We start from the raw sequence: 57,671 nt of genomic DNA, 5'->3' as shown, positions 1-57,671 counted from the left end.
TTGTATACGTCAGCTTCAGAGACGCCAGTTACGCGCTCAACTTCAGCAGGAGTCCACTTAGCGACTTCCTGACGAATTTCATCCATACCAAACACGCGTTGACGGATAAACTCTTTGTCTTCCCACTGGTTAGCAAACACATGCCACAAAATACCCCAGATAAACGCAACATCTGAGCCCGGACGAAGCGAAACATAGTGATCAGATTTTGCCGCGGTACGTGTACGACGAGGATCAGCAACAACGATCTTACAGTTGTTTTTCTCTTTAGCGATTAAGATATGCTGCATTGCCACAGGGTGCGCTTCAGCAGGGTTCGAACCGATAAACAGCATCGACTTACAGTTGTGCATATCGTTGAACGAGTTCGTCATTGCACCGTAGCCCCAAGTATTTGCTACCCCAGCTACTGTGGTTGAGTGACAGATACGCGCCTGATGGTCTACGTTATTGGTTCCCCAAAGTGATGCCATTTTACGGAACATGTACGCTTGTTCGTTACTGTGCTTTGCGCTGCCTAACCAGTAAACGGAATCTGGACCAGATTCTTTACGAATATCGAGAACCTTGTTACCGATTTCTTCGATAGCTTGATCCCAGCTCAGTTTGACCCATTTGCCATTTTCGAGCTTCATTGGGTATTTGAGGCGGCGTTCACCATGGCCATGTTCACGCAGAGCTGCACCTTTTGCACAATGTCCACCAGCATTGAATGGGTGGTCAAATGCAGGCTCTTGGCCTGTCCAAACACCATTTTGTACTTCAGCGTAGATACCACAACCTACAGAACAGTGAGAACAAATCGTTCTCTTGATCTCGGTTTTCGCTGAAGGATCAACTGACTTAGCTTCTGCTTTTTTGATCATTCCTGGTGCGAACAGGCTTGCCCCTACTACGGCCCCGCCTGCTGCTAGGGTACTGTTTTTCATAAAGGCACGGCGCGAAACGCCGAGTTGGTGTTGCTCTTTGCTCACACTATCGGAGCGTTTAACTAGTTTCATCGGTTAGGCTCCTATAGCGTATCGTAGTAATCACGAATATGCTGAGTTTCGTGATAGCCAGTTTTCTTCACGTCTTGTTTTGGCAATACAGATTCTGAAGCACTAGCCACTTTAGTGGTTCCAGCGACTACCGCTCCAGCAACTGCTGCCGTCGTTAAGCCTTTGAGAAGATCCCTGCGGCTTTGATTTAACTTATTATCGTCTTTCATTATTGCTTCCTTACCCTTATTAGTAGGTATTGCATCGATGTGACGCTTATTGCTGAGCTTGCTCGTACTCAGTCACGTTCTTAACATCAATTTTTAATTTGTTTTTTCCACTTTGTAGATTTTCACTAAAACGCACTTGCTCAAGGGTCATAAATGCGTCAGTTAATTCGGCAACCGCCACGTAGAAATTGGCGTGTTGAGCAGACTTGATCTGTTTCGTTAACGCGTTAAACCACGTTGCTAAGTGCTTATTGAAAAACACCTGCTGCAGCTCTTCATCTTCAGCGGTAAGTACAGACATCACTTCACAAAGTGCTGAGAAGTGATCTTCTGGCTCTTTGACTTGCTCCTCGCGCTCTAGACCAAGAATTGCTAGATCGTGACGAATCGAAGCCAATGGTTTTTCCATCAGTGAACCGGTTAGATGCCAAGAGGCGAAAGGCATCACTTCACCACGACCAATACCAATGAATAATTCTTGATACTCATCGTTTAACGCTTCTTGGTTAGATTCTCGGGCGGCGTTTTGCAAACCAATCCAAGCTGACTGCATTGCACTTGCACTCTGTTCAATCTCCAACTCACTGAGAAAACTCACCATCTCTTCTGATGGCGCCTGACGGAATAGTGCTGATAGCACAAGGTAAATTTCAGCGCGTAGAGTTTGTTGTTGATTTTCCATTGCTTTCTACCCTAGTAATTCAGTTGTTTAGTTGGGTCTTCTGCCATCGATTCGAACATATCGACAACACGGCAGTCTTCACACATCGCAATTCTGTTTAGCGAAGCTTGATCTGAAAAATGAGAGTGACCGCGTAACTTATTCTGAAGCATGTCAATCATTGACTGTGGGGCAAATGGCTTTTGACAACGAATACATTCCGCGGCTTTTTCTTGATGGATTATCGTCGCTTGCTGACGACTCGCCTTGTCCCAGTTCATACGTGTTGTCATGGTAAGAGCCTGCTCTGGACACGCTTTAGTACATAAACCACACTGGATACAGTCTTGTTCGACGAACTTGAGCGACGGGGAGTCACCGTCAGTGTGCAACGCACGAGTTGGACACACAGCCACACAACTCATGCACAGAGTACAATCACTCGATTTGCATGAAATATTGCCGTAAGGAGCATTGGCCGGGAGTTCGACGATGTTGTCGACAGGAATTCTTGACTGAGCAAGCGCATCTAAAGCAGTAAACAGTCGTTGACGCTTATTACCCGATAAATCGCCCAATGCGAGGTCAAATGAATCCGTACACAAGATCGGCGCACCTTCGCGCAATGACTCTAGGTATAAGATGTCGATCGTTTCTTTCGCGATACCGATTTGAGCCAGCAGTTCTTGTGCGACGGCGACTTCGTTGTTTAGGACTCGTTGAATCGTTTCAGGCATGAAACGGCTCGCGGCGAACAACACTTGCGTTGCGCCATTCACTAATGCAGCAAACCAAGAATCGACGCCAACAGACGGTAACTCTTCCACAACGATAGGGATGACGTTATCAGGTAGCGCTTTAAGCGCCATCACGTTGTATTGTTCATGACGAGAACTACAAATCAGTACGATCGGATCAACACCACCTTCTGATTCATAATTTGCTAACGTACGTTCGATGAATTTTTGTGTATCTTGTGGATTTGGTAACGCATAGTGAATCGCTTCTGTCGGACAAGCTGTGGCACAAGTACCGACCCCTTGACATAAGTAAGGGTTGATCTCAATGCGATGTCCAGTTTTGTCACTGCCTTCGCTCGATAACGCACCAGCAGGACAGGCGTCAACACATCTCTCGCAACCTTTTACACCACGAGAGCTATGCGCACATTTGTCTGTGTCTAGACGGAAAAATTTGGGTTTATCAAATGTCCCCATCAGCGTCGGAATTTCTTCTAATGCTTCAGCCAGTTTTGGATAACCTCTGCCAACTGGGTAATAACCAGGGACAGGAACCTCTTCACTCATGCAACTGTTGAGACAAAGATCCAAAACGATATCAAAACAATCATGATTCAACGCGACCTTCGCCAGATTGCTCTCAAGGCCGTTGTTTTCGATTACCACCGAGAAGGTGCCCAGGAATCCTGATACTTGAACTGTGTTAGCGTAATACAGATTCGCGTGTTGACCTTGTTCGCCATCAGTAGAAAGCAAGGTAAGGCTATTCATTTGACCCAATTGAGCCGCAGCGCTTTCGATGATTGAAGTCGGACCGACGATAAGCGTATTACCACCACTCTCGTAACTTACCGTGGGCGGAATTAAGTTCGTTAGTTCAACCGTGTTCTCAAATGCATAAAGACGCGCTTTACCATTGGCTGTTGACGATGATTCTTGTAGTAGTTGTTTTAGCATTGCTCAGTTCCAGTTAGAACGGAATATTCACCTGTGCTCTTAATAGCAAATGCTGTACCAACTTTTATTTACATTAAAATCAATGAATTAGAATATTTCCTTATCTTTATTGGTGACAAAAAAACAGAGTGAGACAAATTGTCCCACTCTGTTAATTGATGGTTTAGTCAAAATGTACCTATTTATTGTGTGGTATATTTTGTCCCATCGATTCTTGCTCGAGTTCTGACTCTTGTTCAACCTCTTCGGTTTGAATCAGGGAATCTTGATCGTTTAACTCGATATTATTATCCAGGTCAGAAGACGGTTTGGACTCTTCTTCGCTTGCGTTGACCCATTCGCGAAGTTTGCTGGCGACTTCTGAAGAGAGACTCTTAACCGCTTTATAGTCATGATCGTAATCATTAAGCCCGTCAATCTCACTGAATTGCCCTGATAAAAAGAGTTTGCGTAACGCGGCCTTTTTGACCGCTGACTCCGCTTCTGAAGCCAACAAAGACGCTACGCTGAGCTCGGATTCACTCGCTTCTGCACTCTGTTGTTCGGGGGTGTTGGTCGCAAGTTCCAGTGAAGAATCAGCGTTATCTGGCAGATTTGCACTTTCGTCTGTTTCAACTAACTCAGGCTCATTACCTTGAGCATCAAGTTTACGTTGTGACCAGCGACTTAGGAAACTAGTTGCCACTTGCTCTACCCGCCCCTTTACGCTTTTTACGTCTTTCTTCTAGCAGTTCACCATGACGACCAATATACGCTTCCATCCAAGCTTGTACCGCAAGCGGCATGTCATTAGAAAGCACCAAGTAATCGCCATCCATGTATTGGCCAGCAACACTTTGCGACGCTGTGAGTATGACAATATTAGGGTCGTCTTCGGACTCCATTGTATCAAGAACTAAAAATAACTTAGGTTGTTGAGAACTTAAGTTAAAACGGTAATCCGTTCTTTCATCCCGATGCAGTTGCAGAGCAATGACTCTCTGGTGCGACTCATCTGGCTGAAGATCAAAGCTTGAAAGTTGCCACTGCGTCGTCGTCCATAGTCCGGTACTAATTTCATGCGCAATTAAATTGCAACCGATTGACCATAAATCTTCGGATTTTTCTGCTTTAACGGACATAGTTTGCTGTTCTGGCATAGTTCACCAACTTGTACACTGTTGTTTGTCAGGTTTGGATTGTGTAACTGATACAATCTGGGTTTTACTTAGCAATATTTGTACCTAGTCCTAAACAAAGCGATTCCCGACCCTTATTATTAAGGCGGAACATTATTTGCAAGCAGCACTCCGCGAATGCGGATAGATCGAATAGGATAACTCTGTGGTTAAACCAAACATTATTAGAACCAGTGAAAACCCAATGCAGACACTTGAAGTTGAAGTGTTTGATGAATACGGTGAAAAGCTCACCAAACAGATAGCTTGCGAACGTCCTTTAACCGTCATGCTTAACTGGAAAGAAGTGGTTACCTTGATGACATTAGGCTCTCGTCCTGAGTCACTCGTGCTTGGCTATTTAAAAAACCAGAGTTTTATTTCCGATCCACAGGCATTGGAATCTGTGATTATTGACTGGGAAACTCATACCGCAGCGGTCATCACCAGTGAAGACACTCAACAAGTCGAGGGTGCACTGAAGAAAAAAACCGTCACATCAGGTTGTGGCCAAGGCACCATGTACGGCAACGTGATGAAACAACTCGAAAACTATCAAGTTCCTCAAGTAAAAATTAAGCAATCAGAAATATACTCCGCGCTCGAAGCCCTGACTCACTACAACGACACCTACAAAAAAGCCGGCGCCGTTCACGGTTGTGCGGTATGTAAAGCCAATGAAGTTCTTTCTTTTGTTGAAGATGTAGGCCGTCATAACGCAGTGGATACGCTAGCCGGTGAAATGTGGCTCAATGAGCAAAGCGGTGATGACAAAATTTTCTACACCACAGGCCGCTTAACCTCAGAAATGGTGATTAAGGTCGCTCAAATGGGAATTCCCGTATTGTTATCCCGTTCAGGTGTGACGCAAATGGGGTTAGATTTGGCGCAAAAATTTGGAATTACCACCATAGCTCGAGCCAAAGGACTGAGGTTCCAGGTATTTACCGGCGCAGATAAAATGGAATTTGACGTAAAAGGCAATCCAACAAGTTAACCGATACTTGCAAAACACCTCCCATGCGCTATTAGTTTTATATTCCCTGTCATAAAAATGTAACAAAGATTACTACAACAAGGGATATATCTCGTCAAATGGCTAACAATGGGAGGTGTTCATGTCTGAATCACCTGAAAAGCAGCGCTCGCTGTCATTGTCGATCAGAATGAAACTGATCTTAATAAATCTTACTCTGCTGGTCGGGGTTGGCATATATGCCTACTACGAACAGACCAGTTTAAATAGAATTGACTCTCTCGAATATGCGGCAAGCGAAAACTTAAATAGCTCTGTCGACTTGTTAATGCTGCGGCGTCATGAAAAAGATTTCCTCGCAAGGAAAGACAGCAAGTATATTGCGAGTTTTGATGAAACGTTTAAGCAGCTTTCCAACCGAATAAATCAACTGGAACAGATACTGCTGGAGAATCAGCTAAGTTTGGGACAGACAAGCAGCCAAATTGTTGCAACGCTCACTCAATACCAAACTCAGTTCCATCAACTCGCTAAACTCGTCAACCAGTTAGATGGCAAAGATACTCCAACCAGCCTGACCTCACGACTCAATAACGAACGTGAACAATTAAAACGCAAGATAAACCAACAGGACGATATCCAGCTGTACATTTCTCTACTGCAGCTGTTAGAAATTGATCTCACCTACCTAGCATCCCCAACCGAAAAGAATATTGCGCGATACGAGCGGGCTTTAGAATCCTTCGCGTCTCTTCCTCTCAATGATCAACTGGCTAACGCTTACAACCTATATCGGGATATCGCGATCGCGCACGTGACGGCGAATAAAACCTTAGGACTCTCTTCAAGTTTAGGTCTTCGTGGGACGCTACGTTCAAACGTTCATCAAACCGAGCAAGCCATCGCAGATCTGCAAAGTGACATCAACACTGCTATTACCAACGCTTCGTCAGCGATAAAAAGGCAACTGCACATGATTGGCAGTGCGATCGTTGTTCTTATGTCAGGGTTACTTTTCCTGATTGGGCGCAGTATTCTCAGCCGTATCAAAGCCATTAATCGTCTTATGCAGCAAATATCAACAGGCAACGGCGATCTAACCGTTAGAATGAACGCAAAAGGTAGTGACGAACTGGCCACCTTAGCTAATTCGTTTGATCTATTTATCTCTTCACTGCATGGACATATTAAAGAACTAGCTGAAGTAATGGGTGTTCTCAGTCAAAGCTCCTGTAGTTCCGAGCAATCGGCACTAAAGAGCATGAGAAATGCGGAGCAGCAAAAACTGGAGTCGGAATCGGTGGCAACCGCTGTCAATGAATTGGTGATGACAACCAACGAAATCACAGCAAATATCGAGTCAGCAGCAAGTAACGCGCAGCATGTCAGTAGTGAAGCAGTGAACGCACTAGAGCTGACCCATGAGACTGGCAGACGTATCGACTCGTTAGCTGAAAGCATTGAGGAGTCACAATCGAAAATCATGGCTCTCGAAGAACAGAGCCGAGAGATCAATCAAGTGATTGCCACCATTCAAGGTATCGCCGAGCAAACCAATCTCCTCGCCCTTAATGCAGCGATTGAAGCAGCAAGAGCCGGTGAAAGTGGACGTGGATTTGCTGTGGTTGCGGATGAGGTACGCCAGTTATCCCATCTAACTAACAATTCCACTCAGCAAATCGAAGCGACGATTCAGGGATTAACACAAGGTATTTCAGTGACAGCACAAGCGATGGCTTCCAGTGCTGAACAAGCTCGTACAACCAATCATCATACCCATCAGGCAGTAAATGCGATAGAGAGGATCAGTGAGCAGATCAGTGAAATGTTCGATATGAACACCCAAATTGCGACGGCTTCTGAAGAGCAATCAATGGTATCGAGTGAAATCGACCGAAACATTACAGAGATTGCACATTTGGCCAATGACACCTATCAGGTGGTATCAGGCTCAGTGAAGTGTAGTGAGCAAGTTTCAGGTGTCAGCCAAAAACTCGAGAGAATTGTGGCGCAATTTAAGTATTGATATAAAAAAGCCTCCGAAAGGAGGCTTATACTTGTCTGGCTGGAGAGAATTATCCCTCGATACCACGAGCTTTAAGGAACTCTGAATACGTTCCTTTGAAATCAGTAATTTTGTTGTTCTTGATTTCAATAATTCGAGTAGCCAGTGAGTCTACAAATACTCGGTCATGCGACACGAAGAATAACGTACCTTTGTACTGCTCAAGCGCGTTGTTAAGCGATTCGATCGACTCCATATCCATGTGGTTTGTCGGTTCGTCCATTAACAGCATATTCGGTTTGTGCATCATGATCTTGCCAAGCAACATACGCCCCTGTTCACCACCAGAGAGTACTTTCACTGACTTCTTGATGTCATCTTGAGAGAACAGCATGCGACCAAGGAAACTACGGATAACTTGTTCATCATCTCCCGCTTGACGCCACTGGCCCATCCAATCCATCAGGTTCATATCTTCTTCAAAGTCATGAGCATGATCTTGAGCGTAGTAACTGATGTTAGCATTTTCTGACCACTTAAATTCACCTGTGCGAGGCTCTAGTACACCCGCTAGTGTATTCAGTAGTGTGGTTTTACCGACACCGTTTTCACCGATGATAGCAACACGCTCACCCACTTCGAATATAGCGTTGAAATCACTAAACAGATCTTCTTCAAAACCTTGGCTCAGATTTTCAACGATCAGTGCATTACGGAACAACTCTTTCGATTGTTCAAAACGAATAAATGGGTTTTGACGGCTCGATGCTTTTACTTCTGCCAGTTGGATCTTGTCGATCTGCTTAGCACGAGAAGTCGCTTGTTTAGCTTTAGATGCGTTAGCCGAGAAACGTGCGACGAAGGTCTGTAGTTCAGCGATCTGAGCTTTCTTCTTCGCATTGTCAGACAGTAGACGATCACGTGCTTGTGAAGCCGCGGTCATGTACTCATCGTAGTTGCCCGGATAGATTCGTAATTCACCGTAATCCAGATCCGCCATATGCGTACATACAGAGTTTAGGAAGTGACGGTCGTGCGAGATAATGATCATCGTACAGTTGCGTTGGTTTAGCGTATCTTCTAACCAACGGATAGTGTCCATATCCAAGTTGTTGGTTGGTTCGTCAAGCAGCATGATATGCGGGTCTGCAAACAGAACCTGAGCAAGAAGAACACGTAGCTTCCAACCAGGTGCTACTTCGCTCATCAATCCATAGTGCTGTTCTTCTGGAATACCCACAGCAAGAAGCAATTCACCCGCTTTAGAATCGGCCATGTAGCCATCCATTTCAGCGAACTGAACTTCTAAATCCGCAACTAACATGCCCTCTTCTTCGCTCATTTCTGGCAATGAATAGATGCGGTCACGTTCTTGCTTAACTTTCCAAAGTTCTTTATAGCCCATGATAACCGTATCGATTACCGTGAACTCTTCATAAGCGAACTGGTCCTGATTCAGCTTTGCCACACGTTCGTTAGGATCGTAACTTACGTTACCACCAGTCGGCTCAAGTTCTCCGCTAAGGATCTTCATAAAGGTTGACTTACCACATCCATTGGCACCAATCAGGCCGTAGCGGTTACCTTCACCGAATTTTACCGAAATGTTTTCAAACAGCGGCTTAGCGCCAAATTGCTGAGTGATATTAGCTGTACTTATGATAGGACTATCCCCCTAATGAATTAGCCTTAATAATCAAAACGATATGGCTAATTACTAAATGTATTGATGTAAATTTGGCGCTATTGTAACAGGTAAGAAGTGTGAACTACATAACATGTTGCAGATATATCAAAAAGGAGCCGTTAATCGCTTAACGGCTCCTTCAATTTATTGGCAATACTCAGTGGGTTTAGAAGGTAACTCGGCCACCGACTGAAACTCGCGCATTGGTCAATGTTGTGTCGATTCCAATTATCTTGCCAGTCAGAGCTGTGTACTCGACACCGACATACCCGTACTTGAAGATTGTTGCTCGCGCACCGATACCCGCAGTCAGGCCAGACATTGACGCGTCAAAACTGAGTTGCGAGTTATCTTTGATGTTTGCCTTCTCCCAACCAATAGAGCCGTAAGGCTTAATTGAAAACTCTTTTTCATCATCAAAGAAGAAGGTATATCCAAATTCACCAGCCGCTCGAACATCGTCGTAGTCAGAGCCGTTATCATCCCCTTTGCTGTATGAGAAGGTGGTACCGAATACTCGGTTAAAATCGAAGCCAACTTCTACCCCATCCATATCACCTTTGACCGTCGTGTCCTGAATGTTATTCCCTGATAGTTCAAGCTCTGAGTTCACCGTCTGGAAACCGAAACGCGGTCCTGCGACATCTAAGTTTATAAAGTCTGAAGCGAACGTTGAGCCACTTACTGCCATCAATACAGTCGCTAGAATTATCTTTTTCATGCTGAGTCATCCATTTTATAAATAAGTTATTTTGAGACTCAAAATTACAAAATTTCTCTATCTATGTATTTACATTAATCAGTAAAGTGACATTCCAAATTTGAGCATTTACTCTACTCATGCACTAGTGTACTAGCTGACATTGTAGGAATACTCTTAACTGAGCTGATTGTTGAATTTACTTCGGTAAGTGACTGCACTGTAAGGATTCTCTCAATTATCGGATCACTATGATTAATGACATCGGTATGACACTTGACGCAAAGTTAAGAATATAGTTTTGCAGCTCAAATAAGTGGGTGTTTCACTCGCTTTCATTTCTAAAACTACTAAACTAACTCTAACCTCATAAGTTATAAGAGATTTTTATGCGTTTAATCGTACGCTTTTTATGTATGGCTAGCTTGATTACTGCGCTTCCTGCTTTGGCAGCTTGGCAGTATGATCTCAAGGCAATTCCTCAGGTGGACAGTGTCAGTAGCGACATTGAACAAGAAATAGCGAACCTTCCTGAAGCTTTGTTTATGACGGCTCAAGATAGAAGAAAGGTCAACCAGCTACTTGATGCCGTTCTTACTGAGCAGCGAAAACAGGTTGATCATTTCCAGAAAAACCTCGCGACTTTCCGCAATCAAGGTGGTGACGATGCTTGGTTTGACACGGAATCCAGTTATCTGACGTTAACCAGTCTTGGAAAAAGTAAGGAGCAACTGCTTGTCCTGACCGATTCAGTTAACCGTGACAAGCTAACGGGATTCGGCCCTTACGGGGTAACTCAGTTTAAGCAGGAATGGCATCAAACCCAGCTTAACCTTGAATACTGGATCTATTTTCAGCTACGCAGTTTTAAATCACTGCTTGGCGAAGTCCTGATCTCACCGATTCCTGTCATTTGGGCCGGGTTGAAAGTACTGTTTATCTATTTTGGTCTGGTCTGGTGGCTAGCAAACAGCAAGCGCTTGATTCATCTATTCAAAGAAACTCAGCTTGAGTCGAAAGCTAAGCCTGCATTGTGGGTTCGCCTTATCTGGTATATCAGTCGTGCTAACAGAGCGATCGCTTTCCTGATCGCGATTACCTTATCACTACGTGTACTTTCCGGTATTCCAAGTCTTCAGCACCTGATTATCTTAGAGATATTTACTTGGTGGGTGCTCGGTGGCTCCATAGCGATCAGCTTTATTCTAGAGTTTGCGTATCGCAATAGTCGCTCATCGAATCCAGAAGTTGTTGCTTTGAGACTCTCGACCATTCGACGCTACGTCTGGAGCGCCATTGTCGCTGGTGTGATCTTACAAATCTCAATGCGCACCCTCGGTAAAGGAACCATTTACTATTGGATATATAGCGCCCTTTACGCTTGGTTTGTTTTGGTGACCTTATCCATTTTGCGTTTGTGGCGTAGCAAAGTATTCGCGACGGTTGAGCCATTAACCGACCGACCAGTATGGGTTAATTGGGCAGTAAGCCGTAAAGATGCCTTGCTACTGAGTATTCCTGCAACAGCGATGGCAATGGTGTGGTTAATCATTCACCACTTCAAACATAGGCTCGTCTCTGCGCTTTCAAACTACAGTTTTTTCAGTCAAGCACTCGCCTACCTGTTCCGTATTGAGGTCGCTAAGCAAACTGGAAACAGCAACGGCCAAAGCAACTTAGTACGTGTTAAAGGTAATGAGACGTTTGAGTACGTTTCACCTGGGAGTTTTGACAGCACCATCATCGACTATGCGGGTGATGAAATTAAGCAGTTGTCTAAGTATTTGATGAGCGACAGTCCGGCGATATGCGTAGTGTCGGGTGAACGTGGCGTTGGAACCACAACACTCCTGCGTGGGCTTCTTAATAAAGTGAAAAATGCCGAGCCTATGTATCTCAGTTGTCCTTACTCGGGGTACAGCGAATTGCTCGCGCATTTGGCCGTCAGCCTTGGCCTAGAAGAAGACGCAACAGAGATTCAAATCTTGTCTCAATTGCGAAAAAGTGACACCACTTACTTAATTGCCGTGGATAACGCTCAACGACTTGTGAAACCAATGGTCGGAGGACTGACTGATCTGATTCGTCTTACTAACCTCTTGCGTCGTTCTAAAAAGAACCATCGCGTTGTTATCGCAATTGAGAAAGCCAGCTGGCGTTTTGTCGATCGTGCTCGTGGTGAACGTCTGCTGTTTGATTTGGTCTCTTTCCTGCCTCGTTGGACAGAGAAACAGATCCACCAGTTACTCGATACCCGGATCAACCAACCTGAACAGAAGCAGATTTCGTTTGAGGGTTTAGTAGTTCCCAAACAGTGGGATCAGGAAGAGGTCACCGAAGAAGAGCGTGCTAAACAAGGATTCTACCGAATTCTATGGCATTACTCTGATGGCAACCCTACCGTCGCGCTGCGCTTTTTTAGGTTGTCATTAAACCGCGATAAAGAGACTGAGCAGGTTTATATTCGCCTATTCCGCGCTCCTGAATCACAAGAGTTGGAGAAAATGCCCAAACCTATGTTGGCTGTGCTGCGCTCTATCGTTCAATTGGAGATCGCTTCTCCAGAGATACTGTCCGAATGTACTCAGTTGAGCATTGCCGAGATCACCGGCACACTGCGTTACTTCCAGAGCCGCGGTTACATTGAGTGGCTAGAAGACAAAGCGCGTGTTTCCGATCACTGGTTCCGTCATATAACCAATGTTCTCGACCGTCAGCATTTATTGGTGAAGTAACATGAAAAAAATTCTAATTGTCTTGCTTGGATTGCTGGTCATCCACCCTGCTTTTGCCACTGAAGAAGTGGCCAGCGTCGAAAACATCGGTCAAATTGCCAGTCTGATTCGTTGGAGCGGTGTGTTCTTCTCGCTGCTGATCATCATCGCCACATGGCTATTGCTGAAGTTCATCAACTCCATGGTTGAAAGCATTGGTGGTCAGTTTGCTCAATACAGAATGCTGCTGCAAAAACTTCAGTCATTTATGCAGTTCTTTATCTACATGAGTGCGGGTATCTTGGTGTTTATGATGAGTTTCCGCATCAATGACCAAATACTCGCATTGATTGGCGGTACACTCGCTGTATCCGTGGGCTTTGCGCTGAAAGACCTTGCTGCGTCGTTTATCGCAGGCATGACTGTGATGGTCGATCGACCGTTTCAGGTTGGTGACCGCGTCACATTTGAGGGTAACTACGGCGACATTATTGCGATTGGGTTACGTTCAGTTCGTATGCGTACTCTTAACGACGACATCATCACCATTCCGAACAACAAGTTCCTCAACGAAGTGACGGTGAGCGGAAACTATGGTGCTCTTGATATGCAGGTTGTTATCCCATTCTATGTTGGGCTTGATGAAGACATTACGCTCGCTCGTGATCTGATTCAAGAAGCGGCGTCATCAAGTCGCTACATACACTTACCTAAGCCTGTAACGGTACTGGTCAAACAAACCATCACAGATAACTACTTAGCCATTCAGTTGACGTGTAAGGCGTACGTGGTTGATACCGCATACGAAAAGCTGTTTGAAACCGACATTACTCTACGAGTGATGAAAGAGTTCAAAAAGCACGGTATTCGTCCGCCAAAAATTGCAGTTAACGCCAATTAACAACGCCGATCGAAAAGGCCAGTACGATACTCGCACTGGCCTTTTTTATAGATTGGTAATCTTTAGTTTGGGCTCGGCACGCTCGGGTAAATAGACACTAAAACAACTCCCTTTGCCCCACTCAGACGTGACTTTTAGTTCCCCACCGGATTGGCTGAGGATACTCTGCGATACGGAAAGCCCCAACCCCGTACCATCGCGCTTGGTGGTGTAAAACGGCGAGAAGATTCGCTTTAGATTCTCCTCTTTGATACCACATCCTTCATCTCTAACATGAATAATAGCGCCGACGGATTTGTCGCCTTCCATCCAGTCTTCTGTTGATATGATAAGTCGCCCTGTCCCCTTCATTGCATGGATACCATTCATCTGCAAGTTGACCAGTATCTGCAACAGCTGGTGACGGTTAACCTCAACCGAGGTATGAGCAGAGAGGTGAGTCTCAAACTCTACACCGCGTTTTTTGGTTCCCGTCTTAACGAGAGTGATGCTCTCCTCAACAATTGGGTTAACATGTTGCCATGTAATCTCATCCTGAACTCCCCCTTGGCGGCTGTATTGCAGCAAGCTGCGAGTAATGTTTCGGATACGATCTATCTGAGCATGAATCGCTTCAATCTCTTCTTTGACTCGATTAGATTCATCACCCAGTTCAAACTGCATTAACTCCACATTTCCCAGAATCACCGCTGTTGGATTATTGATTTCATGTGCAATACCCGCGGTCAATTCGCCAAGCGCGGCTAATTTCTCATTGACCACCAACTTGTCTCGAGTTTGGTTGAGTAGCTTGATATGAAGTTCCAGCTCCTCCGTTTTCTCTTTCAAGCTGGCGGTGCGATCTTGAACTTTACACTCAAGTTCATTTGCCGCTCGCATCAATTCATTTTTGCGCTGTTTGAGCAGATCAAGCATGTTGTCGAATTGCTTAGCTAATTGTGCCAGTTCATGGTTCTCATCCAAACCGAGTGGACCAATACGGGTCTCCTTACCTAACTGGATCATCTTAACGACGCGGTGAATGTGCTCAATAGGAATAAACAGATCTCTTGAACCGCGATAGACCAATAAGCTAGAAATGAGCAGCAGGAACAAGGTCGTTATCGAGATCTCAGCGATGTTGGTCATATAGGTGGTGACAAACGGCCATAGCAGGTAGCCGGTATAAAGCATACCAATCACATTGTCATATTGATCATGCAGTGGCTGATAAGCCGTGATATACCAAGCGTCGTATACAAAGGCTAAGTCAACCCACTCCTCACCATTGATGAGTACCGTGCGTTTGACTTCATCGGAAACGCGCGTACCGATGGCGCGCCCCAAGCGGTCATCACTGTCTAAGGGAACGTTGGTACTGATTCGGAGGTCGTCCAAGAAGACCGTGAGTGTTCCCACGGGACGCAAGCTATCTTGTTTCGATGGATAGATTAAATCACGAATGGTATCAACCAAAGCGGTGCTGTTGTTAAGCAGCAATCCTCCATCCAGAAAACCAATAATATCATTGGTCTTGTTGTGAATAGGGATCACGGTTCGACTAACTAAACCACGTCCTTCTATCTCGCTACTATTTAGAATCGGCGTCTGAGCTCGTTTTACTAAATCCGCCCCTAATGTATTGAGTTCTTGCTGAGTGAGTACGTCGAAGAAGGATTCACGGCGAGTGAGATCCATAAAACGAAACTTATTGACTAGGCTATCTACACGATGAAACCGTAAAAAATCCAACTTATATTCGATACGCTGGTCAGACACCCATTGTTGCAAATCTGCTTCGGACATCTCGCTGTTGGCCACTCTGGTTACAAAGTCGTAAGAGTTCGCAAATGCTTTGACGTGATTCGCTTGACGTTCCTGAATCAGTTCAATGCTGTTCTCTGCCACGCCTAAACGTTCAGAAACATCTATCAACGCGCTTTGCCACGTGTAATGAATCGACCAGTAGATGGTAATTCCAATCAGAGCGACCAGAGTCAAAAATATCGGCGCAGAGGTGAGGATCATCAGCCTATATCGCACCATAGTTTTAAAGCGATAGCGCCATTTTGACCACAGAGACCAACGTGATGCTCTACTCGGCATACGTCGACTCCTCGCCATCCCACTCTTTGTATTTACGCTCTAGTGTCTTACGAGCAACGCCCAAATCACGTGCTGCGGCGGATTTGTTACCATCATGGTAGTCAACCAACTGCATGATATGTGCTTTTTCAACATCCTTTAGCGCCCAGCTGTTTGGATAGCCAACCCCCTTATTGGAGTCGCCAGCCAGTTCGATTAACTCGACACCACTTGATACATTCATCGAAACCGAAGGTTTGTAAGCATCGCCATGTATCTCACGCCAGTAATGAGCAGGTGGTTTTCCTAGCAGAATACAGCGTTCGATCAGGTTCTTGAGTTCACGGATGTTACCTGGCCAATCATACTCATTCATCGCCAGAACATCTTCATGGGCCCACTTAGGGTCGGGCATTGCCAACTCAGCGGCGAGCTTTTTAGTAAAGAAAGGTACCAACTCAATCAAGTCCGTCTTACGTTCTCTCAGCGGTGCGACATCAATTTTTAACACGTTAAGGCGATAGTAGAGATCCGATCGAAAATGCCCTTTGTTGACTTCTTCTTGAAGATTACGGTTCGTCGCAGCCACCACTCGCACGTCGACCGCCACTTCCTTCTCACTTCCCACTGGGCGAATTGTTCTCTGTTCCAACACCCTCAGTAACGCCGACTGCATTGGAAGCGGCATCTCGCCAATTTCATCTAAAAACAGCGTCCCCCCATTGGCGACACGGAATAAGCCTTCACGACTGCGTTTTGCCCCTGTAAAAGCGCCCGCGGTATGACCAAACAGTTCACTCTCTAATAATTCAGGGGCAATCGCGCCACAGTTGATGGGAACAAAAGGTCCAGTACGCTGACTCGCGTCATGCACGCCCCTAGCCACCAGTTCTTTCCCCGTTCCTGATTCGCCTTCAATGAGAACGGACGCACGTGAAGGCGCAAATTGAGTAATGAGTTGTTTCAGTTGTTTGGTTTTGTCGGAACCACCAACGATATCAGTCGCGATATGGCGCTTAAAGTCATGACGAAGCGCAAACTGATGGCGTTGTTCAAGACGTTTGTCCATACAACGTTGAACAGCGTTAAGCATTTGTTCCAAGTTAAACGGCTTAAGAATAAAGTCTGTCGCGCCGAGCTTGATCGCCGAAATAGCGGTATCTAAGTCGGCATACCCTGTCATAAATATCACGTCGGCTTTTTTATCATCGTCGTAAAACGCTTCTTCCCACTCAATACCTGAACGACCTGGTAAATTGATATCCAAAATGATCAAATCATAATGATTGGCGCATCTGAGCGTCTCTGCCTCTTCGATACTTCCAGCGCAATCCACTTTTGAAAACCATTTACTTAGTGCTTTGTTTAATATCGCTTGCATTCCCGCCTCGTCGTCAACGACAAGAACGGAAAATGCTTGATATTGTGAAGCTTTATTAGGGTCGAATGAAGGAGGCATTGTATTCCACTATTACTGTGTGACTATTGGGACAGAGTGTACCAAGTTTCCAAAGATTGGTTATAGTTAATGTGAGACATTTTGTCCCCCATCAAACTTTTTCCTTCTAACTTATTGATAATTCATTTGAAAAAGATCGCATTTTTTTGGCATCAAGATTGCTATATATGCATGCCAATTTATAACACGGCAGAGTTGGCAGCGATAAGGTATCAATATACCTATCAAATGATAAATAGAATGGATTAATAAACACTATGAAAGCAATCTCTTTTACATTAGCAACAGCGTCTTTAGCCCTAGTCAGTTACTCCGCTTCATCTGCCGATGAAGTGCCTCATGTTCGTCTCGCGACCACAACTAGCACGTATCACTCAGGCCTACTTGACTACCTACTACCTAAATTTGAACAAGATACTGGTTATAAAGTCGACGTCATCGCTGCCGGAACGGGTAAAGCCCTTAAAATGGGTGAGAACGGTGACGTAGATTTGGTTATGACTCACGCACCGAAAGCAGAAGCAAACTTCGTAGAAAAAGGCTATGGCGTACTACCGCGCAAGCTGATGTATAATGATTTCGTTATTGTCGGTCCTCATTCAGATCCTGCAAAAATTGCTCAGCAGAAAGACGTTGCTGAAGTGTTCAAAAGTATTGCAACCATGAACGCTACTTTTGTATCTCGCGGTGATGATTCTGGCACACATAAAAAAGAAAAAGGCATTTGGCAACAAACAAAAATGGAGCCCAACTTTGGCGGCTACCGTAGTGTGGGCCAAGGTATGGGGCCAACGCTAAATATGGCCAATGAGATGCAAGGTTACACGATGACCGACCGTGGTACTTGGTTAGCCTATAACAACAAACTTGATCTAGAAGTGTTGTTCCAAGGCGATAAAAAGTTGTTTAACCCATACCAAGTTATTCTTGTTAACCCTGAGCGCTACCCTAGCATCAACTACCAAGGTGCCAAGGAGTTCAGTGACTGGCTTGTCAATCCAAAAGGACAACAACTGATCAATGAATTCAAACTCAATGGTAAGCAACTGTTTGTCGCCAACGCTAACGAGAAATAATTTTCGATGAGCCTATGGCAAACCACCCTCGATGCGCTCGCCTTATTGGTGAGCCTCGATAGAGAGCTTTGGGAGATCGTCGCGGTCTCCTTTAGTGTTTCATTGTCTGCGATCTCGATCGTGCTGTTACCAGCAATCATTTTCTCTTTTGTTCTCGCGTACACAGAGTTCAGGGGAAAATGGCTTTTTCTTTCGCTGGTCAATACGCTTCAGGCTATTCCAACCGTTGTGATTGGATTGCTGCTCTACATGCTACTGTCACGTGCAGGCCCTCTTGGGGACTGGCAGATGCTATTCACTCAGAAAGCGATGATTGTTGGTCAGATGCTTATCGGTTTTCCGGTACTGGTTTCAATGATGCATGGCGCACTTCAGTCTAGTGACCGACGAGCGGTTGAAACATCAATCACGCTCGGGGCTTCGATACCTCGCATCGTTGGGACAATGATTTGGGAAACACGTTTCCCGCTTCTCGCAGCCACTATTGCTGCCTTCTCGCGCATCGTGACCGAGGTGGGTTGCTCGACTATGGTTGGTGGCAACATTATGGGCATCACTCGCAACATACCGACAGCGATTGCTATGGAAAGCCACAAGGGTGCCTTTGCGCAAGGTGTCGCATTAGGCATTGTGTTACTGACTCTAGCCTTAGTATTAAACTTTTTGCTTACCAGTATGCGTGGCAAAGGCTACCTCAGAACTTAAGGGCGCTGTATGACTATTAAAATAACGGCACAGCAACTTTCTATGCGCTTCAAAGAGCGCGTGCTATTTCACATCCCTACTTTGAATATTGGTCCAAACGACGCCATATATCTAAAAGGAGATAATGGTGTCGGTAAAACTACCCTACTAAAAATCCTTTCTGGGTTGATCAAACCCACCACGGGTAAAGTTGTCGCCCCCAGTGACTCGTGGCGCAATAAACTGTTTTCGCGATCGGGGCGAAAAAATGTTATCTACCTCCATCAGTCTCCCTATTTGTTTGATGGTACGGTATACCAGAATGTCGCATACGGTATTCGCTATCAAAAAGAAACAGCAAAAGATAAGCGAGCTCAAGTTATTACGGCACTGCGCATGGTAGGCTTAGAAACTCTTGCAGACGAACACATCTCAGTGCTGTCGGGGGGCGAAAAGCAGCGCGTTGCAATGGCACGAGCGTGGATTCTAAAGCCTTCGATTTTGCTGATGGACGAACCCAGTGCTTCTTTAGATCAAGAATCGATCGACCGTTTGGTGATTATGGCGCAAGATCTTCTCGAACGTGGGTCAAGTTTAGTGATAACCAGTCACCAGCAAAACGCCTTGACCGCTTTATGCCGCAAACAATGGTGGATAAAAGAAGCCACTTTGGTAGAGTCTCCTCTGCTTCAAGTAATAACCGACAAAGAGTTACAAACTAATTATGCTTCTTCCAATGCAAACTAGCTGGGTCATTTTAGCTGGTGGACAAGCAACCCGTATGGGCGGACAAGACAAAGGGCTTGTCCAACTGAATGACAAACCACTCATTCAACACGTTATCGAGCGTCTCACTCCTCAGACTGAGCGCATCATGATTAACGCTAACCGAAATCAGAGTATTTATACTCAGTTCGGCGAAGTATTTAGTGATCAATTTAAAGACTATCCTGGACCGATGGGCGGTATCCATGCGGGATTGCTCAACGCTCCAACAGACTGGGTAGGATTCGTCCCTTGTGACAGTCCACTCATCAATGATGACCTCGTCGAGCGTTTTTGCGCTTCTGTTACTGACGAGACGGACATTCTTGTTGCTCACGATGGTGATCACCAACAGCCGGTTTTCACCCTTTATCACAAAAGAGTTCTTCCAAAATTAACCGCTTTCTTAGAGCGTGGTGATCGCAAAATCATTCTACTTTATAAAGAGTGCCATACCCAGTATGTCGACTTTAGCGATTCACCAAACTGTTTTGTTAATTTGAACACACCAGAAGAGCTGGCTCAATTCGGTACCATTAACTGATGATTGAACAAACACCCATTCCTATTCTAGGTTTTGCTGCCTATTCCGGCACAGGTAAAACGACGCTCCTTGAAGCGCTATTGCCAAAGCTCACGACCACCGGCTTGCGTATTGGTATGCTGAAACACGCTCACCACAACTTTGACGTCGATAAAGAAGGCAAAGATAGTTATCGTCTTCGTAAAGCAGGCGCATCGCAAATGTTGATTTCTTCTCGTAATCGTTACGCACTGATGACGGAGACACCTGAGGAAGAATCAGAATTTCAATACCTACTGACACGTTTTGATACCGATAAACTCGATATCATTTTGGTTGAAGGCTGTAAAAACATCGCATTTCCTAAGATTGAATTGCATCGCGAAGTTGTGGGTAAACCTTGGTTGTATCCAAATGACACTAACATCATTGCCATTGCGTCGGATACGCCAGTCAATGATACCGAGCTGCCACAAATGGATATCAATGACCTTGATGCAATTGCTCAGTTTGTCATTCAGTACGCACAAAATGGTATCCAACCAAACCATGTGGCGGCATGTTGTGACACCCTCTCCCCTGCGTATCTTTCTGTCACACAAGGACAAGAAAAAATTCTGTCACTTGTCAATACCGTCACTGAGCATGAGCCGTGCGCGGTGGAATCTTGTTTTGGCCGAGTTTTATCGAACAATATCATTTCACCGGTCAATGTGCCTCAATACACCAATTCCGCAATGGACGGTTACGCGATTCGTGGTGATGACCTCGATCGTCAGCACTACCAAGTCGTGGCTGAAGTACTCGCAGGTCATGCTTACCAACAACCTATACAAAAAGGTCAAGCGGTAAAAATCATGACAGGTGCGCCGACACCAGAATTTGCCGACACAGTTGTCATGCGTGAACAAGCCACCGAAGACAGTGACGGCGTCACGTTCCCTAATGCTTCAATTAAACAAGGTCAGAATGTACGTCTTGCAGGTGAAGATCTAGCGGCGGGAAGTGATGTCTTTTCTCTTGGTCAGCGCCTCTCTTCTGCTGAGATGGGAATGATCGCCTCTCTTGGTTACGGTGAATGCCAAGTCTACCGTAAGCTTAAAGTCGCTGTTTTCTCAACAGGTGATGAAGTTCAAGCCCCAGGGAGTGAGCAAAAAGCTCACTCTATATTCGATTCAAATCGTTTCACCATCATGGGTTTACTTCAAAATCTTGGTTGCGAAATTTTGGATTTTGGCATTCTTGAGGACGACCAGCAGACGATGGTTGAAGCGCTTGAACGCGCAGCTCAGCAAGCAGACGTTGTAATCACTTCCGGTGGAGTCTCTGTCGGCGATGCCGATTACATTAAACTCGCCCTTGAACAACTAGGTAGTATTGATTTTTGGCGTATCAACATGCGTCCGGGTCGCCCACTCGCTTTCGGAAAGATTAGCGAGAAACCTTTCTTTGGTTTACCTGGTAATCCAGTGGCGGTTATGGTGTCATTCATTAATTTCGTCGAACCAGCGATACGCAAAATGCAAGGCGAACTTGACTGGCAGCCATTAAAGATTAAGGCGATCGCCACTGAACCCTTACGTTCTCGCCAAGGACGCACAGAGTTTAGTCGCGGCATCTATCAATTTGATTCTCGTGGCCATTTAACCGTCGCAACAACGGGCAAGCAAGGTTCAGGTATTCTTCGCTCAATGAGTGAAGCCAACTGCTTAATCGAAATATCCCCTGCTGTTGACACTGTTAAAGTCGGAGAAAGCGTGACAATCATCCCACTTCAAGGCAGAATCTAGCAATCCATTCAGGGGCCAGCATAGCTGGCCTCTTTATTTTATAGACGGTTGAATATTTATGGCTCGTACAATCCTATATACCTACAAAGACCAAGACAAAACACTGGCTTTTTCTTACGAGAAACACAGAAACATTCACGAGGCAGTGGCAGAAGCTGAAGGTATTGATATTTCGGCATACCTAAAAATGGAGCAGCAAATCGAAGCGATTTCAGACACCAAAGCCGTTCGCAATTATCGTGATAATCACTTTAAAAAACTTGGCTTTAGTAAAATCACTTTGGCTCAGAAAGAGAACCTTGGTGTAGGAAAGAAGAATTCGTAATCCCCTCGTTTAAAAGGCTGGCTTTCCAGCCTTTGTTCTTTCTCCTTTCTTCTTCCTTAGACAAGACTAACTAACCCAATATAAGGCCGTTGTTTAAAACAAAGTTGAGTAATTATACTAGAATTATTAGACCGTAATGTTTAGGCCGCGACGTTCCATCCAGTTGAATCAACTGATAATTTTATATTTTGACAACATTTCCCTCACAAAACCGTACATTGTACATATACAATTAATGGCACCTGTGTGAATATTTATGCCAACCCTATAAACCATAAAAATAGAACATAATACTTAACAAGGATTGGCCCCTTCCAATGGAATCGCTCATTACAAAAGTCATCGATTCAAGAAATGAACAAGAGCTTTACCACCGTTGTCTACAAGACGTCTATTTACGCTATAAACCACAACACTGTTTGATTGCTGAGTATGATCTTGAGCAGAACATTGCTCATTCTCACTGTTACTTGCACCACGGCGAGCTAGCGGAAAACATCACCTATTCTTTAGGTGGTACTCCGTGTGAACTGGTGCTGGATAACCGAGAAATCTGTGTCTACAAAGAGAAAATTCAACAACTTTTCCCTGATGATGCCATCTTACAGATAATCAATGCGCACAGTTATCTCGGCATTCCTATTCAGTCGCGCAGTGGCAAAGTGGTTGGCGTTATCGCACTCATGTATGACACCGATTTACCCGATATATCTTTTGATAAGACTTGGCTAGAAACCATCGGTTTTCTGATCGGTAAGTCAATCATTCAGCAACGCCTTGCTGGTCAAAAAGATAAGCTATTGGAACAATTTGAACGTTCAGAGCAATTAACGCAAAGTGGTTCATGGACATGGGATATTACTCATAACCATTTTAGCTACTCTAAAAATCTCGCCAATATGACGGGCATGACACCGGATCAACGACTACAATTTGCTGATTTTTTCCGCCTCTATATCTTTAAGAGTAAAATCAGCTTAGATCGCTTCATGCTTGATGTAAGCTCTGGGAGTGAAGCTAAGACTCTCACTGTTTATCGAGAAATGTGCCCGATCAATAAGCAGTTCGAAATTAGCTACATTAAAAAATTCAATGAGTTAGGTGAATTGACCAAGGTCGTAGGCAACATACGAAATACGACAGATATTTCTCAATTAGAAGCTGACTTTACCATCGCGCAAAAGATCGTCGACCTCTCTAGTAACGGCGTATTAATTACCGACAAGCACAACCGTATTATCAGTACCAACTCTAAAGTGGAAGATATTACCGGCTATACTTTTGCCGAGCTAGAGGGCGAATCGCCTTCTATCTTGAGTTCTAGCCTCCATCCTGCGAGCTTTTATCAAAAGATGTGGGCTGAGCTTCATGAACAGGGGCACTGGAGCGGCGAGGTCTGGAACCAAACGAAATTTGGCGCCGTTTATCCCGAAAAACTCAGTATCTATGTGTTACGAAACCGAGTTGGCGAAATACAGAACTACATCGCGACATTCGAAGATCTTAGCGAGCTAAAATCAATTGAAAGTGAGCTAAACAACTACAAAAACGAACATGATTTTACGGGGCTACAAACTCGAGAAAGCTTTATTAATGCCTTGTCAAAGACCGACAATCAAACGGTCATCATTCTCGATCTAAAACGTTTTTCGTCAATCAATAATATGTACGGAGAGTCCTTTGGTAATAAGGTTCTCGTCCATGTTGGTCATACGCTGGCGACCAACTTTGATACCAATCAGATTAACATCTGTCGATATGGCCCAGATCAGTTTGCACTGAGCTTTACTCAAGACACCCTCGAGGGGGTCAATAAATTCGTTAGCTTTGTTCGCTCTAAAATCGAAACAAGTGTCGTGATTGATAATTATGAAATTGAACTTGCGGTGAATATCGGTTGCTCAAATATCAGTGAGTTTGAAAGCAAAACACACCCGATAAAACAGGCCTACTATGCGCTAAGAGAAGCCAAGAGCGACCCTACTCCATCGACCTCTATCTATTCCACTCAGTTGGAAAAACGAGTGGCAAGACAGTATTCGCTTGGTGCACGACTCAAGAAAGCCATCGACGAAAAACGCATTGATGTTCACTATCAGCCAATTTACGATTTGAACAGTAAAAAGGTGGTCAAACTCGAAGCTCTTGCACGCTGGACCGAAGATGGTGAGATTATCTCTCCATTCGAGTTCATCCCTATCGCTGAAAATCTTGGCTATATTTTCCAGCTTGGCGAAATTGTATTGGAGAAGTCCTGTCAGGATCTGCAACGTTTAAAATCTCGCGGCTACGAAAATATTTTGATGTCGATTAACCGTTCTATCGATGAACTGAGCGAAGAAGACCCATCCAACTGTTCGATCTTGAACATCATTGGTCAGTCAGGTTTGTCTGAGAAGGACATCATTATCGAGGTCACCGAGTCTATCCCTCTTGAAGATAAACCACATGTTCAGGATCTTCTCAGTGTGTTGCGCATGAAAGGCGTTAAAGTCGCGTTGGATGACTTTGGTACTGGCTATGCATCATTCTCTAACTTAATGAAGAACTCGATTGATATCCTAAAAATCGATCGCTCTTTTGTCCGAGATATTTCAACCAATCTCAATAATGCGGTGTTAATTAAATCGGTGAACCTGTTAGCTCGACAACTTGGGCTAGAAGTGATCGCGGAAGGTGTTGAAGATGAACAACAACTGACTCTGCTTCAAGAACTGGGCTGTCGCTACATTCAGGGGTACTTAATCAGCAAACCTCAACCGTTTGAGGAGATTGAAGCCGAGATCAAACGGATCAACCAACGCTAATAAAAAAACGGGACCAAATGGCCCCGTTTTTTATTATTTGATGTTGAGGAACGCTGCACCGCGTACACCGCCCGAATCACCGTGTTTCGCTTTAATGATTTTCGGGCATTTTGCTACCGAAAGTAGGTATTTCGGTACACGCTTAGGCATCTCTTGATAAATCAATTCGAAGTTTGATAGACCACCACCTAAAGCAACAACATGTGGGTCGTTAGCCGTGAAGATATTTGCAAAACAGATCGCAAGCAATTCCATAAATCGCTCAACATGTTCACACGCTTTTTCTTCACCCTGCTCATACGCTTTGATGATGTCGATCGCTTTTTTCTCTTCACCAAAGTAATGCGCATAAATAAGTTCAAAACCACGACCTGATAGGTAGCTATCTAGACAGCCTTTCTTACCACACCCGCAGCCTAATAGCGGCGCATTGTCACCAAGGTGGAACCAAGCATCAATCGGTAGACGCATATGACCCAACTCACCAGCTACGTGGTTGCGTCCCGAAAAAACCGCGCCGTCGTAAATAAGCCCGCCACCGAAACCTGTGCCTAGAATCAGACCCATAACCGATGGAGAGTCTTTGAGTTCTTCATCCCACGCTTCTGAAAGTGCGAAACAGTTTGCGTCGTTTTCGATTTTTACACTACGGCCAATTTTACGCTCTAGGTCGAAACGGAGCGGTTTGCCTTTAGCCGCAGGCACGTTTACTGTCAGTACAGTCGCGTCATCAGCGTCTTCCATACCTGGTAAACCAAGACCAATTTTACCTTCACAGCCAAAATCTTGGTCGTACTTTGCGACCAAACCAGCAATGGTTTCAACCAATAATTCGTAGTCGTCCGTTGGCGTTGGTACTCGCTCGGTAGCCACTCGCTCCAGTTTTTCATTGAACGCACCAAATTCAATCTTAGTGCCACCAACGTCAAAGCCGTAGTACATCTTATCTCTCCCAGAAAAAATCAATCAGAAAACGTATAATCGCACCATTATCCATATAGCTAAGCCTACAAACTGTGATACAGAACCAATTTAGCTTTGCGTTGTGCTCAACTGAACAGTCTCTGCCCAACCAGAATTGATTATTTAGAGTGATTTCTCGTTTCTCGACATAATGTACTCGTTTAATGCCGGTTTAGTGTCGTCTCGTCTGTTGCGTGTTTTGCTGTTGAGATACGACTCTCGAAACACCTCAAACCACATGGTCAATGTTTTATGCAGTTGTTCATGGCCTAACTGTTTGAATACCAGTGCCGCCACTTCCGCCGTCGCGAGATGCTGATCATTGTCCGAACGACGCATCATATATTGCGAGACTCGCTGTGGGCTAATCGATAAAACGGGTAGTTGACTCAAATATGGCGACTTGTTGAACATGCGTCGAGCTTCACGCCAACTTCCATCAAGAAAAACCAACAAAGGTTTTCGAGCCAAATCGCTGCTAGTGGTCGTATTCGCAACCAACCTTGAGTGATCCTCAACATACTGCTCAGGAAAGACCAGAATCGGTTGGTAGTCTGGGCTATTGAGCAATTCTAACATTGCCGCTTCAGGCTCCGTTCTGCTCCATTGATATGCATGCCCGTCTGCCACCGTATCTAAAATTAAGCGTCCAGTGTTACTCGGCTTAAATACTTCGTTCTCTGAGAGTAATAACAGCACCGCCACCTCTGTACTCGCTGTCGGTTGGTGTTGACACAAACAATCTTGCTGAGCGACTTGGCAGTACTGACAACGCGCGACTTTACTGCCTCGTGCATTAAAGGGCTTGGTTGAACGTTCGAGGCGTTGCTGGTACAAGTGATGAAAGGCGTGGATTCTCATAGCGCAGTGTAGATAATGTCAAAGTTGAGCAAGTTTACTCACCCAAGTAACAGTTGCAAGGAATAGTAGCAATGCAAAATCCAGAATTGATTCGATTAAGCTTTTTTGTTGGCGTCCTTGTGCTTTGCGGTCTTTGGGAATGGGTGACGCCACGTAAACGCTTAACACAGAATAAATTCTATAGATGGCTTAACAATCTAGGCTTAGTGGCTTTCAACTCACTGTGCCTAACCCTATTGATGCCTATCGTCGCGATCGAGGCGGCCTACTATGCTCAATCTCATCAAATCGGGCTGTTTAATCAGTTTTTTGCGCTTTCTCAACCACTCGTGTTACTTATTGCGGTCATCGTTCTCGACTTAGCGATATATCTACAACATTTGGTTTTTCATCGGGTACCGCTTCTGTGGCGATTACACCGAATGCATCATTCTGATCAGGATATAGATGTCACGACTGGCACTCGTTTCCACCCGATTGAGATCCTTCTTTCAATGTGGATAAAGATTGCGCTCATATTAGTACTTGGCGTGCCACCTATCGCTGTACTGGTTTTCGAGATCATTCTCAATGCCAGTGCGATGTTTAATCACAGTAACGCTTATTTGCCACTAAAATGGGATAAATGGTTAAGAAAGTTGGTGGTTACGCCTGACATGCACCGAGTACACCACTCTACGATTACCCAAGAGACCCATTCTAACTTTGGCTTCTTTTTATCGGTGTGGGATCGGATATTCACCACTTATCGAGCCCAACCAAAGTTAGGGCATGATGATGTCGAAATCGGCATCACCACGTTCCGTTCAGCGCAAGAACAAAGAATTGACAAGATGCTCTCGCAACCATTCAGAAATCACTAAGATACGCCACGCCAGTAGGAGGCTAAATCGAATACTTGTGCAGCATCGCCTGCTGATTACCCGCAATCCCTGCTACCTGTTGTGAGCTTTCGACCATCGATTCAAGCTGCATTTTCGTCTGTTGCCCCTGCTCGGAAATAAGTGAGATCGAACTACTGACGTGTTCTGTAGCTCGTTCTTGCTCTTCGGTCGCTATAGTCACCTGCTCGACTCGAGTCTGAATGTGAGTCACTGCGGCTTCAATATCGTTGAAGGTAGATTTGACGACTTCACTCGACTCTAACGCATTGTTCATTTCCTGACGTGATTCCTCAACCGCCAAGCGCGAACGTTCGGCGGCAGCGACCAATTGATTCATGCGTTCACGAATATTCGTTGTCTGATTAGATGTATCACTGGCGAGTTTACGTACTTCGTCCGCCACCACTGCAAAGCCTCGCCCTTGCTCACCAGCACGAGCTGCTTCTATCGCGGCATTGAGCGCCAAAAGATTGGTGTTTTCTGCGATACCTGAGATCAGATCAACCATTTCTCGGATCTGTTTCACCCTTTTATCGAGCTCAACCATAGACTCTTCATTGGCGTTAAGTGTATCTGCCAGCGAGCGTAAGCGTGTTTGGTTCTCTTCGATTGCATTGACACCTTGAGTTGAGAAGCGTGTCGCGGCAGTTGACTCATTGTATGACTCGGCAGTCACCGTCGCGATTTCTCGAATTGAAGCTTCCAATTGATTGATGGTCGCAATCATACTTGCCAACGATTGATTTTGTTCTGTTAGACTTTGATTTGATTGTTCCGCTGCGCCGTGGCTAATTTCGGCAGTCTGATAGAGCGTTTCACAGTTTCTTGTAACTAGAGCGATTGATTCGTTCGTTGAACGAATCACCTGATTGAGTTTATTTGCGATCTCTTTCATTTCCAACGGCCCAACTAACAGTGCCTGACCCGTGAGGTCGTGTTCAGTCATACGGTTGAGATGCGTCAGAATGTTTTTGAGACCTCGGTTTGTCCATGCACGAAGAATAAACCAAGCCATGATAATGACCACAACCAGTACTGCACTGCTTGTCAGCACGACGGTAGCTGTGGTTTGCATCGTTGAGCTAACCACGCGCTGACTGTTGCCTATCAAGGTATTTGCTGTAGCCGAAATATCATTGAGCAAAGCGATCGTCTTATCTGCAACAATCACCACTTCTTCAACCTGCCTACGCTGTTGGCTAACAAGCTCAAGTTTGGCCAATATCTGCTCGACAATCGCATCGGGTTCAAAGCCAGACAACACCATCTCATAACCCGCTGTCAGGCTTGCAAACTCAACCACATCAGGATGCCACTGCTTAAAATCGTCATACGCTAAGTTGACCCCTGCAAGACGGTTTTTCATTTCTTTGAATGCTATTTGGGCCTGATCCAGTTCTGTTGTCATCATCAGTTGAACAAAAGAACTTTCCATCGAACTCACATTGGCAATAAACCGATTCGCAGCATCCGCTGACTCAGGATTGTCGCCAACTAAAAATGAGCTTATGCGATTCATTTCCGGCCCAATAGACCCTAATCCATATCGGAATCCGTCGAGTTCACTGGCAATGCTCTTTTCTAACGTCAAGATATTACGTTGCGTCGCTATCACTGCGTTGCTCTGTGACACAAGTGAGAATAACGATCCCGTTAACTGTTCAGTTTGATCTGGTGTCACCGCATTATCAAATTCAGCTGAAATCTTCACCACACTGTCAGATAGTGCGGTACTTTGTTGCTCATGAATCAAAATCTTTTGTTCGATCGTTTGTAGTGACTCGATGCTCTGAGTTCCAGCTGCATAACTTAACTGCTTAACCTGCTCTAAAATGTTTTGCGTAAGTTCAGCATTGGTCATTGCCAGCGGTAAAGCTTGTTGGGAAAGTTCTGAAAAACGTTGTCTAATATTTTCTAAGCCCTTAATACTAGTGACAGAAAGTAAAATGACGAGTAAGGTGATGGTAAAAAATACCGCACTGATTGTCTGAATAAGGGACAGTGAAAATGTGTTTTTTTTCATCGTTTCCATAATGAAGATAAGATCCTGATACCGATGTTTCTGGCGAGGATATTATGGCGAGATTGTTACGGTTAGATTGCAGACTAGAGTTATTATTATGAACCGCTATTCACTTCCCCTATCCCTGAACGCAATAATCCTGACCTCGTTACTCGCGGCTTGTAGCAGTGCTCCTCAACAAGAAAGTCAGCCCGCGTCGACAACTTATTCAGCGCCCAGTGCTTCTCAATTGGCGGTTAGAGAGTCTTTGATTAAAGTTTTTGACCAGTGGGAAGGTGTTCCCTACCGATTAGGTGGGTCGTCATTAAATGGAGTGGATTGTTCGGCATTTGTGCAAACTGCGTTTCAACAAGCGATGGGAATACAGTTACCCCGGACGACACTCGATCAAGTAAAGGTAGGATCGGAAATCGCTTACTCTCAAGCGACTATTGGTGATTTGGTATTTTTTAAAACCGCACCCAACACTCGACATGTTGGTGTCTATATTGGCGGTAAGCAATTTATGCATGCATCGACATCAAAAGGGGTCGTCATATCGAGACTCGACAACCCTTATTGGGCTAGCAAATACTGGCATTTCAGACGAGTTAGCCTCTCGCCTGAAATCAATTAGTCATACAACAAATTGGGGTTAATCGTATTTCGCAACAGCGGAATCGAACAAATTCTTAACCAAAGCAATGTATTCGTCCAAGAAGCTAATTTGTTCGTTTGTTGCAGGCTTGCCCCATACTCCAGCAAGAACTTCCCCGAGGTCTTCTACTACTGAATCGGCTTCTTTAAGTAGCTGGAAGCGGACGCTAGAGTGGAGTTCTGGGTTTTGTTCAAAGATAGCCATGATGTTACTCGCAACCATATCGGTAACGACATCTTCGACGCTCTCTGTTCCTGTGTCTCCTTCTTCAGAAGCAAACACATCAAGATTGAAAGCTAAGTGCTCGATTAGAGCTAGGTAACCATCGGTTTCAACAACCACAGTTCATCTCCATTATTGTCATGCCGTCGATATCCATCTTTAATACTAAGACATTTCAATGTGTTTTCACAACTTGTGTCCGTTCAGTTGCTGATTACTTGTTCAGTTCTGGCTATAGTAGCCTACCCCATTAGACATAACTTGCTGTAACTAAGAAAGTTGAAGCAGAGTCAAATAATACTCACGTATAATTAATAGCATATTTTATAGCGAAGAATGCGATGAGGGACACACTTCACACTTTGCGAATTTGACAGGTCAGATTGTCTAAATCGTTGAATTTTTTGCACTATGAATCAGTATTCAACGCCATCATCTTCTACACTGTAGTTAAATGCATCTGACTTAGGAAATGTTATGTGGCAAGCCATATCAAAACAGCTTTCTGAAACCTTGATGTTCGCTTACGAAATAAGCGAAAAATGCAAAGTTCACGGTGGTGAAATCAACGAATGCTATATGATTTCGGACGGAGAACAACGCTATTTCGTTAAAGTTAATCAGCGTAGTTCTTTGCCTAAGTTTGAAGCTGAAGCTGAATGTATCCACATGTTGCGTGAGAGTCGAACGGTTTCTGTACCCGAACTGGTTTTAGCGGGTACCACCAAAGATAACGCCTTCATTGTACTCAACTACCTCCCGACCAAACCATTAGATGACAGCAAAAATAGTTATCTCTTTGGACAGCAGATCGCCGAACTTCACCAGTGGGGCGAACAGCAGGAATACGGCTTTGATCAGGACAACTTTATTGGAGCGACGATCCAGCCTAACAAGTGGGACAGAAAATGGTCCCGTTTCTTTGCTGAACAACGAATTGGTTGGCAACTGCAATTAATGCAAGAGAAAGGAATTAACTTAGTCGATATCAACGACTTTACCCAGTTGATTCAGACCAGACTTGCCAATCATCAGCCTAAACCTTCGCTGCTTCACGGCGATCTTTGGCATGGCAATGTGGCAAGTTCGGTCTTCGGCCCAATTTGTTATGACCCCGCCAGTTACTGGGGTGATCGTGAATGTGATATCGCTATGACTGAGCTGTTTGGTGGATTCCAGCCAGAGTTTTATCAAGGCTATGAAAGTATTCTGCCGCTCGACATCAGTTACAGCGAACGGAAAGACATCTACAACCTTTATCATTTACTCAATCATTACAATCAATTTGGTGGACACTACTTGGAACAATCAGAAAAAATGATAAAGAAAATCCTTTCATATTAATGGTGAATGTGTTTATTTAACAATCACTTACGGAGATGAATGGTTATTGAGTTGTCAAACATTTAGTTGATCAATAGTGACGTGTGTTTCGACAACCTTTGCCTTTTCGTAGCTAAGTCAAATTTTGTACTTAATTTCTGCCTAACAGAAACTTCTAAGCATAAGATTATATCGTCTACAGGGAAATCTTACTTTCAGTGGGAGTCAGTTAGGCGCTGTTTTCGATATAGATGTAAGGAAAAGAGTTATGCATAGCTACACAGAAAAAAAGGGTTGCTTGTCCCCATTGCGGTCATACCATTAGTATTACGCTTGATGCATCGAATGGTAGCCAAGAGTTTTATGATGATTGTCCTGCTTGCTGCCATGCAATCCACCTCAACATGACAGTCAATGAGCAAATGGACACGATTGACTTATTCGTTGATGCCGACGATGAACAAGTATTTTAAAAAAGCGCCAAACGGCGCTTTTTTTATAACGATTTACTCGCTAATACTCTTTCAACGGTATCCACAATTGCTTGTGTTTGTGGATCAAACTCGACGTTAATTTTATCACCAATCTTACGGCTTCCGAACAGAGTTCTTTGCAACGTCTCTGGGATGAGATGAACGGAAAAACGCGCCCCTTCAACCTCACCTATGGTTAACGAACAACCATCGAGGCCAATATAGCCTTTAGCCAAGACATATTTAATCCTGTCTTGAGGAATTTCGAACCACAGGGTTCGATTATTTGGTGTGTCTATAACATCAACCACTTCACCCATTAGCGAGATGTGACCTGACATTGAGTGACCGCCAATTTCATCGCCAAACTTAGCGGCTCTCTCAATATTAACCCTATCTCCGATAGCCAACTCTCCAAGATTGGTCAACGCTAAGGTCGCCTGCATCAAATCAAAATCAACAAGCTCACCATCCACTTTCGTTACCGTAAGACAGCAACCATTGTGTGCAACAGATGCGCCTATCTCTAGGCCCTGATTCATTGGCCCGATCAATTCAACGGTATGTGTTTGAAACTTTTCTTTCTTTTCGATGGCAACAACTTTCGCCATTCCCTGAACGATTCCGGTAAACATGATTAATTCCGTCAGTTTTTCATGGTGCTTAGTGTGACATTTCTTTATCATCGCAGACAATCATTTTCTCTGTGCTTGAGTGCGCAGCATTCCTTTGCCTATTCACTCAGGTTTCTCAAGCAGTTTGTTGGAGTATTTTTCATTGCATCGCTATAAAACCGAAGCTAACACACTGGTAAAACTGGCTACACCTGTTCTGATTGCTTCTGTGGCTCAAACAGGAATGGGCTTTGTCGATACCGTAATGGCGGGTGGCGTTAGCGCAACAGATATGGCAGCGGTATCCATTGCTGCGAGTATTTGGCTACCGTCGATTCTATTTGGTGTTGGTCTTCTAATGGCTTTAGTTCCTGTTGTGGCACAGCTCAATGGTTCAGGCAGACAGCACAAAGTACCATTCGAAATCCATCAGGGACTTGCGATGGCGCTTTTGCTATCCATCCCGATCTCGTTAGTCTTGCTCCAAACCAAAGGTATCCTCGGCCTAATGGACGTCGAGCCTCTGATGGCGGGCAAAACGATTGGTTACATGCACGCTGTCATCTTCGCCGTCCCTGCATTCTTGCTGTTCCAAGTGCTTCGAAGCTTAACCGATGGTATGTCGTTGACTAAGCCTGCGATGGTGATTGGTTTTATTGGACTCCTGATCAATATCCCGCTCAACTGGATATTTGTTTATGGTAAGTTTGGAGCCCCTGCCCTTGGAGGGGTTGGTTGTGGTGTCGCTACAGCCATTGTTTATTGGATTATGTTTGCCTTATTGCTCTTCTATGTACTTACATCCAATCGATTGGCACATGTTCAGTTATTTGCACAGTTTCATCGTCCACAATTAAAGCCATTGTTGCGTCTATTTAAACTGGGCTTCCCCGTTGCCGCCGCCATGTTTTTTGAAGTGACCCTATTCGCTGTTGTCGCTCTGTTGGTGGCACCATTAGGGCCACTTGTTGTCGCAGCTCACCAAGTCGCGATTAACTTCTCATCATTAGTGTTTATGATCCCAATGAGTATTGGTGCTGCAACCAGTATCCGCGTCGGACACAGACTTGGGGAATCTAACGTTGAGGGGGCTGCCATCGCATCTCGTGTTGGTCTTATCGTTGCGGTAGCGAGTTCACTCTTTACGGCACTATTTACCGTATTATTCAGAGAACAAGTTGCCCTACTTTACACCGACAACCGAGCAGTGATCGAGCTTGCGTTGCAACTCTTATTGCTTGCAGCGGTTTACCAAGTGACTGATGCGGTACAAGTTGTCGCGGCTGGTGCTCTTCGTGGCTACAAGGATATGGCAGCAATATTCAACCGTACTTTTATTGCGTACTGGGTATTGGGCTTACCACTGGGCTACATACTCGCTATGACAGACTGGATTGTTGAACCAATGGGCGCTCACGGCTTCTGGATGGGCTTTATTATTGGTCTATCTTCTGCAGCGATCATGCTCGGATTACGCCTACGTTGGATGCATCGACTCGATGATGCTCATCAATTAGAACTCGCATCTAAATAACGCTACAGGCCAGTCATTTGACTGGCCTGTTTTTTATCGATCTATCGCGGCTCTAAGAAATCGTGCAAACTTGGGCACGCCATTGTGAGTGTAGCCGTTGAACTGATAGGTAATGAGACTACCCAATGGTGGAGGGAAATTACGCTGCTCATCACTGAATCCGTTTCCAATATAGAACTGTTGTCCATTGGGCAATTCGACTAACAGCGCTCCCATCATATTCGAAAACTTGCCTTTACCCGACTTATAACCAACAACGACTGCCTCTCCATCTTGCAGTTTCTTAAGCTTGATTAGATCTTGGCTTCGCCCAGCGTGATAGGCATGATGAATACTCCTCAACATTATTCCTTCACCTTTAAGCGCCGCTATGCGTTCAAGATTGTCAAACAATGTCGCCTGATTTTCTATCGGTGTATGCTCAATCAATTGGATATGTTCTTCATTCAGCGTGTTTACTAAACTCTTTAAGGCGTCATAGCGTTTGAGGTAGCTCTGATCGCTATAAGGAATGTCAAATAGCATATAGCGGATCAATGACCAAGCCACTTGTTTAGGTAACTGATCCAACACCGTTTGTTGAACAATGTGAAAGTTTCCTCTACCTGCCCACAACTCCCCTTCCAAAGGAAAATTGGGGAGAGACTGAGTAAACCACGTTGGCGCAGCGATTGGGTTGCCACGTCGAGTACGGAGAGTGGAACCATCCCAAACCGCACGAATTCCATCGAGTTTCTCACTTTGCCAATACTGTTCTAAATCGATTTCATCACTATAGTTGCTCGCCAAGACCACTGGCTCAGGTAGCTTGTCTTTCTCTTTTGCGTACACAGGTGAGTTTAATATCACGATCACGCTGATTGCGACCAACGAACATCTAAACTGCATAGCGACTGCTCCTAGCTCGATTGTTGTCTCAAATTATTGCGACAATCTGGAGCGTTTCTAGGCTCAATATTAAGGATTCAGAGTCATCGTTGTCTAAAAGATAGCTGTTAGTAATCACAGTTACATTTCGCTGGAGACCAACCAGTTAAATCTGATGTTTTTATCTCACTCTTATGACTTTCAAATTGAGAAAAGCGATTTCTCATATTGAGAAATTTACAGAACACAACACTAAGATATTGATTATTAATGGCTATTTTATTGGCACGTAACCTGCTCCACTCTATGCAACCAACATAGGAGCAAGCGTCATGGAACTACGTAAAATTCAAGCCAGTGAAACCATAGATACACTCATCATCAACGGAAACTTAGATGCCGATGGCAGCCGTTTCGCTCAACCACACATCGATCAGATTATTGCTGAAGACTCTGGCCGCGATGTGGAGATCGACTTCAGCCACGTCCAGTTTCTCGACTCTTCTGGTGTCGGCGCTATCGTATATCTCTACAAACGCCTTATTGAACGTCAACGCAACATGCGCATAGAAAACGCCTCAGGGCAGCCACTGGAAATCATCAACCTACTGCGCATCAGTCAGGCGATTCCGGTCAATTCTCAAACTCACTAAAAATAACAATAAATCACTAACAAAGGACGTTGGCATGAACTTTTCTCTCAAACACATAGCCCTAGCTGTCACTGTCAGTTCAGTGATTGGCTGTTCCAGTTACCCTGAAAGTGGTCGTGGTGGCATTGCAGAAGATTACATTCAATCAAGTTTCACTCCTGTCATGCCCGACGAGCCTCTTGGTCCAGAACACGGTTTACGCTTCGACTGGCAGCTAACTAAACTTCAGCTTGATTCACTCATTCGAGAAGGAGCACGTTGGTGTTTTCCAGCAGCAGTGGTTCAGGCACTCGAGAAACAGAATCGCATTGCGCGTGAATTGGAAGGCGGTCTTCTTCTCGACGCAGCCAATGACATCGTTATCCAACGCAAACGTCTTAATGAATTAGAACTGCAATTGGACTACGTGACCTCTCAAGCGAAATGTGTTCCACCAATGGATGAGAACGCCTTTCAGCAACGTTTGGCCATCATCGACAAGCTCTACAGTCTACTCAATGTGGATAATCAGTTTGCATTCAACTCAACAGAAGTGAACCCTAAATATATGGGGCATTTAGCCCGCGCAGCGAATTTACTGGAAGAGCATACAAGTTTAACTCTCTCCGTCACGGGTCATTCAGATTCGATGGGTGACGTGGCTTACAATCAAAAACTTGCGATGGGCAGAGCACAACAAGTTAAGAGATATTTGATCATTTTTGGCCTGAGTCCAGAACGTATTAAAACCCATTCCGTAGGCGATACCCTTCCTCTATATCAGGGAGAATCTGAGGGCGTTCGTCTTACTAATCGCCGAGTGAGCATTGAGGTGGTCGACAAGCAGGAACGCACTGAGTCACCGATGCAAGGAGGCTACTATGAAACAAATTAATCTTCTGTTCGTCACCTTGTTACTGTCACTTGCTACTTTGGTCAACGCGAGTGAAGAGCGTGTTGATATCGGCGACTTAATCCAAGTTAATCTGCCAGGCGAAACCTCTCTAAACAAAGGATTTCAAGTCGATAAGCGTGGAAGAATCACCTTGCCTGAAGTAGGTGCCCTTTATGTTGCTGGTTATACTGAGCCTCAACTTGAGTCAGCCGTCAAACAAGCGTTGGAGAAAGTCTATCGCGATCTGTCCTCTGCGACAGTTTACATCGCCGAACAACAAATCCTCGTTTCTGTACAAGGGTACGTAAAGTCACCCGGAGAATACACCTTACCTAAGAGCGCAGATATCCAGATGGCACTGCACGCAGCCGGTGGATTACGTGCAGGCGCTCAGTTGAACGATCTATTTATAAAACGCGGCAATGAAAAAATTGCCTTCAATTATAAAAACTTCCTTGATACGGGTAACTCATCACTGCTTCCAGAGCTGGATTCACTGGACACGATTTTCGTTCCAGCCTCGCCGCTAGTCGGCAATATCGAACAAGAGTTTGACGCAACCAAACTCGCAAACGCTGGCGATAGCGCTGATGGACGTACTGCGATCAAAGTGTTTGGCGAAGTCAACGCTCCAGGCTCATTCGGCTATAAAGCCAATACGGATTTGGTTGATATCATCATGCGTGCGGGTGGTGTCACTCGCTATGCTTCGGTAGAACAAATCCGAGTTATTTCGGACAACACCCCTAAACTATTCAACCTTAAATCCTATTTAGATAGCGGTGATGTTTCTCTACTGCCTACCCTAACTCCGGGAACGACTATCTTTGTTCCTAAGCAAGAAGAGGAAATTAAATCCGGTGCTAATGTTGTCTATATCATGGGGGAAGTCGCTAGTCCTGGTGCCTATGAAGGTAAAAAGAATGCCTCATTTATGGACATTCTCGCCAATGCTGGCGGGCCAACACGCTACGCAGAATCCCGTCAGATTCGTGTCATTAAAGCCAACGGTACTGTCGTCAAATTCGACCTAACCGCTTTTACTGAAGGACTATCAGGACGCAACCCTCCTAAAATCAGTGCTGGTGATGCAATCTTTGTCCCTGAGAAAACCGACATGAACGAAAAGTCTTGGCTCAAGATAGCGCCGAACCGCGCAGTACGCATCATCGGCGAAGTGGTTCGTCCCGGTCGTGTGGAATGGTCTGATGAAATGGATCTAATGGATCTACTGTCTCACGTAGGCGGCCCAACATTACGCGCTGATACCTCCAAAATCGAGGTTGTCACCAGTGACAATAAACTCCATGTATTCGATCTCGATGCCTATATATTGAGTGGAGCACCTAGCAGTGAATTGCCGAGCATTACCTCAGGGTCAATTATTCGTATTCATGACCTTCCTCAAGACCCATCGGATAATAAGTCACAATGGGTTCGTCAAAGTTCAGATGCATCGATTTACGTCTTTGGTCAGGTCAACGCGCCTGGACGTTATCGCTTCACCAAAGATATGCATTTTCTCGACATTCTTTCCGCCGCCGATGGCCCAACCAAAGATGCTGACATCCATAACATCCGCATCACCCATAGAGACAAAAGCTACTCAAAAGTGAGCAAGCTGAACCTTTCACTTTACTTCGAAACGGGCGACGAAAGCCTATTACCTAACGTGACTATGGGCGACACCATCTACATTCCCGAGAAAGACAAAATCTGGCTTGATCGTTCAAAAGAGTCCACGGTGCGTGTCCTTGGCGCAGTAAACAAACCAGGACGTTACGTTTTCGACGACAATATGACAGTGCTCGACTTGCTTGCAGAAGCAGGCGGCCCATCTGACCGAGCTTACCTTGAAAAGATTTCTATCGTGAATATGTCCTGCTGTCAGGGTCAGGCGCGAACATTTGATTTGGTGGACTTCAGTAAAACGGCCAACATATACCAACTGCCTGTCCTCCGTGCCGGCGACACCATCTATGTTCCTGACCGCAGCGAAAGCATCTTGGAAAAAGCCCGTGTTGGCTTGGAAGATATTCTGCGCTTAACCACCACCATAGTGTTAATAGGAGCGTTGTGATGATTATTCCTTCAACCCATACCGAGATTGAGCAAATCTATCTTGCTGCGGAGATGAATGGTTGCCGCTCTCTCTGTCTTACGGCCTGTCAATCAGGTGACGGTGTCACATCTATTGTATCTGCACTTGCGGAGCGTTACTTATTGGCTGGCCATAAAACATTAGTCGTTGACTTAAATACCTTTCACCCAGCATTTGAATCCATCGATTCGATGCCTCAATTTACTGAGCAAGTCGGACTTTTGGTCGAACACAACGATACGCATCAGCTGTTTACTGGGTTACCTGTCCCTAGCAGTCAATCAGCGCTTCTGGCTTACAAAGATCCGACCTACCTCACTAATGCGGTATCCGAGTGGCTGCAACAATTCGATCGTGTCATTTGCGACACTTCCCCTTTGTTACATATAAATCGCGGCAATATACCCGCCCAAGTCGTTGCGGGGGCTTGTGATCAGACTGTCCTTGTCGTTATGGGTGGAAAAACGTCGTCGGGTCAGTTGGCGAAAGCGACTGAGATGCTCAATTGCGCGTCAATTTCTCTACTGGGTTCTATTCTTAACATGAGAGACCAAGCCACTTTGGCCGAAGAAATAGTCCGCGAGTTAAACCGCTTTACCTTTATTCCACGTAGTTGGCGTGAGCGTATAGCAAGCAAAATTTTGACCAACGAATTTCTGGCACAGTCAGCATAGGAGTTAGCATGAAACGTCTAGTCGTGTTTATTTCCGCCCTATCCTTATCCGTGACATGCCTGGCTCAAACCCTTAGTTTTGGCATCGTTCCACAGCAATCAGCCAGCCGATTGGCCGAACAGTGGACGCCGATAATGAGCTACCTCAGTGAGCAAACGGGACTCGAAGTGGTATTCAGTACCGCTCCAGACATTCCCACTTTCGAACAACGTTTGGCTGAAGGTAAGTATGACATCGCTTATATGAACCCTTATCACTACACAGTTTTTAGTCAGGCTCCTGGATACCGTGCGATAGCCAAAGCAAAAGACAAATTCATTCAAGGTATTATTGTCGCGAAAAAAAATGACCCTATTGAAAGCCTCACTCAGCTTGACAACGCTAAGCTCGCTTTCCCTTCTCCTGCCGCTTTTGCCGCCACCATTTTAACTCAAAGCGATCTAAACAAAGCGGGAATCAGTTATCAGGTCGACTACGTATCCTCACACGATTCAGTCTACCTCGGGGTGGCTAAAGGCTTTTATCCCGCAGGTGGCGGTGTGATGCGAACCTTTAATTCACTGCCAGAAGTCGTCAAGTCTCAACTTCAAGTCATCTGGAAAACTGAGTCTTATACACCACATGCGATTGCCACCCATCCACGTTTAAGCCAGCAACAGGTCTCTGCCTTGCAAAACGCCTTGATGTCATTGGATTCAAGTAGCGTCGGACAAGCTCAATTAAAGACACTAAGCTTAAAAGGTTTCGTTGCTGCTCAAGATGAAGATTGGAATGACGTTCGTAAGCTAAACATCACGATTTTGGATTAGTGGGGAAGCGCATGACTTTACGTTCAAAAACGATCCTCGGAATCGCCATCATAGAAATCATTGTGCTGGTCGTCCTCGTCCTGAGTGCAATGAGCTTTCTTTCCAACTCAAATGAGAAGCAGCTCATACAGAGAGCCAACTCTAGCGCAACCATGTTTACTCAAGCGGCAAAAGATGCCGTTCTGTCCACAGACATCGCCACGCTGGAAAGCCTCGTCGATGAGTTCATGACATTGGAGGATGTGGCCTACGTTAGGGTGTTACGTGATGGCAAAGAGATGGCCTGCGCTGGTGACAAACAGATCTTACAGCGTGTGATACAAAACGATACCAGCCTTGAAAGTGTTGATGATGGAATCTTCGATTTGCGTAGCCCGATTGAGGTCAACGGCAAAGTCTACGGTTATGTCGATATCGGCTTTCAAGTCGAACCTATCATGATGATGTTGAATGACGCACAACGATCCATTGTCGGCATTGCAACCATGGAAGTGGTGTTAGTTGCCCTTTTCTCTTTCGCCTTAGGTACCTATTTAACACGAGGATTGACTCGCATTGCTTCGGCGGTCAACACCATTGAGCAATCGGGTCCTGGCTTTCAACTTAATTCACAATCGAAGGACGAAATCGGTGACGTATCTCGTGCATTTGATGACATGTCCGCCAAGCTGGAACAAGAATATAAGTTGCTTCACGCCGCCCGCGAAGGCGCAGAGCTTGCCAATGACTCGAAAAGTCGTTTCCTTGCCTCTATGTCGCATGAGATTAGAACCCCAATGAATGGTGTACTGGGTATTCTCAACATACTCGAAGAGACCAAACTGAGTAAGGAGCAGAGAAAACTTGTCTCGACAGCGATTGAATCAGGCCACTTTTTACTGTCCGTCATTAACGATATTCTCGATTTCACACGAATGGAGTCAAATACCCTGATACTTGAGGATCAGCCCTTTGATTTTCGCCAGTGTGTAGAGAGTGTTGTCGATTCATTCACTCCTACAGCGAAAGCACAAAATTTAGTCTTACACTGCTATATTGAAGGCCACGTACCCAGTAAGGTTCGTGGTGATATTAACCGAGTCAAACAGATTTTACTGAATCTAATTGGTAATGCGATTAAGTTTACCCATGAAGGAAGCGTCACCGTTAAAGTCGGCGCTGAGAAGGCCTCTGAAGACAAGGTAAAACTCATCTGTCAGATACAAGATACAGGGATTGGTATCAACCAAAATGCGATCGATTATCTGTTTGATGAGTTCACTATGGTTGACCAATCATACTCTCGTAGCAAAGAAGGTTCCGGACTTGGTCTGGCAATTTGCAGACGCCTTTGCAATCTAATGGATGGAGAAGTCCGTGTAGAGAGCCAGCCTCACATTGGCAGTACATTCACCTTTGATATCTGCTTACCTGTCGCTGATCAGCTAATCTCGTCACCGGATACCACCGAAAGTCGCCCTACCTTGCAATACACTAATGCTCGTATTTTGGTTGCGGAAGACAACAGAGCGAACCAATTGGTCATCAGAGAGATGTTTAAGCGTATCGGCCTCACTATCGATATTGCTGAAAACGGTGTTCAAGCGGTAGAGATGGTCAAGCAATATCAGTACGACATCATCTTTATGGACATCTCTATGCCAGAGATGGACGGTATGCAGGCATGCAAAGCAATCCGCGAACTCGATGATGACATTACCTCGCAACTTCCTATTATTGCCCTTACTGCACACTCCCTAGCGGGAGACAGAGAGAAGTTTCTTGCCTCGGGTATGGATGATTACTTATCAAAACCTCTAAGAGCATCACAACTAATTGAAAAAATTAATCTATTCTTAAATGAAGAACACAATACGGAAGCAGGATCTGCTCACACTTCAAACACAGAAAATAGGCAATTAGAGTCATATCGAGCTAACATTAAAACCGTTGATTCATCAATATTAGAAGAGGTTAATTTGGAACTTGTCGATGAACAAATCCTTCAACAGATGATTGAAGACACAAGTGCAGATGTCATCCCGTTATTGATTGACCACTATCTTGAAGAGTCACATCAACGGCTTGAAAAAATATACCAAGCCATTGATCGAGAAGACTCACACACGGTTGAGTTTGAAACACACACCTTAGGCAGTTCTTCACTGGCCTTGGGCAACCGTACATTGTCTAATTTTGCGCGTAAAATTGAACATCTATGTATAGATGGACAAGGAAACCAAGCCTTCAAACTTAAATCTGAGTTGCAACGCCTCGCGGAACAATCACTAGCTGCGCTAGAAATTCGCAAGCAGCAAGGCTTTTCACAACCGATGCAACCTTAACTGTTTATCGATAGGAAATCGCCTATGAAACCAAAAGTATTATTAATAGAAGATTCCACATCACTGGCTATTCTGTATAAGCAGTACGTTAAGGACGAAAATTACGACCTTTTCCATGTTGAAACGGGTAAAGAAGCGATCGCTTTCATTGAACGTAATGTCCCCCATCTAGTGATACTTGATTTAAAGCTACCCGACATGGATGGCGAAGATATCTTAGACTGGATCAACGAACAGCAGATTCCTACGTCTGTGGTTATTGCTACCGCACATGGCTCCGTTGATGTGGCAGTGAGTTTGCTGCAAAAAGGCGCAAAAGACTTTTTAGAAAAACCAATTAATGCCGACCGTTTAAAGACTTCAATTGCCCTGCATTTACAGCAAGTAAAACTGGAGACACTCGTCGAAGATATTGAAGCTAAATTCGACCGCAATCGCTTTCATGGTTTCATCGGTTCAAGCCTTCCAATGCAAGGGATCTATAAGATCATCGACTCTGTCGCACCTACTTCTGCGAGTGTTTTTATTATCGGCGAGAGTGGTACCGGTAAAGAGGTGTGTGCAGAAGCCATTCATCAAGAGAGCAAGCGCCGCGATAAACCCTTTGTCGCCATCAATTGTGGTGCTATCCCCAAAGATCTGATGGAAAGTGAGATATTCGGCCACGTAAAAGGCGCTTTTACAGGTGCGACAGCGGATCGTAAAGGGGCGGCATCTCAAGCCCATGGTGGAACCTTATTTCTCGATGAGCTATGTGAGATGGAACTGGAAATGCAGAAAAAGCTTCTCCGCTTCCTGCAAACCGGAACATTCACTCCGCTCGGTGCAACCAAAGAGATGAAGGTTGATGTTCGTATTATCTGCGCAACAAACCGAGATCCTTTGCAAGAAGTCGAGCAAGGTAGATTTAGGGAAGACCTCTATTATCGTGTTCATGTGGTTCCCGTTGAAATGCCACCTTTGAGAGATCGTGGTAACGACATCATTACCTTAGCGACCCACTTTCTCAAAGTGTACGCCAAAGAAGATGGTAAGAAGTTCTCCTCAATCCATCGAGAAGCGGAATCTACGCTTAAACGTTACAACTGGCCTGGCAATGTTCGCCAGTTGCAAAATATTATTCGCAATATTGTCGTGTTGAACGATGACAGTCATTTGAGATACGAACATCTTCCAGAGCAACTAATCAAAAACAAAAAACTCCAGCCAAACTCACTGACTGCTGCGGTCTCTGAGCCAGTCAGACCGCGGCATGATGTTGACTCCACACTTCATATGACGGATGCCATACCACAAGTCGCAAAGTCGGATCACAATATACGTCCTATGTGGCAGATAGAGAGAGAAGCGATCCAACAAGCGATCGATTACTGCGACGGCAATGTGCTCAATGCTGCGGTGCTGCTCGAACTTAGTCCTTCAACCGTGTACCGAAAAAAACAAGCTTGGGAGTCTGAGGATGAGCAGCAACTCGTCTGATCAAGTTTGGTTGGTTATTGATAGTCAAACCTTCGGTGGTATAGAAACGCATGTGCTTGAGCTCGCGAAAGGGCTCAAGCTCTTTAACATTCACGTTCAAGTTTGGCTTCTTCGCCGCTATCCTCATCACAACCAATTGAAACAACAATTAGAACAAGCGAACGTAAGCGTTGATTATCTTGATCGCGATAAACAGCACTGTGTTTTTCAATTACGCGACCTGATTCAAACTCAACGCCCCACCGTCGTACACGCCCATGGCTATAAAGCCAGCATCATTTGTAAACTGCTGCATCTCGTAACTGGCGTTGCACAGATCACGACTTATCACGCTGGCGAGACACCTAAAGGAAAAGTATGGTTTTATGACTTGATGGACAGATACAGCTGCTTTCTCTCTACCCACTCGCTTGCCGTCAGTCATGCGATCATGGCTAAGTTGCCAAGTCAGTCTGTTTGCTTCAACAACTTTATCGATAACCACCAGCTATCCATCAGCACTGGACAACAGATTGCTTTTGTCGGGCGATTAAGTGAAGAGAAAGCGCCTGATCGATTTATTGAAATTGCGCGGCTTAATCATGAATTAAACTTTGATGTTTATGGTTCAGGGCCGATGGAAACAGCTCTCACAGACTGTGCTCCAATCAATGTTCGCTTTCACGGTCACCAGAGTGACATGTCGAGTATTTGGCCAAATGTTGGCTTATTGGTCATTTGCTCTCGGTTCGAAGGTCTTCCAATGGCGGCCCTTGAAGCTATGGCGCGCGGTATTCCCGTTCTTGCACTCAATGTCGGCAACCTCAATAAATTGATTCGTCACCAACACAATGGCTTTCTGGTTAACTCTATGGAAGAACTCAACCAACAACTGCAAAATTTTGTCTCGCTCGACTCGCATCAAAGAAGCACACTACAGCGCAATGCCGTCGCGACCGTTGAACGACACTTTTCACCTTCGGCTATCATCCCTCAAATGCTAGAGCTCTACTTTCCAAAACAGTTTCAAACTGATTCTCAAATTGAGAAATGAGCGACTCTTACCTTTATCATTTCTAAAAACAACTACAAAACAATAACTTAAAATCCATCAATTTGTGGCATCCCGTTTGCGTTACAACTGCTATCGACCTTTATTCTTACGACAGCAAAAGGGATTGGCTATGGCGAAAAAAATTCTGTTTGTACACTATGGTGATAACTGGATTCGCGGCAGTGAACAATGCTTGCTCGATTTGATTAAGTTCCTAAATCCAAATCACTTCCAGCCCTTGGTGTGGACCAACAATCGTACATTGGCAGAGCAACTCGACCAAATCAACGTCACCACAGAACTGAGCCAATTTCGTTTGTTACTGGGTTGGAAAGCCCCACGTTTCAATTTGATGAGCTGGATGGGGCTGGTAGAGCACGGTTGCGAGCTCATTGATCGAGAAAAGATCGACCTTATTCATGTCAATAGTGGCGCACCTTGTCAATGGATGGTGGCTGCGGCAAGGATCAAGAATATCCCTTTAGTCACTCAACTTCACTGCCCTTACCAGATCAGAGATCGTCTTACCCTAGGTCTTCATCTATCGCCTCATGTTATTTCGGTCAGCAAGTACGTTTCACAAGCTTTGCTCAATGATGGCTATCCCGTTGAACGCGTTAACATTGTGCACAACGGTATTGACACGCGAGCTTTGTTAGCCCAATCCGAAGTTGATGTTCGAGGTGAACTCGGTATTCCGCAACACGATTTTGTTTTTGCCACTGTCGGATCTTTAATTCACCGCAAAGGGATCGATCGAATTCTTACCGCGCTTCGTCACGTAACCCTTGAATACCCTCATACACGTCTCGTGGTTATCGGCGATGGACCACTGAAAAGTAAACTTCAAGAGCAAGCTGAATACCTTCATCTCGCGATGCAGGTACACTTTGTTGGTGAGCAAAGAAACGTTGTTGGCTGGCTTAAAGGTTGTGACGCTTTTATCAGTGGCGCACGCAGTGAAGCCTTTGGGTTAGTGGTTGCAGAAGCTGGATTGGCTAAGCTGCCCATTGTCGCACCATTTGAAGGCGGTATTCCTGAGTTTATCAGCCACGGTAAAACCGGAGTGCTATATCCTAATAAAGGGATTGGCCCAATCGCGAGTGCAATGCGGATTTTGATTAACAATCCTAAGTTGTGCCATGGCCTCGCTGCCAACGCCTATCGCCATATCATCAAAAACCATGATTTATCGGTAACGTGTCCGCAGATTGAACAAGTTTATAACACCATTCTTGCACAAAAAAACAATCAAGTACGCGGCCTATTCACCTCTCTTTCACCACTAAAGACCTACTTATCGAATCGCGTCTCTTTAGGAGGCCAACATGGTTAAGTCTAATTTTACCTTGGTGTTTGACCCAATCCCGTTTAAAGGCGGTTCTAAAATCGCAACCAGCGATGCACTCAATACATGTCGAGTAAACGGGAATCAATTTATTGTCTTGACCATCCAACCGGAATTTTGGATCAACAGCGACTTTTACGCCAAACATGATGTCATCATTACCCCTATTCGCGCTGTGTCGGCATTGATGAAAATTCATCATGGGCCTTTATATTGGTTAAACCAACTCTATTTGCTGTTGGTCTTGTTTATTACTCTATTACGTCATCGCGGAATAACAAAAGTGGTTGGCGCATCTGGCCCTGGTATTGATATGGCGATTTATCTGCTTAGGCGTGTTGCCGTTTACGAAATCATCCAGTTCGTTCACGGTTGTGTTGGGCTTTCGCGCTCTATTGGATACTGTTTGACTCAAGCCGATGCGGTATTTTACTTACCCTCGGCAAGAGAAAGCTTAAAAGCCGCGTTACAGAGTTACTTACAGCACAAAACGAACATTGCGGATGCATCCGCGCTAGCAGAATCTTATCTATGTGCACAACATTATCACTCTTTTGCCAATGGCTTACCTCAATCTAGATGGCCGACACCTTGCCAAACTCAGTTACCAATTTGCTTTTGGGCTGCATCGCTATTGAAATGGAAAGGTCTCGACCTCTTAATCGATGCCATCAAACTCACCACCCATTATAAACCGATTGCGTTAAACATCTGTTTTATCCGTCCGGTCGATACCTGTTTGCCCGTTTCACAGGCGCCAATAAATCTAAGCAACTGTCAGTGGTTTGAGGATCCACAAAACCTAGATGAGATACGCAGTCAATCCAATATATTCATCTCAACCAGTCAAAACGAACCTTTTGGACTTTCCATCCTTGAAGCGCTTGCAGCTGGTATGTGTGTGCTTATTCCTCAAGATGGCGCTTATTGGGACCAACAGCTGGTTCATAACCGCGACTGCATCAAGTACCAACCGGGCGATGTCGATTCACTGGCGAATGCTTTGCTCTACGCCGTCAGTGATCAAGAGGTTTTTGATCGTTGTCGTCAAAACGCAGGTTTATTAGCCAAGCACTATCGTGCAGAGATTCGCTATAAGAGATTTGCTCAGTATATCAATGGCGATTTGGCACTGACCATGGCGCGTGTCATTCAGAATAACTAAACGGCGCAAATCAGGAGGTTGCTATGTCCAACGGTCATATAAAGAACATTAGTTTGTATGCTGTGAGCTTGTTTCTGATGAAAGGAGTCTCACTGTTTACCCTGCCGTTAATGGCTCACTATTTGTCACCAAACGAACTAGGCCATCTTGAACTGTTGGGGATTACCACAGTGTTTTTCAGCTTGGTTGTTGGACTGGTAATGCATGAAAATCTCTACCGATTTATTGGGCCGATCCGCCACGCTAGATTGCGCAGAATAAAAGCAGCCAAGTTATATAGTGCGTCTCTATCTCTTTCTGTTTTTTTAAGTATCGTCATACTGTTTTTCTACATGGTTTCTCCTTTCAAACTCGATCTATTTGACACCACTCAGCTTGCGCTTATTCTGTTGGTACTCTGCTACGAAGCGCCACTGGCGATATGTCTTGCTTGGTTACGTCTGCATAATCAGGCGGATCTATTTTTTAAGGTATGTACAACAACAGTCGTGATTCAGGTGGCGTTACTCGTTACCGTGCTAACTCATTCTCCTGACGTGACAACCATCTTTGCACTCAATGTACTCTGTACTTTTGCCCAATTTCTCTTTCTTCACTTTTACCTACGATTCCCATTTCGCTTACCTAAAACCACTCATTTAAGACAATACCTCTATTACTCGATGCCGTTAATGTTGTCTGGGGTTGTCGCGTTTGGTTTAAGCGGTGCAGAGAGATGGTTGATTGCAGGTGCGACCGATCTTGAAACGTTAGGTATGTATGCTATTGCCGCTAAATTCGCCTTGGGTGTCGGAATTTTAATTCAACCTTTTCACATGTGGTGGATGCCAAAACGTTTCGAATCTATGCAAGTACATGGTTCTGGCTACACAGCCAAAGTAACCCAGCGTGGCGTTTTACTTCTTTGTCTTATCGCCATCAGCGTCTCTTGGCTTAGTCAGATTTTCATAGAGTTGGCTCTCCCATCGAACTACCAGCCAGCCATCGGCTATGTCAGCCTAACCATCACCATGATGCTATTTAAGGAGTTAGTCGAACTGTTTAATTTTGGCGTTTTGTATCGTAAGAAGACCCCACAGTTACTCTACATTAATATTTTTGCGACCTTCGTGGCACTCGGAACATGCATTGTGACGCTAGAGCATGGGCTGTATGGAATCTTGCTATCGCTGGTGGTTGGTCAAGTGACTCGCTTCGTGTTGACCTTGTATCGTAGCCAAAAACTCTTCTACCTTAACTATCAGCTTTCAGCATTGCTTGGGCTGGTGTTTTTAACCATTACCTTCATTGTAACCAGCCGCTACCACCAACATTTAGAAGTATCAGTACTGATGTTAGTTCTTCAGCCGCTTGCTCTAATTGCTTACGCGATTCGCTGCCAATTAGTCACTATTATCTCGATTAGAACAGTGTTCATCGCAATGCAAACCTACTTAGGTAAAACCCAATGAGCCGCGACAAACACATCAAAGCGATCATGTGGATGTCACTGCTGTGCTTCACTCTTGCAGCAATATGGATGTTTGTCCCTCACCCTGCCATTGTGATTGTGCTTTGCTTTGCGCCACTTGGCGTTCTGTTTGTGCTCAATCAGACATTTTGGCTAGTCAGCCTGTTCGTGTTGTTCTCCTTTTTCCGAATTCACGAAGCGATACCAGCCCTCTACTCATTGAAGATTCCATTGTTACTCTCTGTGGGCGCTTTGGCTGCTTTGATTTGGCACAGTTTGATTAGCCGACAACTGACCACCTTTTGGCACCCGAGCTTTACTTGGTTGGCCGTTTTTTGGCTGCTTGTCGTCATCGGTGCCGTATTGTCATCCAATCCTGGACTTGCCATCACCTATTTCAAAAATATTTACTGGAAAATCATCATTATGACTTTGGCGATAGCATGGTTGGTTAACAGTGAAGAATCCGTTAAAAGAATCGCTACGCTGATCATTTTAGCGGGGTCGTTAATCGCTGTCGTGGCGTTATCAAATTCGATCAATGGGGTCGGTCTGGTCGAAGGGACAAGGGTGACCATCGGGCGAGAACTCGGCTCAATGTTAGGCGACCCTAATGATCTCTCTCTGGTGCTCATGTTTCCGCTCGCATTCGCCATTAGCTTTGCGACCACGAAACAAATTGGCTTTTCTCGCATTCTGGGCAGCATAGGTTTAGTACTTGCTATGGCGGCAGTCATTGCAACTCAAAGTCGTGGGGGGTTGCTCGGTTCCCTCGCAGTATTTGGTATCTTTGGTTTACGATTAATTCGCTCGAAAACTCTGCTAATCACTATTGGTCTCATCGCGATGGTGATACTGTTCGCAGTCGCTGGTATCTCAGATCGCCAATCAGGTGGTGCCGCAGAACAGGGTATTGATGCATCCGCAATGGGGCGCTTATACGCTTGGGAGGCGGCATTTAAGATGGCATTAGATCATCCACTAACTGGTGTCGGACTGAATAACTTTTACGCCAATTATTTTTTCTACAGTCCACACTGGGATGGACTCAACCATGCGGTTCACAGTACCTGGTTTGGTGTTTTAGCAGAAACGGGTTTTTTAGGATTGCTAGTTTTCATCGCCATGATCGTGTCGCTGATAAAAACGAGCCGAACGACCATGACAATCTTAGACTCCAGTACCGAACCCGTCTCACCCTATCTGAAGGCCACCGCTTTGTCAGTCTATGCTGGTATTATTGGTACAATTGTGTCCGGAACCTTTCTCACCCAAGGCTTTACATGGCCAATTTATATCCTAGCCGCTTTGTGTATTGCGCTATCCCGAATTAGCCAAAAGCATTCTCAATTTGAGAAAACACCTTCCCAATCAGAGAATAAATATTTAAAGCACTGATTTAATTAACAATTAATTATGGCACGCTTAGTGTAATGATCTCTGCATAATTCAAAAAATGCAGGGATAGATTATGTTGGCACAACGCATTAACCACTTTAAGGTGTGGCTTCAACACCACGAAAATCCATCTTATCGCAAATTGTTTCTCATATTGAAAACAGTTCGAGCCTTCGATATTCCAACGCCTCAGTGGTGGAACAGAGTGTGTTACTTCTTATATCAAACTCTAACCGGTTTCTATCTCAGCCTAGTACGCGTGATGATTCACACGCCTGCGTTCAAAGGCCGTCTCAAGCAGCATGGTAAAAGTCTCTACTTGTTTGGTGGTGTCCCTTTTATCTCTGGTCCACTGTCGATCACTGTCGGTGATGATTGCCGAATTTCAGGTCAAACCACCTTCAGCGCGAGACCACAGTCCAGCAATCCCCAATTGCTCATCGGCAGTAATGTCGACATCGGTTGGCAAAGCACCATCGCCGTAGCTACACGCGTGGTCATTGAAGATAACGTCCGTATCGCTGGGAGAGCATTTCTGTTTGGTTATTCTGGCCATTCACTTGACCCAGAATTACGCGCTCAAGGCCATGGTGATGAATGCAGAGATATCGGCGATATCGTTCTTGAACACGATGTTTGGCTAGGCACCAATGTTACGGTATGCCCAAATGTCACCATTGGGCACGGCACTGTGGTTGGCACTGGTAGTGTGGTGACCAAAAGTCTCCCCCCTATGGTGGTTGCCGTAGGAAACCCAGCCAAAATTGTTCGCTACCTGAACAGTCAGGAGGTTGACCATGCGTGATTTAATTGTGTTTGGTGAAGATTTTGGCGGTCTGCCTTCGAGCACCCAACATTTAATTGTACGTTTAGCCAAACAAAGAAAGGTTCTCTGGGTTAATTCAATAGGATTGCGCCAGCCTAGGTTAACGCGACATGATTTAAAACGAGTCGTAGCCAAACTGTTGGGTAAAAGTAAAGGCGGTTTCAATTCTGGTCACACCTTACCTGACAATATAACGGTGGTTAATTTGCGCACCATTCCGGCACCGCGTTCTTATTTGGCTCGTCGCATTGCAAAAATGATGATTTGCGTTCAACTGCTTCCCGTCATCAAGACACTTAAACTCGACAACCCCATCCTGTGGAGTTCCTTGCCAACCACGGCCGATCTTTGTGGATCGCTGGGCGAGTCTGCGGTGGTTTACTACTGCGGCGATGATTTTTCCTCATTGGCTGGCGTAGATCACCATGTTGTCGCACAGCATGAGCTAAAGTTGGTTGAACAAGCCGATTTAATACTCGCCGCCAGCGCCCAACTGCTGACAAAGTTTCCTCAAACTAAGACTCACTATCTACCGCATGGCGTCGATACCGCGCTGTTCAGCACGCCGGCTGCTCGCGCAAAGGATCTGCCGCCAAGACGACAACGAATCGCGGGCTTCTATGGCAGTTTATCTAACTGGCTCGACTATCAACTGCTAGAACGAGTTTGTCGAGACAATCCCGATTGGCAGTTTGTCTTTATCGGCCCTATCGAGCTCGACTATAACCCGCTCCCTAAGCTTGAGAATGTTCACTACCTCGGGCCTCGCCCACATCACCTTCTGCCCTGCTATAGCCAGCACTGGGACGTGAGCCTGTTGCCTTTTGTCGCTAATAAACAGATCTGCTCCTGTAGTCCTTTGAAACTGCTCGAGTATCTAGCAGCAGGAAGCCGTGTGATCAGCACTCCGTTCCCTGCCCTTGTACCATATCAACAGCATGTTGACGTAATCACAAACGCGGAACAGTTTTCTCTCGCACTTAAACGCGTTGCGATTCAGCAGCCACGTCTCGGTTTTCTGAATATCAGCAACGAAAGTTGGGATGCTCGCACCAACAAACTTAACGCTATGTTGGAGGCTCTATGAACGACCTGAAACTTCGTCTCATCGTTATTCTCAATGGCGCTTGGCGACAAAGATATGTCATCGTCGTTCCTATGTTGATCTTGCCATTTATCGGTTATTTCGTTGGCAAAATGGCTCCGACCAATTACGTTTCACATACCTCTATGCTGATACAAGAAACCGCAAAAATGAACCCTTTCTTAGAGGACATTGCAGTCTCTACCATGCTTAAAGAACGTCTCAATGCATTAAGTACTTTGTTGAAAAGTCGTCATGTTCTAACTGCGGTGGCCAACGAGCATGGATTGATCAACGATTCGATGTCAGATGCCCAAAAAGATCATGTCATCAACAAACTATCGAATAGTCTCACGGTCAGCCAGCCAGGTAAGGATTTCTTAAAAATATCCCTCACAGCACCTTCACCGTCTGGTATGAAAGAGATGCTTGAATCAATCAGCGAGCATTTCATCGAACAGTTACTTGCACCTGAGCGTTCATCAATTAAAGACTCGTCGGAATTCCTAGCAATACACATTGAAAAGCGCCGTGTAGAGTTGGATCAAGCTGAGAATGAACTCGCAGACTTTAGAAACCGCTTTGCCTCCGTAACACCTGAAATGCAGACGCAATCGCTCGCTCGCTTAGCAGCGCTAAAGCAAAGCTATGCGGAAAAAAGTGCTGAGCTTGCTGGTGTTGAACGCAGTTTAGGTTCACTCGATCAACAGCTATCAAAAACCAATCCTGTGGTGGGTAAAATCGAAGATCAAATCATTGAAATCCGCAGTGAACTGACGTTGTTAAAAGCCAAATACACGGAAAGTCACAGCGCGGTACAAGGTAAAGAGCGCGAGCTACGCCGGCTTGAGAATGAAAGAACACTTTTGCTGCAAATGGAGCAGCCAAACATCAGTAGTGATCAACTATGGGATATTGCCAGCAGTAGCCAATTGAGAGAACTGGGTGATATTCAGCCTCTACTCGTCACCCAACTCCACAGTCTACAACTCGTGAGAGGACGTTATGAGTCTCTCAAAGAAGAAACAAAAAGCCTCAACAACATGATTGTTCAACTAGAACAAGAAGCGAATAAGTTTGGTGACAACGCCAAAACCATGCACCGTTTAGTTCGCAACGCAGAAATCAAACGTCAGCTCTATGATGAACTGCTTCAACGCTACGAAATGGCTCAATTGACAGGGTCACTCGGTGTTTTTGAGCAAAACAAAAGGGTTAAAATCATCGACCTTCCTTTTACACCCAGTCGCCCCGCTAACTTACCAATCATTATTTTTATCATCGCAGGTTTTGTCGCAGGGATTGCACTCGGCGCCGGTGTCGCGACATTAATCGAACTTTTCGATTCGTCGGTGCGCCGTAAATCAGAGATAGAGTCAATTACTAAAGCACCTTTGCTGACTCATCTTCCCAAAATCAAACCTTACCACTCATAGTGAAACGTAATTTGATTTTCACTATGACAATCACCCAATAAAAATAGTTAAACACATGATAAATAACAATTAAATCATTGGCACATTCTATGCTATCTGCTAGTTAGGTAATTAAACCATGTCAGGAGATAGCATGAATAACCATACCAAAAACGTCATTCATGTCGTTCAACATCTTGCCCCAGGGGGACTCGAATCACTGGCACTCAACATGCTGACGTTTTCCAACCCTGAGCACCACGTATTGATTGTTAGCCTTGAAGGCTCAAAGCAAGAGGCGATTTCTCACTGGCCTCGGTTAGGCGAAGTCGAAGATCACCTCGTGTTTCTTGATAAACCGGCAGGGTTTAGTTTTACGACATTACATCGTCTATATAAGCTATTTCGCACATTAAAACCGACCACTGTACACACTCACCATATTGGTCCAATCATTTACGGAGCGATTGCAGCACGTTTTGCTAACGTGAAAGCCCGCATCCACACCGAACACGATGCTTGGCACTTATCCAACCCAAAGCACTGTTCACTACAAAAATTGGCTCTCGCTATCGCCAAACCCTCTGTCGTTGCCGATGCAAAATTGGTGAGAGATCAATTATTTGAACGACTTAACTATCACGACGTATCGGTAATCAACAACGGCATTGATTGTCAGCGGTTTAAACCTGGATCAAAGCCCCTCGCCCGTCAGGCATTAGGCCTTCCCGTTTCTTCGACCATCATTGGCAGTGCTGGACGGCTCGAACGTGTTAAGGGTCACGACATACTGCTTGATGCCATGGTGTTGCTGCCAAAGGACATCTATCTGGTGATTGCCGGAGCGGGATCGAAAAAAGAGGCGCTTGAGCAACAAGCACAAAGGCTCGGGATTAGCCAACGTGTCATTTTCCTCGGTCTCGTCGACGACATGTGTCGCTTTTACCAATCTTTAGATCTGTTCTGCTTACCCTCTAGGAGTGAAGGCTATCCGCTTTCCACGCTTGAAGCACAAGCATGTGACATTGTTACCGTTGCCTCAGATGTTGGAGCTTGCAGCGAAACCCTTTGTCCTATCACAGGTTCAGTGGTCGAAAGTAATAACCCAAACGCACTGGCAGAGGTTCTACTAAACAACTTATCAGGCAGACATGATACGCATTCACCAAGGGAGTTTGTTCTGAAAAACAATGATATACGCCAAATGGTCAAAGCCTATGACCAACTAGCTGTGGAGAAAAGCGCATGATGGAACTTCTATTGACCGCTCTGTTTTTCATCTCGAGTAGTTTGATTATCTATCACCATGTTGGATATCCAGTATTACTCTCATGGTATTCAAAACATCATCCACTCAAGGCGATTAAACACGCATCCCGAGGCTATAGACCAGTGACGAGTGACCAAGATTGTGCGTCGATTACTATTCTCGTGCCAGCCTATAACGAAGAACAGTGGATTGCAGATAAGATTCGCAATCTGTCGTCACTCGATTATCCAAAAAATCGTTACAACGTGATTATTGCTTGCGATGGTTGCACGGACAACACCGCATTAATCGCAGAGCAGACTATTCAAGAAGCTATCTGCGCTGATACGCACTTTGAAATTCGTGTGTTTAACGAGAATCGCGGCAAAGTGGCCGTCGTCAATCAGCAGATGTCGACGATATCTACCGATATTACGGCGCTTAGCGATGTATCCGCCCTAATCTCTATTGATGCGTTGTGGTTGGCTGATCGTCATTTTCATGATTGCCAAGTTGGTGTCGTTAACGGTCACTACCAGCTATTTAACCATGACAATGAAGGCGAGAATCGCTACTGGCAGTACCAGAGTAGAGTCAAAATGCATGAAGCCTCTCTAGGGTCTACGCTCGGGGCGCACGGCGCGTTTTATCTATTCCGTACTCGCCTGTTTAAAAACATGGGTACGGACACCATTAACGACGACTTCATCATTCCTATGGAGATTGTTCGTCAAGGGTATTTAGCCAAATATGAGCCCAGAATGGTGGCGTTGGAAATGGAAGCAACCAACCAACAAAATGACTACCACCGCCGATTAAGAATCTCCGCGGGTAACATGCAACAAGCGATACTATTGGCCGATATGTTTATGCCTCGCTACCGTGGTGTCGCTTTTGCGTTTGCTTCGGGAAAAGGCTTACGCCTGCTCACCCCCTACCTGCTGATTCTTTGCCTGGTTTCGTCAATATTATTGATGAACAACCCTTTGTTTATGGCAGCGTTAACGGGGCAAATCGCCCTCTACTCTCTGGCGTTGCTCAGTTACTTCTTGCCCTACATATTCAGCCACAAAGTCTGCAAACTGGTGCTCTATATTGTCGCCGGACACTGTGCAAACTTCATTGGTGGCTTACGTTACCTACTCGGTCTTGAATCAGGAAAATGGTCTCGTGTAGACCAATAAGGATATATTATGAGCAATGTATCAACACACATGTCAATCTGGTTAGCTAAACGCCTCTTTGATCTAGTTGGCGCGATCTTTGGTTTACTCCTTTTATCGCCGTTTATCCCCTTCATTGCAGTGGCAATAAAAGTCAGTTCACCGGGCCCCGTTTTTTACAAACAACTTCGTGTTGGTAAATCGACGCCTGAAAAAATGGTCTTCTTTGAAATCATTAAGTTCCGCACCATGTATCAAGACGCAGAACAGCGAACTGGAGCTGTTTGGGCAACAGAAAACGACCCACGAATTACGCCTATTGGTCGTTTCCTGCGTAAAACTCGCCTAGATGAAATCCCCCAGCTGTTTAACGTGGTAGTGGGAGATATGTCTTTGATAGGCCCAAGACCGGAACGTCCAAGTTTTTACAACAAGCTGGAAGCAGCCATTCCCTATTTCGCTGACCGAACCTATGGAGTGATGCCGGGTATTACTGGATTGGCTCAGGTTAACCAAGGTTATGACACATGTATTGATGATGTGCGTAGGAAGGTCGGGTACGACCACAGTTACGCGTTGTCACTCTGTTCGATGAAATCTTGGTTAGCAATGGACATGAGTATCATCACAAAAACCATCATTGTTATGTTTGATGGCCGAGGACGGTAGTCGTTGCATGTGTGTGATTTAATGCACATTTTCGTATCTGATGCGGATAAAACGACGTCAATTCGCTTAGATATAAAGCAAACGAGCTAAAATCGATAAAAATGCTCTTGCACGATCGATTAACTCTCGGTAACATCCGTCTCGTTCTTAAGGAATGGGTCCGTAGCTCAGTTGGTTAGAGTACTACCTTGACATGGTAGGGGTCGGCGATTCGAGTTCGCCCGGACCCACCATCCCTTAAAGTCATGTTAAAACCAAAACATGCAGAACATTAAATTTGGGTCCGTAGCTCAGTTGGTTAGAGTACTACCTTGACATGGTAGGGGTCGGCGATTCGAGTTCGCCCGGACCCACC

General features: G+C 45.1%; 49 protein-coding genes, 2 tRNA genes and 1 pseudogene (1 of these 52 running past the window's edge). 36 read left to right on the top strand and 16 right to left on the bottom strand.

Annotated elements, in window-relative coordinates; all coding sequences use genetic code 11:
- From ACQEXP_RS00260 to ACQEXP_RS00235, 6 genes are all read right to left on the bottom strand, one after another.
- Positions 1–1,001, bottom strand: the start of a protein-coding gene (locus tag ACQEXP_RS00260; RefSeq protein ID WP_426967436.1) for a formate dehydrogenase subunit alpha. Its footprint begins 1,855 nt before the window's first position; only the first 1,001 of its 2,856 coding nucleotides appear in the window; it begins with the start codon at positions 999–1,001; its stop codon lies beyond the left edge, outside the window.
- Positions 1,002–1,012: 11 nt separating this feature from the next.
- Positions 1,013–1,210, bottom strand: coding sequence for a twin-arginine translocation signal domain-containing protein (locus ACQEXP_RS00255; RefSeq protein WP_138971905.1), 198 nt, complete (start codon positions 1,208–1,210; stop codon positions 1,013–1,015).
- A gap of 46 nt (positions 1,211–1,256) precedes the next feature.
- Complete coding sequence (locus tag ACQEXP_RS00250; protein WP_269376462.1) at positions 1,257–1,892, bottom strand: TorD/DmsD family molecular chaperone; 636 nt, start codon at positions 1,890–1,892, stop codon at positions 1,257–1,259.
- An 11-nt stretch (positions 1,893–1,903) separates the two neighbouring features.
- A complete protein-coding gene (locus ACQEXP_RS00245; RefSeq protein WP_426967434.1) occupies positions 1,904–3,568 on the bottom strand; it encodes a 4Fe-4S dicluster domain-containing protein in 1,665 nt (554 codons plus the stop codon).
- Between the two features lie 178 nt (positions 3,569–3,746).
- On the bottom strand, positions 3,747–4,253 hold the full coding sequence (locus tag ACQEXP_RS00240; protein ID WP_426967432.1) for a DUF3306 domain-containing protein: 507 nt from the start codon (positions 4,251–4,253) through the stop codon (positions 3,747–3,749).
- Positions 4,243–4,707 (bottom strand): DUF3305 domain-containing protein, encoded by a 465-nt coding sequence (locus ACQEXP_RS00235; protein ID WP_138971909.1) that lies wholly within the window; start codon positions 4,705–4,707, stop codon positions 4,243–4,245. Before ACQEXP_RS00235 ends, ACQEXP_RS00240 begins: the two co-directional genes overlap by 11 nt.
- Positions 4,708–4,891: 184 nt before the next feature.
- Here ACQEXP_RS00235 and fdhD point away from each other — a divergent pair, with 184 nt between their 5' ends.
- Positions 4,892–5,722, top strand: coding sequence for a formate dehydrogenase accessory sulfurtransferase FdhD (gene fdhD, locus ACQEXP_RS00230; RefSeq protein ID WP_426967431.1), 831 nt, complete (start codon positions 4,892–4,894; stop codon positions 5,720–5,722).
- Between the two features lie 121 nt (positions 5,723–5,843).
- Positions 5,844–7,727 carry a methyl-accepting chemotaxis protein gene (locus ACQEXP_RS00225; RefSeq protein WP_426967429.1) on the top strand — a complete coding sequence of 628 codons (1,884 nt, stop codon included), beginning with the start codon at positions 5,844–5,846 and terminating at the stop codon, positions 7,725–7,727.
- Positions 7,728–7,776: 49 nt separating this feature from the next.
- Here ACQEXP_RS00225 and ACQEXP_RS00220 read toward each other — a convergent pair whose 3' ends face one another.
- Both ACQEXP_RS00220 and ACQEXP_RS00215 read right to left on the bottom strand, forming a co-directional pair.
- Positions 7,777–9,369 (bottom strand): ABC-F family ATPase, encoded by a 1,593-nt coding sequence (locus tag ACQEXP_RS00220; RefSeq protein WP_426968005.1) that lies wholly within the window; start codon positions 9,367–9,369, stop codon positions 7,777–7,779.
- Between the two features lie 190 nt (positions 9,370–9,559).
- A complete protein-coding gene (locus ACQEXP_RS00215; protein ID WP_426967427.1) occupies positions 9,560–10,114 on the bottom strand; it encodes an outer membrane beta-barrel protein in 555 nt (184 codons plus the stop codon).
- Positions 10,115–10,482: 368 nt separating this feature from the next.
- Between ACQEXP_RS00215 and ACQEXP_RS00210 the strand changes: the two genes are divergently transcribed.
- Together ACQEXP_RS00210 and ACQEXP_RS00205 are read left to right on the top strand one after the other, a co-directional pair.
- Positions 10,483–12,828 (top strand): AAA family ATPase, encoded by a 2,346-nt coding sequence (locus tag ACQEXP_RS00210; RefSeq protein ID WP_426967425.1) that lies wholly within the window; start codon positions 10,483–10,485, stop codon positions 12,826–12,828.
- 1 nt (position 12,829) lies between these two features.
- Positions 12,830–13,708: a mechanosensitive ion channel family protein gene (locus tag ACQEXP_RS00205; RefSeq protein WP_426967423.1), complete on the top strand. Its 879-nt coding sequence runs from the start codon at positions 12,830–12,832 to the stop codon at positions 13,706–13,708.
- A 45-nt stretch (positions 13,709–13,753) separates the two neighbouring features.
- On the opposite strand, the gene ACQEXP_RS00200 is transcribed toward ACQEXP_RS00205, so the two are convergent.
- Both ACQEXP_RS00200 and ACQEXP_RS00195 read right to left on the bottom strand, forming a co-directional pair.
- Positions 13,754–15,793 carry a sensor histidine kinase gene (locus ACQEXP_RS00200; protein WP_426967421.1) on the bottom strand — a complete coding sequence of 680 codons (2,040 nt, stop codon included), beginning with the start codon at positions 15,791–15,793 and terminating at the stop codon, positions 13,754–13,756.
- The gene (locus ACQEXP_RS00195; protein ID WP_269376453.1) at positions 15,783–17,231 is read right to left on the bottom strand and encodes a sigma-54-dependent transcriptional regulator; all 1,449 of its coding nucleotides are present in this window, start codon (positions 17,229–17,231) and stop codon (positions 15,783–15,785) included. The genes ACQEXP_RS00200 and ACQEXP_RS00195 overlap by 11 nt, the downstream gene beginning before the upstream one ends.
- 257 nt (positions 17,232–17,488) lie before the next feature.
- On the opposite strand from ACQEXP_RS00195, the gene ACQEXP_RS00190 reads away from it, so the two are divergent.
- The 7 genes from ACQEXP_RS00190 (at position 17,489) to ACQEXP_RS00160 (ending at position 25,201) form a co-directional block, all read left to right on the top strand.
- The gene (locus ACQEXP_RS00190) at positions 17,489–18,307 is read left to right on the top strand and encodes a substrate-binding domain-containing protein (RefSeq protein ID WP_426967419.1); all 819 of its coding nucleotides are present in this window, start codon (positions 17,489–17,491) and stop codon (positions 18,305–18,307) included.
- Between the two features lie 6 nt (positions 18,308–18,313).
- Positions 18,314–19,012, top strand: a complete 699-nt coding sequence (locus ACQEXP_RS00185) for an ABC transporter permease (protein WP_269376450.1) — start codon at positions 18,314–18,316, stop codon at positions 19,010–19,012.
- Between the two features lie 9 nt (positions 19,013–19,021).
- The gene (locus tag ACQEXP_RS00180; RefSeq protein ID WP_426967417.1) at positions 19,022–19,738 is read left to right on the top strand and encodes an energy-coupling factor ABC transporter ATP-binding protein; all 717 of its coding nucleotides are present in this window, start codon (positions 19,022–19,024) and stop codon (positions 19,736–19,738) included.
- Positions 19,716–20,300 carry a molybdenum cofactor guanylyltransferase MobA gene (gene mobA, locus ACQEXP_RS00175; RefSeq protein WP_426967415.1) on the top strand — a complete coding sequence of 195 codons (585 nt, stop codon included), beginning with the start codon at positions 19,716–19,718 and terminating at the stop codon, positions 20,298–20,300. The genes ACQEXP_RS00180 and mobA overlap by 23 nt, the downstream gene beginning before the upstream one ends.
- Complete coding sequence (locus ACQEXP_RS00170; RefSeq protein ID WP_426967414.1) at positions 20,300–22,069, top strand: bifunctional molybdopterin-guanine dinucleotide biosynthesis adaptor protein MobB/molybdopterin molybdotransferase MoeA; 1,770 nt, start codon at positions 20,300–20,302, stop codon at positions 22,067–22,069. The genes mobA and ACQEXP_RS00170 overlap by 1 nt, the downstream gene beginning before the upstream one ends.
- Positions 22,070–22,127: 58 nt before the next feature.
- Positions 22,128–22,394 carry a DUF2960 domain-containing protein gene (locus ACQEXP_RS00165; protein WP_138971922.1) on the top strand — a complete coding sequence of 89 codons (267 nt, stop codon included), beginning with the start codon at positions 22,128–22,130 and terminating at the stop codon, positions 22,392–22,394.
- A gap of 317 nt (positions 22,395–22,711) precedes the next feature.
- Positions 22,712–25,201 carry a sensor domain-containing phosphodiesterase gene (locus ACQEXP_RS00160; RefSeq protein ID WP_426967412.1) on the top strand — a complete coding sequence of 830 codons (2,490 nt, stop codon included), beginning with the start codon at positions 22,712–22,714 and terminating at the stop codon, positions 25,199–25,201.
- Between the two features lie 33 nt (positions 25,202–25,234).
- On the opposite strand, the gene nagK is transcribed toward ACQEXP_RS00160, so the two are convergent.
- Entirely contained in the window at positions 25,235–26,143 is a 909-nt protein-coding gene (gene nagK / locus ACQEXP_RS00155) for an N-acetylglucosamine kinase (RefSeq protein WP_426967409.1), read from the bottom strand.
- Between the two features lie 144 nt (positions 26,144–26,287).
- On the bottom strand, positions 26,288–27,025 hold the full coding sequence (locus ACQEXP_RS00150) for a tRNA-uridine aminocarboxypropyltransferase (RefSeq protein ID WP_426967407.1): 738 nt from the start codon (positions 27,023–27,025) through the stop codon (positions 26,288–26,290).
- 71 nt (positions 27,026–27,096) lie between these two features.
- Here ACQEXP_RS00150 and ACQEXP_RS00145 point away from each other — a divergent pair, with 71 nt between their 5' ends.
- On the top strand, positions 27,097–27,888 hold the full coding sequence (locus ACQEXP_RS00145; protein WP_426967405.1) for a sterol desaturase family protein: 792 nt from the start codon (positions 27,097–27,099) through the stop codon (positions 27,886–27,888).
- A gap of 22 nt (positions 27,889–27,910) precedes the next feature.
- On the opposite strand, the gene ACQEXP_RS00140 is transcribed toward ACQEXP_RS00145, so the two are convergent.
- Positions 27,911–29,941, bottom strand: coding sequence for a methyl-accepting chemotaxis protein (locus ACQEXP_RS00140; protein WP_426967403.1), 2,031 nt, complete (start codon positions 29,939–29,941; stop codon positions 27,911–27,913).
- An 88-nt stretch (positions 29,942–30,029) separates the two neighbouring features.
- Between ACQEXP_RS00140 and ACQEXP_RS00135 the strand changes: the two genes are divergently transcribed.
- Complete coding sequence (locus ACQEXP_RS00135; RefSeq protein ID WP_426967401.1) at positions 30,030–30,548, top strand: NlpC/P60 family protein; 519 nt, start codon at positions 30,030–30,032, stop codon at positions 30,546–30,548.
- 18 nt (positions 30,549–30,566) lie between these two features.
- On the opposite strand, the gene ACQEXP_RS00130 is transcribed toward ACQEXP_RS00135, so the two are convergent.
- Positions 30,567–30,911, bottom strand: a complete 345-nt coding sequence (locus ACQEXP_RS00130; protein ID WP_138970940.1) for a DUF3802 family protein — start codon at positions 30,909–30,911, stop codon at positions 30,567–30,569.
- Positions 30,912–31,268: 357 nt separating this feature from the next.
- Between ACQEXP_RS00130 and ACQEXP_RS00125 the strand changes: the two genes are divergently transcribed.
- Positions 31,269–32,135, top strand: coding sequence for a fructosamine kinase family protein (locus ACQEXP_RS00125; protein ID WP_426967399.1), 867 nt, complete (start codon positions 31,269–31,271; stop codon positions 32,133–32,135).
- Between the two features lie 247 nt (positions 32,136–32,382).
- Positions 32,383–32,587, top strand: a pseudogene (locus tag ACQEXP_RS00120) (CPXCG motif-containing cysteine-rich protein).
- A 23-nt stretch (positions 32,588–32,610) separates the two neighbouring features.
- On the opposite strand, the gene ACQEXP_RS00115 reads toward ACQEXP_RS00120, so the two are convergent.
- Positions 32,611–33,222, bottom strand: coding sequence for a riboflavin synthase subunit alpha (locus ACQEXP_RS00115; protein ID WP_426968003.1), 612 nt, complete (start codon positions 33,220–33,222; stop codon positions 32,611–32,613).
- Positions 33,223–33,364: 142 nt separating this feature from the next.
- Between ACQEXP_RS00115 and ACQEXP_RS00110 the strand changes: the two genes are divergently transcribed.
- Positions 33,365–34,735 (top strand): MATE family efflux transporter, encoded by a 1,371-nt coding sequence (locus ACQEXP_RS00110; RefSeq protein WP_269376437.1) that lies wholly within the window; start codon positions 33,365–33,367, stop codon positions 34,733–34,735.
- A gap of 33 nt (positions 34,736–34,768) precedes the next feature.
- On the opposite strand, the gene ACQEXP_RS00105 is transcribed toward ACQEXP_RS00110, so the two are convergent.
- Positions 34,769–35,623, bottom strand: coding sequence for a DNA ligase (locus ACQEXP_RS00105; RefSeq protein ID WP_426967397.1), 855 nt, complete (start codon positions 35,621–35,623; stop codon positions 34,769–34,771).
- Positions 35,624–35,934: 311 nt separating this feature from the next.
- Between ACQEXP_RS00105 and ACQEXP_RS00100 the strand changes: the two genes are divergently transcribed.
- The 20 genes from ACQEXP_RS00100 to ACQEXP_RS00005 all read left to right on the top strand — a co-directional run bounded on the left by ACQEXP_RS00100 (position 35,935) and on the right by ACQEXP_RS00005 (position 57,669).
- Positions 35,935–36,255, top strand: coding sequence for an STAS domain-containing protein (locus tag ACQEXP_RS00100; RefSeq protein ID WP_269376435.1), 321 nt, complete (start codon positions 35,935–35,937; stop codon positions 36,253–36,255).
- A gap of 34 nt (positions 36,256–36,289) precedes the next feature.
- Positions 36,290–37,129, top strand: coding sequence for an OmpA family protein (locus ACQEXP_RS00095; protein WP_426967395.1), 840 nt, complete (start codon positions 36,290–36,292; stop codon positions 37,127–37,129).
- Positions 37,116–39,209: an SLBB domain-containing protein gene (locus ACQEXP_RS00090; RefSeq protein WP_426967393.1), complete on the top strand. Its 2,094-nt coding sequence runs from the start codon at positions 37,116–37,118 to the stop codon at positions 39,207–39,209. The genes ACQEXP_RS00095 and ACQEXP_RS00090 overlap by 14 nt, the downstream gene beginning before the upstream one ends.
- A complete protein-coding gene (locus tag ACQEXP_RS00085) occupies positions 39,209–39,904 on the top strand; it encodes a chromosome partitioning protein ParA (protein WP_426967391.1) in 696 nt (231 codons plus the stop codon). The genes ACQEXP_RS00090 and ACQEXP_RS00085 overlap by 1 nt, the downstream gene beginning before the upstream one ends.
- Positions 39,905–39,912: 8 nt before the next feature.
- Entirely contained in the window at positions 39,913–40,713 is an 801-nt protein-coding gene (locus ACQEXP_RS00080) for a phosphate/phosphite/phosphonate ABC transporter substrate-binding protein (RefSeq protein WP_426967389.1), read from the top strand.
- Between the two features lie 11 nt (positions 40,714–40,724).
- The gene (locus tag ACQEXP_RS00075; protein WP_426967388.1) at positions 40,725–43,037 is read left to right on the top strand and encodes a response regulator; all 2,313 of its coding nucleotides are present in this window, start codon (positions 40,725–40,727) and stop codon (positions 43,035–43,037) included.
- Between the two features lie 24 nt (positions 43,038–43,061).
- The gene (locus ACQEXP_RS00070; RefSeq protein ID WP_426967386.1) at positions 43,062–44,516 is read left to right on the top strand and encodes a sigma-54-dependent transcriptional regulator; all 1,455 of its coding nucleotides are present in this window, start codon (positions 43,062–43,064) and stop codon (positions 44,514–44,516) included.
- Positions 44,497–45,549: a glycosyltransferase family 4 protein gene (locus ACQEXP_RS00065; protein WP_426967384.1), complete on the top strand. Its 1,053-nt coding sequence runs from the start codon at positions 44,497–44,499 to the stop codon at positions 45,547–45,549. The genes ACQEXP_RS00070 and ACQEXP_RS00065 overlap by 20 nt, the downstream gene beginning before the upstream one ends.
- Positions 45,550–45,679: 130 nt before the next feature.
- Complete coding sequence (locus tag ACQEXP_RS00060; RefSeq protein ID WP_426967382.1) at positions 45,680–46,885, top strand: glycosyltransferase; 1,206 nt, start codon at positions 45,680–45,682, stop codon at positions 46,883–46,885.
- Positions 46,878–48,062 (top strand): glycosyltransferase family 4 protein, encoded by a 1,185-nt coding sequence (locus ACQEXP_RS00055; protein ID WP_426967380.1) that lies wholly within the window; start codon positions 46,878–46,880, stop codon positions 48,060–48,062. The genes ACQEXP_RS00060 and ACQEXP_RS00055 overlap by 8 nt, the downstream gene beginning before the upstream one ends.
- Positions 48,063–48,085: 23 nt before the next feature.
- Positions 48,086–49,513, top strand: coding sequence for a lipopolysaccharide biosynthesis protein (locus tag ACQEXP_RS00050; RefSeq protein ID WP_426967378.1), 1,428 nt, complete (start codon positions 48,086–48,088; stop codon positions 49,511–49,513).
- Positions 49,510–50,910 carry an O-antigen ligase family protein gene (locus ACQEXP_RS00045; protein ID WP_426967376.1) on the top strand — a complete coding sequence of 467 codons (1,401 nt, stop codon included), beginning with the start codon at positions 49,510–49,512 and terminating at the stop codon, positions 50,908–50,910. Before ACQEXP_RS00050 ends, ACQEXP_RS00045 begins: the two co-directional genes overlap by 4 nt.
- 73 nt (positions 50,911–50,983) lie before the next feature.
- A complete protein-coding gene (locus ACQEXP_RS00040; RefSeq protein WP_426967374.1) occupies positions 50,984–51,715 on the top strand; it encodes an acyltransferase in 732 nt (243 codons plus the stop codon).
- The gene (locus ACQEXP_RS00035) at positions 51,708–52,823 is read left to right on the top strand and encodes a glycosyltransferase family 1 protein (RefSeq protein WP_426967373.1); all 1,116 of its coding nucleotides are present in this window, start codon (positions 51,708–51,710) and stop codon (positions 52,821–52,823) included. The genes ACQEXP_RS00040 and ACQEXP_RS00035 overlap by 8 nt, the downstream gene beginning before the upstream one ends.
- A complete protein-coding gene (locus ACQEXP_RS00030; protein ID WP_426967371.1) occupies positions 52,820–54,256 on the top strand; it encodes a GumC family protein in 1,437 nt (478 codons plus the stop codon). The genes ACQEXP_RS00035 and ACQEXP_RS00030 overlap by 4 nt, the downstream gene beginning before the upstream one ends.
- Before the next feature lie 133 nt (positions 54,257–54,389).
- Positions 54,390–55,484 (top strand): glycosyltransferase, encoded by a 1,095-nt coding sequence (locus tag ACQEXP_RS00025; RefSeq protein WP_426967370.1) that lies wholly within the window; start codon positions 54,390–54,392, stop codon positions 55,482–55,484.
- Positions 55,481–56,668 (top strand): glycosyltransferase family 2 protein, encoded by a 1,188-nt coding sequence (locus tag ACQEXP_RS00020; RefSeq protein ID WP_426967368.1) that lies wholly within the window; start codon positions 55,481–55,483, stop codon positions 56,666–56,668. The genes ACQEXP_RS00025 and ACQEXP_RS00020 overlap by 4 nt, the downstream gene beginning before the upstream one ends.
- A gap of 9 nt (positions 56,669–56,677) precedes the next feature.
- Positions 56,678–57,316 carry a sugar transferase gene (locus ACQEXP_RS00015; RefSeq protein WP_426967366.1) on the top strand — a complete coding sequence of 213 codons (639 nt, stop codon included), beginning with the start codon at positions 56,678–56,680 and terminating at the stop codon, positions 57,314–57,316.
- 156 nt (positions 57,317–57,472) lie between these two features.
- Positions 57,473–57,549, top strand: a tRNA-Val gene (locus ACQEXP_RS00010).
- Positions 57,550–57,595: 46 nt separating this feature from the next.
- Positions 57,596–57,669, top strand: a tRNA-Val gene (locus ACQEXP_RS00005).
- Positions 57,670–57,671: the final 2 nt, after the last annotated feature.

It is taken from the genome of Vibrio sp. TRT 1302 (genome assembly GCF_050113875.1).
GTDB lineage: Bacteria > Pseudomonadota > Gammaproteobacteria > Enterobacterales > Vibrionaceae > Vibrio.
This window is presented reverse-complemented; position numbering and strand designations above follow the sequence as displayed.

Coding starts and splice junctions, on each gene's coding strand:
- ACQEXP_RS00255 (WP_138971905.1), bottom strand. CDS start 1,210: ATGAAAGACGATAATAAGTTAAATCAAAGCCGCAGGGATCTTCTCAAA.
- ACQEXP_RS00250 (WP_269376462.1), bottom strand. CDS start 1,892: ATGGAAAATCAACAACAAACTCTACGCGCTGAAATTTACCTTGTGCTA.
- ACQEXP_RS00245 (WP_426967434.1), bottom strand. CDS start 3,568: ATGCTAAAACAACTACTACAAGAATCATCGTCAACAGCCAATGGTAAA.
- ACQEXP_RS00235 (WP_138971909.1), bottom strand. CDS start 4,707: ATGCCAGAACAGCAAACTATGTCCGTTAAAGCAGAAAAATCCGAAGAT.
- ACQEXP_RS00225 (WP_426967429.1), top strand. CDS start 5,844: ATGTCTGAATCACCTGAAAAGCAGCGCTCGCTGTCATTGTCGATCAGA.
- ACQEXP_RS00215 (WP_426967427.1), bottom strand. CDS start 10,114: ATGAAAAAGATAATTCTAGCGACTGTATTGATGGCAGTAAGTGGCTCA.
- ACQEXP_RS00210 (WP_426967425.1), top strand. CDS start 10,483: ATGCGTTTAATCGTACGCTTTTTATGTATGGCTAGCTTGATTACTGCG.
- ACQEXP_RS00205 (WP_426967423.1), top strand. CDS start 12,830: ATGAAAAAAATTCTAATTGTCTTGCTTGGATTGCTGGTCATCCACCCT.
- ACQEXP_RS00200 (WP_426967421.1), bottom strand. CDS start 15,793: ATGCCGAGTAGAGCATCACGTTGGTCTCTGTGGTCAAAATGGCGCTAT.
- ACQEXP_RS00195 (WP_269376453.1), bottom strand. CDS start 17,231: ATGCCTCCTTCATTCGACCCTAATAAAGCTTCACAATATCAAGCATTT.
- ACQEXP_RS00190 (WP_426967419.1), top strand. CDS start 17,489: ATGAAAGCAATCTCTTTTACATTAGCAACAGCGTCTTTAGCCCTAGTC.
- ACQEXP_RS00185 (WP_269376450.1), top strand. CDS start 18,314: ATGAGCCTATGGCAAACCACCCTCGATGCGCTCGCCTTATTGGTGAGC.
- ACQEXP_RS00180 (WP_426967417.1), top strand. CDS start 19,022: ATGACTATTAAAATAACGGCACAGCAACTTTCTATGCGCTTCAAAGAG.
- mobA (WP_426967415.1), top strand. CDS start 19,716: ATGCTTCTTCCAATGCAAACTAGCTGGGTCATTTTAGCTGGTGGACAA.
- ACQEXP_RS00170 (WP_426967414.1), top strand. CDS start 20,300: ATGATTGAACAAACACCCATTCCTATTCTAGGTTTTGCTGCCTATTCC.
- ACQEXP_RS00165 (WP_138971922.1), top strand. CDS start 22,128: ATGGCTCGTACAATCCTATATACCTACAAAGACCAAGACAAAACACTG.
- ACQEXP_RS00160 (WP_426967412.1), top strand. CDS start 22,712: ATGGAATCGCTCATTACAAAAGTCATCGATTCAAGAAATGAACAAGAG.
- nagK (WP_426967409.1), bottom strand. CDS start 26,143: ATGTACTACGGCTTTGACGTTGGTGGCACTAAGATTGAATTTGGTGCG.
- ACQEXP_RS00150 (WP_426967407.1), bottom strand. CDS start 27,025: ATGAGAATCCACGCCTTTCATCACTTGTACCAGCAACGCCTCGAACGT.
- ACQEXP_RS00145 (WP_426967405.1), top strand. CDS start 27,097: ATGCAAAATCCAGAATTGATTCGATTAAGCTTTTTTGTTGGCGTCCTT.
- ACQEXP_RS00140 (WP_426967403.1), bottom strand. CDS start 29,941: ATGGAAACGATGAAAAAAAACACATTTTCACTGTCCCTTATTCAGACA.
- ACQEXP_RS00135 (WP_426967401.1), top strand. CDS start 30,030: ATGAACCGCTATTCACTTCCCCTATCCCTGAACGCAATAATCCTGACC.
- ACQEXP_RS00125 (WP_426967399.1), top strand. CDS start 31,269: ATGTGGCAAGCCATATCAAAACAGCTTTCTGAAACCTTGATGTTCGCT.
- ACQEXP_RS00115 (WP_426968003.1), bottom strand. CDS start 33,222: ATGTTTACCGGAATCGTTCAGGGAATGGCGAAAGTTGTTGCCATCGAA.
- ACQEXP_RS00105 (WP_426967397.1), bottom strand. CDS start 35,623: ATGCAGTTTAGATGTTCGTTGGTCGCAATCAGCGTGATCGTGATATTA.
- ACQEXP_RS00100 (WP_269376435.1), top strand. CDS start 35,935: ATGGAACTACGTAAAATTCAAGCCAGTGAAACCATAGATACACTCATC.
- ACQEXP_RS00095 (WP_426967395.1), top strand. CDS start 36,290: ATGAACTTTTCTCTCAAACACATAGCCCTAGCTGTCACTGTCAGTTCA.
- ACQEXP_RS00090 (WP_426967393.1), top strand. CDS start 37,116: ATGAAACAAATTAATCTTCTGTTCGTCACCTTGTTACTGTCACTTGCT.
- ACQEXP_RS00085 (WP_426967391.1), top strand. CDS start 39,209: ATGATTATTCCTTCAACCCATACCGAGATTGAGCAAATCTATCTTGCT.
- ACQEXP_RS00080 (WP_426967389.1), top strand. CDS start 39,913: ATGAAACGTCTAGTCGTGTTTATTTCCGCCCTATCCTTATCCGTGACA.
- ACQEXP_RS00075 (WP_426967388.1), top strand. CDS start 40,725: ATGACTTTACGTTCAAAAACGATCCTCGGAATCGCCATCATAGAAATC.
- ACQEXP_RS00070 (WP_426967386.1), top strand. CDS start 43,062: ATGAAACCAAAAGTATTATTAATAGAAGATTCCACATCACTGGCTATT.
- ACQEXP_RS00065 (WP_426967384.1), top strand. CDS start 44,497: ATGAGCAGCAACTCGTCTGATCAAGTTTGGTTGGTTATTGATAGTCAA.
- ACQEXP_RS00060 (WP_426967382.1), top strand. CDS start 45,680: ATGGCGAAAAAAATTCTGTTTGTACACTATGGTGATAACTGGATTCGC.
- ACQEXP_RS00055 (WP_426967380.1), top strand. CDS start 46,878: ATGGTTAAGTCTAATTTTACCTTGGTGTTTGACCCAATCCCGTTTAAA.
- ACQEXP_RS00050 (WP_426967378.1), top strand. CDS start 48,086: ATGTCCAACGGTCATATAAAGAACATTAGTTTGTATGCTGTGAGCTTG.
- ACQEXP_RS00045 (WP_426967376.1), top strand. CDS start 49,510: ATGAGCCGCGACAAACACATCAAAGCGATCATGTGGATGTCACTGCTG.
- ACQEXP_RS00040 (WP_426967374.1), top strand. CDS start 50,984: ATGTTGGCACAACGCATTAACCACTTTAAGGTGTGGCTTCAACACCAC.
- ACQEXP_RS00035 (WP_426967373.1), top strand. CDS start 51,708: ATGCGTGATTTAATTGTGTTTGGTGAAGATTTTGGCGGTCTGCCTTCG.
- ACQEXP_RS00030 (WP_426967371.1), top strand. CDS start 52,820: ATGAACGACCTGAAACTTCGTCTCATCGTTATTCTCAATGGCGCTTGG.
- ACQEXP_RS00025 (WP_426967370.1), top strand. CDS start 54,390: ATGAATAACCATACCAAAAACGTCATTCATGTCGTTCAACATCTTGCC.
- ACQEXP_RS00020 (WP_426967368.1), top strand. CDS start 55,481: ATGATGGAACTTCTATTGACCGCTCTGTTTTTCATCTCGAGTAGTTTG.
- ACQEXP_RS00015 (WP_426967366.1), top strand. CDS start 56,678: ATGAGCAATGTATCAACACACATGTCAATCTGGTTAGCTAAACGCCTC.